The following is a 57,671-nucleotide window of genomic DNA, read 5'->3' as shown; positions in this document are numbered from 1 at the left end:
ACATGACACAATAGGTATTGATGCAGTAGCAATGTGTGTAAATGATATTGTTGTCCAAGGAGCAGAGCCGCTTTTCTTCCTTGATTATATTGCTTGTGGTAAAGCTGAACCTAGTAAAATTGAAAACATCGTCAAAGGTATATCAGAGGGCTGTCGCCAAGCTGGTTGTGCATTAATTGGTGGAGAAACAGCTGAAATGCCAGGAATGTATTCTACGGAAGAATACGATTTAGCTGGTTTTACAGTTGGAATTGTTGATAAAAAGAAAATTGTAACAGGTGAAAAAATTGAAGCTGGTCAAGTATTAATTGGCTTAGCATCTAGCGGTATTCATAGTAATGGTTATTCTTTAGTACGAAAAGTATTACTAGAAGATGGAGAACTATCTTTAGATCGCATTTACGGACGCTTAGAACTACCTCTTGGTGAAGAATTATTAAAACCAACGAAAATTTATGTCAAACCTATTTTAGAACTATTGAAGAAATATGAAGTATACGGTATGGCGCATATTACAGGTGGCGGATTCATTGAAAATATTCCACGTATGTTACCAGAAGGAATCGGTGCAGAAATTGAATTAGGATCTTGGAAAATTCAACCGATCTTCAGTTTACTTCAAGAAGTGGGAAAACTAGAAGAGAAAGAAATGTTCAATATTTTTAACATGGGTATTGGTATGGTAGTAGCAGTGAAGGAAGAAGAGGCAAAAGATATTGTTCGTCTTCTTGAAGAGCAAGGAGAAACAGCTCGTATTATTGGACGTACTGTACAAGGGACTGGCGTTACCTTCAATGGGGGCACAGCACTATGAGTAGATTAGCAGTTTTTGCTTCTGGAAGCGGCTCTAACTTTCAATCTCTCATCAATGCGGTGGAAGAAAACAGATTAGACGCAGATATTAGTTTATTAGTATGTGATAAACCAGAAGCACGTGCTGTTGGACGGGCACATTATCATCATATTCCATGTTTCGCTTTTTCAGCGAAAGCATATGAGTCAAAAGAAGCATTTGAAAAAGAAATATTAAAGAAGCTAGAAGAGTATGAAATTGATTATGTTATTTTAGCTGGATATATGCGTTTAATTGGACCGACTCTACTAGAAGCTTACGGCGGGAGGATTATTAATATTCATCCATCGCTATTACCGAGTTTTCCAGGGAAAGATGCTGTTGGTCAAGCGTTAGAAGCAGGTGTGAAAGTAACTGGAGTAACGATTCATTATGTAGATGCAGGTATGGATACAGGGCCAATTATTGCGCAAGAAGCAGTGGTTGTTTCTGAAGGGGATACGAGGGAAAGCTTACAAAAGAAAATTCAACAAGTTGAACATAAATTATACGTAAATACAGTGAATCAAATTGTTCAATCTGTGAAAGAACCAACTGTTAACTAACATACAACCAGGGGTGAAGGATAAATGAAAAAGCGTGCATTAGTAAGTGTTTCAGATAAAACAGGAGTAGTAGAATTTGTTAAAGGTTTACTAGAACAAGGGATCGAAGTTATCTCAACAGGTGGTACGAAAAAATTACTAGAAGAAAATGGCTTACAAGTAATCGGTATTTCTGAAGTAACTGGGTTCCCGGAAATTATGGATGGCCGCGTAAAAACATTACATCCAAACATTCATGGTGGTCTATTAGCAGTTCGCGATAATGAAACGCATGTAGCGCAAATGAATGAGTTAGGTATGCAGCCAATTGATTTTGTTGTTGTTAACTTATACCCATTCAAAGAAACAATCGCTAAGCCTGATGTAACATTTGCTGATGCAATTGAAAATATTGATATCGGTGGTCCAACAATGATTCGCTCTGCTGCGAAAAATCATAAATTTGTATCGGTAATTGTAGATCCAGTAGATTACGATGTTGTATTAGCAGAACTGAAAGAGAACGGTGAAGTAAAAGAAGAAACAAAACGTAAATTAGCAGCGAAAGTATTCCGTCATACAGCGGCATATGATGCGTTAATCTCTAACTACTTAACAGAGCAAATGGGTGAAGAAAGCCCAGAAACATTAACAGTGACATTTGAGAAAAAACAAGATTTACGCTATGGAGAAAATCCACATCAAAAAGCAACCTTCTATAAAGCACCGTTCGCTGTAACTTCTTCTGTTGCATACGCAGAACAATTACACGGTAAGGAATTATCTTACAACAATATTAACGATGCAGATGCAGCACTTAGTATTGTAAAAGAATTTACAGAGCCAGCAGTAGTAGCAGTAAAACATATGAATCCATGTGGTGTTGGAGTGGGTACTGATATTCATGAAGCATACACACGCGCTTATGAAGCCGACCCAGTATCAATCTTTGGTGGAATTATTGCAGCAAATCGTGAAATTGATAAAGCTACAGCAGAAAAGTTACACGAAATTTTCTTAGAAATCATTATTGCACCTTCTTTCTCAAAAGAAGCTTTAGAAGTATTGCAAAGTAAGAAAAACTTACGTCTACTAACTGTAAATATTGAAAAAGCGACAAGTGCAAGCAAAAAACTAACTTCTGTACAAGGTGGTCTTCTCGTTCAAGAGGAAGATACGTTATCATTAGATGAAAGTACAATTTCAATTCCGACAAAACGTGAACCATCAGAGCAAGAGTGGAAAGATTTAAAACTAGCTTGGAAAGTTGTAAAACATGTGAAATCAAACGCAATTGTTTTAGCGAATGATAATATGACAGTTGGTGTAGGTGCGGGACAGATGAACCGTGTAGGTTCTGCAAAAATCGCAATTACACAAGCTGGCGAAAAAGCACAAGGTAGCGCACTTGCATCTGATGCTTTCTTCCCAATGCCAGATACAGTAGAAGAAGCAGCAAGAGCAGGGATTACAGCAATCATTCAACCAGGCGGATCAATCCGTGACGAAGATTCTATTAAAGTGGCGGATAAGTATGGGATTACGATGGTGTTCACTGGCGTACGTCATTTCAAACATTAATAGAGGATGTTTAAAAGGTCCGGTCAAGATAACTGTCGCATGTCGTCGTTGCATTGCCAGTGCGGTACTCATGTAGGAAGACTACACTCCGTGTCCTCCTGGCGAATGCGCCTCGACCTGCTCGGTTCTCTTGATCCTCTCTTTTAAACTTTTATTGATATGGATGTTTAAAAGGTCCGGTCAAGATAACTGTCGCATGTCGTCGTTGCATTGCCAGTGCGGTACTCATGTAGGAAAGCTACATTCCGTGTCCTCCTGTCAAATGCGCCTCGACCTGCTCGGTTCTCTTGATCCTCTCTTTTAAACTTTTATTGATATGGATGTTTAAAAGGTCCGGTCAAGATAACTGTCGCATGTCGTCGTTGCATTGCCAGTGCGGTACTCATGTAGGAAAGCTACATTCCGTGTCCTCCTGTCAAATGCGCCTCGACTTGCTCGGTTCTCTTGATCCTCCTTTTTAACCTTTGATTGATATGAAAACAAACTAGGAGCAGAGCTTCTAGTTTGTACTTATTTAAGTATTGGGGGATGAAATATGAATGTTTTAGTAATTGGCCGCGGTGGGCGTGAGCATGCTTTAGCTTGGAAGTTTGCGCAATCTGAAAAGGTGGAAAAGGTATATGTAGCACCTGGTAATGAAGGTATGCGCGATGTTGCAACACCAGTTGATATTGATGAAAATGATTTTGACGCATTAGTTTTATTTGCTAAAGAGAATAATGTTGAATTAACTTTCGTTGGACCAGAAATTCCGCTTATGAATGGAATTGTTGATCGCTTTAAAGAAGAGGGACTTCGTGTGTTTGGCCCAAATAAAGCGGCTGCTGTTATTGAAGGTAGTAAGGCTTTTACGAAAGAATTGATGAAAAAATATGATATTCCAACTGCGGCATATGAAACTTTTACAGACTATGAAGAAGCAGTACAGTATATTCAAAAAGTTGGTGCGCCAATCGTTATTAAAGCTGACGGCCTAGCTGCTGGTAAAGGTGTAACGGTAGCAATGACGCTTGAAGAGGCATTACAAGCTGTGAAAGAGATGCTACAAGATGTGAAGTTCGGCGAAGCGAGCAAGAAGGTCGTTATTGAAGAGTTTTTAGATGGACAAGAATTTTCATTAATGGCATTTGTAAATGGAACAACTGTGCATCCGATGGTAATTGCGCAAGATCATAAACGAGCTTTTGATGGTGATAAAGGTCCAAATACAGGCGGAATGGGTGCGTATTCTCCAGTACCACAAATTCCAGAATCAGCAGTTCAAGAGGCAATAAAAATGGTATTACATCCAACTGCCAAGGCGATGATTGCAGAAAACCGTTCGTTTACAGGAATTTTATATGCGGGACTTATTTTAACAAATGATGGCCCAAAGGTAATTGAATTTAATGCACGCTTTGGTGATCCTGAAACGGAAGTAGTATTACCTCGCTTAGAAAATGATTTAGTTGATGTATGTAACGCTGTATTAGATGAAAGTGAATTAACGTTACAGTGGTCAGAGGAAGCGGTAATTGGTGTTGTACTTGCTTCGAAAGGGTATCCGGAAGCATATAAAAAAGGTGAAATTATTAACGGATTAGACACATTGCGAGATGTAATTGTTTTCCATTCAGGTACAGCGATGAAGCACGGTGACTTTGTAACAAATGGTGGCCGTGTACTATTTGTTGCTTGTAAGGCGGACAGTTTACAAGCAGCGAAAGATAAGGTGTATAAAGCAATTGGTAAAATTGAGAGTGATGGTCTATTTTACCGAAGTGATATAGGATATCGTGCAATTGGTCATGAGATGACGAGAAGCTAATATGTAAAAATCCCGCTGATTTCTCAGCGGGATTTTTTATGCGTCTTTATCTTTTTTCAATTTTCCTTTTTGCTTTGCCATTTCTCGAAGTAAATACTCGATGTGTGCATTGACGCTACGAAACTCATCATTCGCCCATTTTTCGATGACTGCGTGTAATTCAGGATCAATACGTAATGGAAAGCTTTTCTTTTTAGCCATAATGATTTACAACCTTTTAATATAGGCTTCCTGTATTAATAACTGGTTGCGCACCTTTATCTGAAACGATGGCAACTAATAAGTTGTTCACCATATTTGCTTTACGCTCGTCATCTAATTCAAGTACGCCTTCCTCATCTAACATATGGATTGAATCTTTCGCCATCTTCACAGCACCTTCAACAATCTCTTTTCTAGCAGCTAATACTGCTTTTGCTTGTTGACGTTGTAGCATTGCATGGGCAATTTCTGTTGCGTAAGCTAAATGTGTTAAACGAGTTTCTAATACTTCTACGCCAGCGATTTCAAGGCGCGCTTCTAACTCACGTTTTAATTCTTCAGAGATTTCTTCAGTGTTTCCGCGTAACGTGATGCAAGTTTCATCTTGGAAATTGTCATAAGGATATTTTGTTGCGACGTGGCGGATTGCTGTTTCACTTTGAATTTCTACAAATCGATCGTAATGTTCAACACCGAACATTGCTTTTGCAGAATCAACAACTTTATATACGATAACGGCTGCAATTTCAATTGGATTTCCCTCAACATCGTTTACTTTTAACTTCTTACTATTAAAGTTTTCAACACGTAACGATACAGTTTGACGGAATGCGAATGGAATTGTTAAAAATAAACCGTTTTGACGAATTGTTCCTAAATAATTACCGAAAAACGTAATGACTTTTGCTTGGTTTGGTTGAACAATACCGATACCTGTAGCAAGAACTGCGGCTAAAATAATAGTTAATGCCGCTCCTATGAAAATTTCTTGTACAAGGAAAAATACACCGATAGCGGCTAAAATTAAAATCCCGATAATACCGAGAAAACCATTTACATAAAAAACTTGTTTTTCTTTCATATGATCGCCTCCTGATATATAAATGATATCACTTTTATATCATTTTATGCAAGGGCTTTACACCTAATTTTCTGAAATTAATGATTAAGTATCTCTTATGTATATTTTGAGGTTTGAAACGAGAATGTACGTTCTGTTTTATGGTAAAATAAAGAAGACTTAACCGCCCACTGCAGCAGCTAAGTCCCTTTGAGAGCATCTTGCATCATGACAAATGATTCAAAGCGGTTTTGCCAGGATTATATCTTCAATTGCTGACTCAATCTCTTTGTCAGAAGTGTCATAACTTCCATTTGACTTTGGCTTGTCGTGATTGGAAGTTTGGTTCACTTCTTCTTTAGCATGTCCCTTTTCAGCGACATTCATGCTAGGCATTTTAAATGCCCCCATATTCATGTATTTTCCGAATTTCCACATTTCAACAACAGGGCAGAAACGAACAATTCCCTCTGCAATTTTCATTGCACCAATCCATAGCAAGACGTTAGACCAAGTGCACCACGGCTTGCGTACAAGTTTAGCGCTACTACAGCCGAAGAGGATAAGTCCGAGCGTAATTCGAATTAGGGCATTTATTGTACCGATGTTTTGCTTCATTAGAAAAACACTCCTTTTTATGAAAGTTGAAATAGATAATACTATTTCTCTTATTAGTATCCCTTGTGATTTTTGGGATATGTAATCCAACATTTGACGTTGAAAAAGATGTTGGAATGTGCGTGTGTGTAAGTAGCTTTTTTTGTTATAATGAAAGAATGCACAAAAGGAAATTCAAAGTTAAATCCTCTCGTTTGAAAAACTATGGAAGAGGGAATTCCAAACTTAATTCTCCGTTTTAAACAAATATTTAAGATGAAGTTAAAAAAATCCTGATGAAAATAAACTGTTATTTTGAACAGAAATATATATAACTAGAGAAAAGAAAGGGTGTTTTCATGTACGATATTTCCGGGTGGAAACATGTATTTAAGCTTGATCCAAATAAGGAGTTAAGTGACGAACATTTAGAAATGATTTGTGAGTCTGGAACAGATGCTGTTATCGTAGGCGGAAGTGATGGAGTTACAATTGATAATGTATTACACATGCTAGTTAGCATTCGTAGATATGCAGTTCCTTGTGTGTTAGAGGTTTCTGATGTGGAAGCAATTACACCAGGATTTGATTTTTATTATATCCCAAGCGTTTTAAATAGCCGAAAGGTAGAATGGGTAACAGGTGTTCATCATGAGGCTTTGAAAGAATTTGGGGATATTATGGACTGGGACGAAATTTTCATGGAAGGGTATTGTGTTTTAAATCCGGAAGCGAAAGTAGCTCAGCTTACAGATGCGAAATGTGATGTAACAGAAGATGATGTAATTGCATACGCGCGTTTAGCAGACAAGCTATTACGTTTACCGATATTTTATTTAGAATATAGCGGTACGTATGGAGACGTTGAACTTGTTAAAAATGTAAAAGCAGAATTAAAACAAGCGAAGTTATATTATGGCGGCGGTATTTCTAATGCTGAACAAGCGAAGGAAATGGCACAATACGCTGATACAGTAGTTGTTGGAAATATTATTTATGATGATATAAAATCCGCGTTAAAAACAGTTAAAGCAGTAAAAGGAGAGTAGGTGCAGGCGTATATGAGTAAGACAGATAAGTTATTAAATGGTTTAAATCCGCAGCAACAAAAAGCAGTACAAACAACGAACGGACCACTTCTATTAATGGCAGGTGCAGGTAGTGGTAAAACACGTGTGTTAACACATCGTATTGCGTATTTACTTGGTGAAAAAGGTGTAGCGCCATGGAATATACTAGCTATTACCTTTACAAATAAAGCGGCGCGTGAAATGCGCGAGCGTATTGATACACTTGTCGGACCAGAAGCAGAAGATATTTGGATTTCTACGTTCCACTCTATGTGTGTACGTATTTTACGACGTGATATCGATCGTATTGGTATTAATCGTAACTTTACAATCTTAGATTCAGGCGATCAGTTAACTGTAGTCAAAAAAATTATGAAAGAGCGCAATATTGATCCGAAGAAATTTGAGCCACGCTCTATTTTAGCTGGTATTAGTAATGCGAAAAATGAATTGTTATCTGCAGATAAATATGCGAAAAAAATTACCATCGCTGATCCATATGAAAAATTAACGAGCGATGTATATACAGAATATCAAAAACGTCTTCTGAAAAATAACTCATTAGACTTTGATGATTTAATTATGACAACGATTCAGCTATTTGAACGTGTTCCAGAAGTACTAGAGTTTTATCAGCGTAAGTTCCAATATATTCATGTGGATGAGTATCAAGATACGAACAAAGCACAGTACCTTCTTGTAAAGCATTTAGCAGCACGTTTTAAAAATTTATGTGTTGTAGGTGACTCAGATCAGTCTATTTACCGCTGGCGCGGGGCTGACATTTCTAACATTTTGTCATTCGAAAAAGACTATGAGAATGCGCAAGTTATTCTGTTAGAACAAAACTATCGTTCGTCACAAAATATTTTAAATGCAGCGAATGCTGTTATTGAAAAAAATTCAAACCGTAAACCGAAAAAATTATGGACAGACAATCAAGTTGGAAGCAAAATCTCATATTACCGTGCTGCGACGGAAAAAGACGAAGCATATTTTGTTGCGAAAAAAATTCGTGACGATATTCAAATGGGAAAACGAAAATATACTGATTTTGCAGTGTTATATCGTACAAATGCGCAGTCTCGTATGGTCGAGGAGATTTTCCTGAAATCTAATATTCCTTACAAAATTGTCGGCGGTACGAAGTTCTACGATCGTAAAGAGATTAAAGACATTTTGGCGTATTTACGTTTAATTGGGAATCCAGATGATGAGATTAGTTTCGCACGTATTATTAACATGCCAAAGCGCGGAATTGGTGCGACTTCTATCGATAAAATTATTAATTATGGTGTACAAAATGGAATTTCATTAACTGCTGTATTCGATGAGATTGAGCATGTTGGAGTAAGTGCAAAAATTACAAAGGCAGTAAAAGAATTCGCAGGTTTATTACACAACTGGGTAAATATGCAAGAGTATTTATCTGTTACAGAATTGGTAGAAGAAGTTATTGAAAAAACAGGCTATCGCGATATGTTGAAAAACGAGCGTACTTTAGAAGCAGAAGGTCGTTTAGAGAACTTAGATGAGTTTTTATCTGTTACGCAAACATTTGAATCTCAAAGCGAAGATAAGAGCCTTGTTGCATTCTTAACAGACTTAGCGCTTGTTGCTGATATTGATCGTGTCGATGAAGATCCAACTGCTGGTGAGGAAGTTATTTTAATGACGATGCACTCAGCGAAAGGATTAGAATTCCCAGTTGTCTTTATTGTTGGTTTAGAGGAAGGAATATTCCCGCATACTCGTTCTCTAATGGAAGAAGATGAAATGCAGGAAGAGCGTCGCCTTGCTTATGTAGGTATTACTCGTGCAGAAGAAGAGTTATATTTATCTAACGCACAAATGCGTACTTTATTTGGTAGAACAAGTATGAACGCTGCCTCTCGATTTATTACAGAAATTCCGGCAGAGCTAGTAGAATCGTTAAATGAAACAGCGCCAAAGCGTGAAACTTCGTTTGGTGCAAAAGGAAGAACGACAAGTACAAGTAGAATTACAACTACAACCACAACACGCTCTCGTTCAGCTTTCGCGCGTCCTGCAGCTAAGACGACAGGTGGCGAGCAAATTGGCTGGGCAGTAGGCGATAAAGCTTCCCACCAAAAATGGGGAGTCGGTACAGTTGTCAGTGTAAAAGGTGAAGGTGATGCAAAAGAATTAGATATTGCGTTCCCAAGCCCGATTGGTGTTAAACGTTTGTTAGCAAAATTTGCACCTGTGACGAAACAATAGGAAAGGAATGAGGGTATGTCAAAAGAGATAGCAAAACAACGTATAGAAGAACTGCGTGATTTGTTAAATACATTTAACTATCAGTATCACGTATTAGACAATCCTTCTGTTTCTGATGCGGAGTATGACCGTAATATGCAGGAGCTTATAAAATTAGAAGCAGAGAATCCAGAGTTTATGAGTGAAGACTCCCCCTCCATTCGCGTTGGGGGAACGGTTCTTGATATATTTGAAAAAGTAACACATAAGTCACCGATGTTAAGTTTAGGGAATGCATTTAACGAAGGAGATTTACGTGATTTCGACCGACGAGTACGCCAAGGAATTGATGATGCGAATGTAAGATATATATGCGAATTAAAAATTGACGGACTTGCTGTTTCACTTCATTATGAAAAAGGACGCTTCATTCAAGGGGCAACGCGTGGTGATGGTGTAACAGGGGAAGATATTACCCGAAATTTAAAAACAATTAAAGCGATCCCGCTCCGTTTAAATGAAGAAGTAACGTTAGAAGCACGAGGCGAAGCTTATATGCCGAAGCGTTCATTCGTTAAGTTAAATGAAGAAAAAGAGCAAAATGGTGAAGATGTATTTGCGAATCCGCGTAACGCGGCAGCAGGTTCAATACGCCAACTTGATCCAAAAATTGCAGCGAAACGTAACTTATCTATGTTTGTGTACGGTCTTGCGAATGTAGAAGAAAAAACAATTCCATCACATAGTGAATCGCTTGATTTCTTAGGTGAACTTGGATTCAAAACAAATCCAAATCGTCGTACATGTGAAACAATCGAAGAAGTTATAGCTTATGTAGAAGAATGGCAAGAAAAACGTCCGCATCTTGATTATGAGATTGATGGAATCGTTATAAAAGTAGATGATGTTGCTCTTCAAGAAAGTTTAGGAACTACAGCAAAGAGTCCAAGATGGGCGATTGCTTATAAATTCCCGGCTGAAGAAGTTGTAACAAGATTAACAGGCATTGAATTAAGTGTTGGTCGCACAGGGGTTGTAACACCGACTGCAGAGCTAGAGGCAGTGCGAGTGGCTGGTACTATCGTTCGTCGTGCCTCTTTACATAACGAAGATTTAATTCGTGAAAAAGACATTCGAATTGGTGACTATGTTGTTGTGAAGAAGGCCGGAGATATTATTCCTGAAGTTGTGAACGTTATTTTTGATAAGCGTACTGGTGAGGAAGAAGAATATCATATGCCAACGCATTGCCCAGCATGTGAGAGTGAACTAGTTCGTTTAGAAGAAGAGGTAGCACTTCGCTGTATAAATCCAACTTGTCCGGCTCAAATTCGAGAAGGATTAATCCATTTCGTTTCAAGAAATGCAATGAATATTGATGGACTTGGAGAACGTGTCATTACACAACTCTTTGATGCTGATTATATTCGTACATTCGCTGATTTATATTCGTTGACGAAAGAGCAATTATTACAGCTAGAACGATTCGGTGAAAAATCAGCAACGAATTTAGTACAAGCAATTGAGAATTCTAAAGAAAACTCATTAGAACGATTATTATTTGGTCTTGGTATTCGCCATGTTGGAGCGAAAGCAGCACGTACATTTGCAGAGCATTTCGAAACGATGGATGCGCTTGTGAAAGCAACGGAAGAAGAACTAAAAGCAATTAATGAAATTGGTGAAAAAATGGCTCAATCCGTCGTGACGTATTTTGATAATGAAGACGTATTAGAGCTATTACAACAATTTAAAGAGTATGGCGTGAATATGGCATACAAAGGCATAAAAATTGCTGATTTACAAAATGTTGAGTCGTACTTCGCAGGAAAAACTGTCGTTTTAACAGGGAAATTAGAAGTTATGGGACGTAGTGAAGCGAAGAAAAAGATTGAGGCATTAGGTGGAAAAGTAACAGGAAGTGTTAGTAAAAGTACGGATTTAGTTGTTGCAGGTGAAGCAGCAGGTTCGAAATTAGCACAAGCAGAGAAGCATAATGTTGAGGTTTGGAATGAAGAGAGGTTCTTACAAGAGCTAAATAAGTAAGAGGTGCAAACTTACCATGAAAAAAATAGCATTAGCGGTATTAAGCCTTGGCCTACTCGTAAGTGGGTGTAGTGCAGGTGCCGATAAAGATGAAAAAATGGTTGAGAAATCGGGGAAAGCAAAAGAGCAAGCAATCGTTCCGAAGTACGCTATTTCGGATGAATACTATAAGGCGACTATTCCATTTCAAGCAGGAGCTGCACGTGGTTTAGTTGTACAAGGAGTAAGTAATCGTCTTGATATAGATGAATTTGAAACAGGATTAATGCGTATTGCAAAAGAATCCTTTAGTACGAAAGATCATTTCTTTAAAGGTGGAAGTACTCTAGATACTCAAAATGTGCAGATGCTTGTTAAAAGAAAGCGTACAGATGCTGAACAAAAGGAACTAGAGGACAAATTAAAAAAAGATGCAGTTAAATTTCCAAACATTGGGTTAAACCCAGCGTTAGGTGGAGGATCTGAATCATTAGAGGAAAAGAATAAAAAAAATCCAATATATATTTCAAATATTTTAGAGCATGATTATTATGTGAAAAAAGGCGAATCAGATGAGCGCCAAGGCATTGTAATTGGTTTAGCGATGAACTCGGTTCATTATTACGAGGAAGAGCATGGTTATCCGCGTGAGGCTAAAATTGAGCAAGAAAAAATGGTAGCTGAAGGGAAAAAAATGGCGCAAGAAGTCTTGAAATTTATGCATCAAAAACAGCCTGAAACAAAAAACCTTCCGATAACATTTGCAATTTATCGTCAGGCTCCAAAGGCTTCACTCGTGCCAGGTAACTTTGTTTCTTATGCGAATGTTGAAAAAGGCAGTGAAACGGTTGAGGATTGGAAACAAATTAATGAGAAATATTATTTGTTCCCATCTGAACAAGCGAAAACAGATAATAAACGTGAAGATCTGGCGAGAGTATCGAACTTTAAATCAAAACTAAGCGATTATTTCCAAGGCGACTACACAGCTGTTATCGGTACTGGTATGTATAGAGATGATGAATTAAGAGAAATAAAGCTTGATATTCCTGTCCAGTTTAATGGGAAAGCAGAAATAATTGGTTTTACACAATATGTAGCTGGGCTTGTTATGGAATACTTCCCGAATTATATGAAAGTACAAGTAACGATTAAATCTGTAGAACGCCCAGAAGCGATTATTATACGTGAAGCAAAGCAAGATGAACCATTTGTGAAAATTTTAGATTAAATAGGAGGGCTGTTCCTTTATGGAACGGCTTTTTTTCTTGAAGAATTTTGTTATAATTTAAAATGTTATAAATAATGGGGGGTAAGGGGTAAAGCACATGGACGAATTAAGTTTTCAAGTCATTATTTTATTAATTGCATTCGGCTTTTTAGCAGCTTTTATTGATTCAGTTGTTGGCGGTGGAGGATTAATTTCGCTTCCAGCACTTATGTTTGTTGGTTTACCACCAGCTTCGGCAATTGCAACGAATAAATTAGCTGCAACGATGGGGACGTTTACGAGTGCAGTTTATTTTATTCGATCAGGAAAGGTCGATTTTAAAATTGTAGGAAAGTTAATCCCGTTAACTGTTATAGGAGCGGTCGCAGGTGCTTTAGTAGTAAAGTTTATTCCGCCAGATATTTTACGTCCGTTAATACTTGTAATGTTGGTGTTTATTGCCATTTATATTATTGCGAAAAAGGATTGGGGAAGTGTATCTACCTATAAGAAGATGACGAAAAGAAAAACATTAATATTTTTCTTCGTTATTTTAATGATAGGGTTTTACGATGGATTTTTTGGGCCAGGGACAGGATCCTTTTTAATTTTTGCATTTTTATTAATTGGTTTGGATTTTATTCAAGCGGCAGCATCTGGAAAACTTTTGAACTTTGTTAGTAATATCGTATCTTTAATTACTTTTTTATTTTTAGACGTAATTCATTTTGAATACGGTATTATTATGGGATTGTCGATGATTTTTGGCGCTTATTTTGGATCGAAGTTTGCAGTTCAAAAAGGTGTTGGATATGTAAGAACTTTATTTTTGTTAGTAACTATTTTATTGATTGGAAAAAACATTTTGGAATATACTCATATTTTGTAGAGTTATACGTATGTATAACTCTATTTTTTTATTATATTTTAAAAATTTATTAATTTTTAAAATATAAGTCTAGGAATATTTGAATAAATCTAAATTATCGTGTAGAATAATGTTGTAAAATGTAAACGTTTTTCTAAGGGGAGGCTAAAAAGAATGGTAGTAGCATACAAACATGAGCCATTTACAGATTTTTCAGTGGAGGCTAACAAATTAGCGTTTGAAGAAGGTTTAAAGAAAGTAGAATCTTATCTTGGACAAGACTATCCATTAATTATTGGGGGAGAAAAAATCACTACAGAAGACAAAATTGTTTCTGTAAACCCTGCAAATAAAGAGGAACTTGTTGGTCGCGTTTCAAAAGCAAGCCGTGAGTTAGCTGAAAAAGCAATGCAAGTAGCGGATGAAACATTCCAAACTTGGAGAAAATCAAAGCCAGAAATGCGTGCAGACATTTTATTCCGTGCTGCAGCAATCGTTCGTCGCAGAAAGCATGAATTCTCTGCTATTCTTGTAAAAGAAGCAGGTAAACCGTGGAATGAGGCAGATGCTGATACAGCAGAAGCAATCGACTTTATGGAATATTATGGTCGTCAAATGTTAAAATTAAAAGACGGAATTCCAGTAGAAAGCCGTCCAATTGAATATAATCGTTTCTCTTACATTCCATTAGGAGTAGGTGTTATCATTTCTCCTTGGAACTTCCCATTCGCAATTATGGCAGGTATGACAACAGCTGCTTTAGTTTCTGGTAACACAGTATTACTAAAACCAGCTAGTACAACTCCTGTAGTAGCAGCGAAATTCATGGAAGTATTAGAAGAAGCTGGCTTACCAGCTGGCGTAGTAAACTTCGTTCCAGGTAATGGTTCTGAAGTTGGTGACTACTTAGTAGATCACCCTCGTACACGTTTCGTGAGCTTCACTGGATCTCGTGATGTAGGTATCCGTATTTATGAGCGTGCAGCGAAAGTAAACCCAGGCCAAATTTGGTTAAAACGCGTTATCGCTGAAATGGGTGGTAAAGATACAATCGTTGTTGATAAAGAAGCAGATCTTGAATTAGCAGCTAAATCTATCGTAGCATCAGCATTCGGATTCTCAGGACAAAAATGTTCTGCATGTTCTCGTGCAGTAATCCATGAAGATGTATACGATTACGTATTAAATCGTGCTGTTGAATTAACGAAAGAATTAACAGTTGCTAATCCAGCTGTTTTAGGTACAAACATGGGTCCTGTTAATGACCAAGCTGCATTCGATAAAGTGATGAGCTATGTTGCAATTGGTAAAGAAGAAGGTAGAATCTTAACAGGTGGCGAAGGAGACGATTCTAAAGGCTGGTTCATCCAACCAACAATCGTTGCTGACGTTGCAGAAGATGCTCGCTTAATGAAAGAAGAAATCTTCGGACCAGTAGTAGCATTCTGCAAAGCAAAAGACTTTGATCATGCACTTGCAATTGCAAACAATACAGAATACGGTTTAACAGGTGCTGTTGTTACTAACAACCGTGACCATATTGAAAAAGCACGTGAAGAATTCCACGTGGGTAACTTATACTTCAACCGTGGATGTACTGGTGCAATCGTAGGTTACCAACCATTCGGTGGCTTTAACATGTCTGGTACAGACTCTAAAGCTGGTGGCCCTGACTACTTAGCACTTCACATGCAAGCAAAAACTACTTCTGAAACTTTATAAGAAATAGTAGAAGAGATCTTCGCAAACTGCGAAGATCTCTTTTTTTTTTTTTGAAAAAAATTTCTATATTTGGATCAAGATAGATATAAGTAGAAAAACTAATAAAGTAATAAGGTTTACTTCAGTAAATAAGGTATATTATATTTGTTGAATAGATTCTCTTTAAAGACAAGAAAAGTAGGTGAACAAAGTGGGAAAATATCAATTGGATTACAAAAGTCAGGTAGCTGTGGCAAAGTTTCATGAAAAACAGACGCCTGCCAAATTTGATAAAAAGCAGCAAATTGAAAAATTGCGTGCGGAGTATTTGAAAAAGAAGCAAAAACAAACAGATAAATAATATGTTACGTTTTTGATAGGAGAAACTAGTTCTAAGTACCATATATTACTATTTGGTACTTAGAACTAGCTAAACCCTATTAATATCGGGATAAACATGTAAATAGAAACAAAACAACGAGAAAAGTTGACTTATTAGTCATATTTTTTAGTATTCATTTTAAGGATTTCCTGTATAATACAATTTGAAAGAAAATCTATGGTTTGACAAGAAACACTCTTTTCGGTTTTGCTCACTGAAGGGAGTGTTTTTTTGTAGCCACAAACTCCTCTGTACTCATTACAGTTGCATATACTCCATTTAAACTAGCCAAAATTGTGTTATGAATATAAACGGCTGGTATAGTAGCATTCTTAAAAGAAAGATCTTTTGTAGCACAAGCATCATGTATAACGGTACATGGAAAGCCGAAATCAAAAGCAGCCCTTACGGTAGCATCAATACACATATGAGTCATCATCCCGCATATGACGACGTGCTCAATGTCTAAACGTTGTAATTGTTCTAGAAGATCAGTTTCGCGAAAACTATTTGGATAATGTTTGAGTATAACGGTTTCTTCTCTAAGTGGACGTACGCTTTCATGAATATGTACACCTTCTGTATTGGGTAGGAAAAAAGTAGCGTCATCTTTTATTGCTACATGTTGGATATGAAAAATAGGTTCGTCTTTCGTTCTAAAGAGTTGTAGCAGCTGACTAGCATATTCGCTTGCTTCTACTGGATTACGCAATTCCATCTTTCCATGTGGAAAATAATCATTTTGAATATCAACGAGTAAAAGAGCTGTTTTCATATATTTATCTTCCTCCGATTTCATATTCAAATAATGGTATTCAATTTATAGAGGTGATTCTCCTTTTAAAAAAATATGAAGGAGAAGAATTTTACATAACTTTAAAAAGCAATATTATATTGTGATTTTTTATTTGAAAATTTTAATAGAGAAATAATTAATATTTTTCTAAAAAATGTATTGACTCTTATTATTCTGAGTTCTATAATGAGAATTAATTAAACGACAATTAAATCGATACATTCTTATCCAGAGAGGTGGAGGGACTGGCCCTACGATACCTCAGCAACGGGTTTTTTAATACCGTGCTAACTCCAGCAAGCCTTATAAAAGGCTTGGAAGATGAGAAGATGTGACCGAGTACATATAAGTGCTCTCCTTCTTATCTTTATGGTTGATAAGAAGGAGAGCACTTTTTATTTTACCTCGAAAGCTCTACTTCAAGTTTTTACAGCATATAGGAGGGGAAAAAATGATTTCTTTTAACAACGTAAGTAAAGTATATGAATCAGGTGGGCAATCTGTTCATGCGGTGGAGGATGTAACATTATCAGTTGAGAAGGGCGAAATTTTTGGCATTATCGGTTTTAGTGGCGCTGGAAAGAGTACGTTATTACGCCTAGTAAATATGTTAGAGAGACCAACGGCGGGAACGATTTCAATAGATGATAAAGATATTACATCACTATCGACGAAAGAATTACGGAAGCTAAGACAAAGAATCGGGATGATTTTTCAAAGTTTCAATTTATTTAATTCAAGAACAGTATTTGGGAATATTGCTTATCCATTAAGGTTAGCGAAAGTACCAAAAAATGAGATAAAAGAAAGAGTAAATGAACTGCTAAAGTTTGTAGGATTAGAAGATAAAGCAAACTATTATCCAGAGCAACTATCAGGCGGACAAAAGCAGCGTGTTGGCATTGCAAGAGCACTTGCAACATCGCCAGACATTCTTATATGTGATGAGGCAACATCAGCTTTAGATCCAGAAACAACGACAGAAATTTTGAACTTATTAAAGAAAGTAAATCGAGAATACAATGTAACAATTCTTCTTATTACACATGAAATGCATGTTGTGAAAGAAATTTGTCACCGTGTAGCTGTAATGGAGAAGGGAAAGGTTATTGAAGAAGGAAAACTGTTTGATGTTTTCACACAACCAAAAACAAAGACAACTCAAAACTTTGTACGCTCCATTATTAATGATCATTTACCGGAAAGTGTTCTAGGGAAACTTCAAAATGGTGGACAGATTTATCGCTTAACATTTACTGGGGAAGAGACAGGGCAGCCGGTACTATCATATATCGCGAAAAACTATAACGTCGATGTAAACGTACTGTATGGAAATATTATTGAACTTCAAAATGTGCTATTTGGAAATCTACTTGTAGAACTGCAAGGTGAGCAGAAAGAAATTCAAAAAGCATTACAACATCTAAGACTGCAAGTGCAGCTGAAGGAGGTAGAAGCTCATGCGAGTTGATTGGAGTATATTTTGGCCCCGCATAGTAGATGCGACGGGGGATACCCTCTTAATGGTAATCGTAACCCTTATATTTGCTACAATCCTTGGTATACCTCTGGGTTTACTGTTGTATGTAACGAGGAAAGGAAACTTTTTAGAAAATAAATGGGTCTTTTCTATTCTTAATATCATTATTAATACAATTCGTCCGGTTCCATTCATCATCTTCTTAGTAGCTTTAAGTCCACTAACAAGAAGTGTTATCGGAACGACGATTGGAACAGCAGCAGCAATCTTTCCAATGACGTTAGTTGCATCAATCGGTATTGCTAGAATGGTTGAAACAAATCTTGTTTCAGTTCCAAAGGGAGTCATTGAAGCAGCTCAAGCGATGGGTGCTTCACCATTTAGAATTGTTTTTGAAATTCTTGTGCCAGAAGCGTTAGCGCCATTAATTTTAGGTGTTACGTTTATGACAGTTGGTTTAATTGAATTTTCTGCAGTTGCTGGGCTTGTCGGTGGTGGCGGTCTTGGTGACTTAGCGATGACATATGGTTATCAACGTTTTGATACATCAGTTATGTTCGTAACGGTCGTTTTACTTATTATTCTCGTACAGGTAGCTCAAAATTTAGGAAACTACTTTGCGAAAGTCTTTTTACGCAGATCATAAAAAGGAAGAGGGGAAAAGAAAATGAAGAAAATTTTAGCATTTGCATTATCAGCGATTGTAGGAATTTCGGCGTTAAGCGGCTGCTCAAGTGGAGACACGGGGGCAGGAGCAAAAGAGAAAGTAGTTCGCGTTGGCGTAACCGGAACAGATGGAGACGCTTGGGAAATTTTAAAGAAAAAAGCTGAAAAAGAGGGAATTAAAATTAAACTGGTTGAGTTCTCTGATTACACAACGCCAAATAAAGCGTTAGCTGATGGAGATATTGAACTAAACTCATTCCAGCATGTTGCTTTCTTAGAGCAATTTAAAAAAGAGCATAAGTTAGATATTACAGCTGTCGGTACAACGCAAATTGCACCAATGGGCTTATACTCTGAAAAATATAAGAAGGCAAATGAAATTCCAGATGGTTCAGAAATTGCGATTCCAAATGATCCAACGAACCAAGCTCGTGCATTAAAACTTCTTGATGCAGCTGGATTATTAAAGCTTAAGAAAGACTTTGGCTTATTCGGAGATCCAAGCGGCATTGCTGAAAATCCGAAGAAGTTAAAAATTACACCGGTTATCGCACAGCAAACACCTCGTGTATTAAAAGATGTTGCAGCTTCAGTTATTAATAACGGTGTTGCTGGTCAAGCTGGATTAGATCCAGCGAAGGATCCAATTTTCTTAGAAGATCCAAAGAATGAAAATGCGAAGCCATATATTAATATTTTCGCAGCTCGTACAAAAGATAAAGATGATCCAACACTGAAAAAAGTAATTGAACTATATCATTCAAAAGAAGTAACAGATGCAATTAAGAAAGAAACAAATGATGGTTCCATTTCAGTAGATCTTTCACTTGAGGAGCTTGAAAAAATCTTAAAATAATTATCGGGTTTAACGATTAACAGTAGGAACCCCTCCGCTGTTAGCTCGTTCAACATATAATTTACTTAACAAACAAAACCCTAATTCTGTACCTTCCAATTCTGTATAACGTAGAATCCAATGTTTGTTAAGTAGAGTGATGGACCAGGAGTTTTCCTGGTCTTTTTTTATGAATGAAAGTAGCTAGCGAATAGTAAGGTAATCCAAATTATAAAAGGGTAAGCAAATAAGCTGAAAATGAGTGTAATTATGAATTGTTTTTTATGAATGAGGTGTTTTTCGAATGAAAAAAAGAAAATAGAAAAAATCATAATGAAAACGGCTGACATTACGCCCGGATTATATGAACGATAAATGAAAAACAAAATAATATGTTGAACAGAGTTGAAGAATATCGCCCCCTGTATAAAAATAATCCAGTATATAGAAGACAAGAAGTTTAGTTGATATAGAAAGACGATAAGTAAGACAAAGATTGTTAATACGAAAATCGCAATGAAAAATTGTCGGCTTGTTATAAAATGAATTGAAAATTGATTAGCAAGATATTGTGGCATTTGAAAAGATTCTTCAAGGTTATGAACGAAAAATAATAAAGGAATGATCCAGGGTATAATAGTGGAATGTTTTTTCATCAACTTACATCACTCCAATAAAATATAGAAAGCCTAAAAAAGGCCCTCTATACAGGGATAGTTATTCGATTACGATACTTTTTAAATTATCCTCATGATGCTCTTGTTCTTTCGGATAAGCAGCTAGCTCCTCTTGCAAAATATTTAGTATTTGCTTAGCTGATTGTTGGATTGGGGGAGGTAACTCTTCTAATATATTCATACCGACTTTTATTTTTGTACGAATTACCTTTCTTAGTAGTTCCTCATGCATGTACTACACCTCCAAACCGAATATTTAGTACATCTTCTTCGAACTTAGCTCCTTGAATAGAAAGGTGTGTTAACGTTTTTGGTAATGTGATGTTCCGTTTCACAGAACCTGAACGAATGATAAGTTCATCACCTTTTTGATTTAATGAAAGTTCACTTTTGTTTGAGAAGGGAATGGAGAGAACGAAAATATACTCATCGCCATCTTTTTTTACATATTGAGTGCGCCCGTTAAATTTCACTTCCGTAGGGGAAGAATCTGATTTAAATAAAGCGTCTCCTACACGCTCTAACATGGACAAACCGACAACTTCTTGTTCAAACATAGGAGCTTCGTAAATAGGAAGCGGCTGAAAACTATTTTGAATTAATGTTTTATATTTTTTTTGAGTATCTTTCCATGCTTGAAAATAAGGATCGGTGACAGTGTTAGGGATGACGCGGTTAATCATAATGGCATCTACGTTATAATCGTATAAATTTAAATACGTAAAGCTACGCTGAGCTTCTTTAATGACCATTTTTTCGGGATTTACAACGATGCGGATACTTGTTATTTCTCGATTTGATAAAATATCTCTCATTTCTCCGAGCTGTTCAAGTGTATTCGTTAATTCGTCCATAATATCATCGGTTGGAAGGGGGACACCAAGAAGTGGTTGAGCTACAGGACGAACAACTTTTAAAACTTTTCTTTTAATAGGAAAGAGTTTTTCCATCCACCAGCCGAGCATGTCTGGAAAGCTGAGCATTGCTAATGTTTCTCCTGTTGGAGCACAATCAATGATAATAACATCATATGTGTTTTGTTTATAATAATCGAGTACGCGAAGTAAGCTAATTAAATCTTCCATACCAGGAAACATCGTTAATTCTTCTGTTGTAATATCATCAGCTGCTTTGGAGGTGAAGAGTAGCGTAATATATTTTTGTAATTTCCCCCAACCTTTTTCCATCTCATAAATCGTATTAATTTCTTGTGCCCACAAATTTTCACGAATTTCTAATGGCTCAGAAGATAGCTTTATACCAAATGAATCTCCTAAACTATGAGCAGGATCTGTACTCATTACTAATGTTTTTAATCCTTGTTTTGCGCTTTGAAGTGCAGTTGCTGCTGAAATGCTAGTTTTTCCTACGCCGCCTTTACCTGTATACAAAATAATTCTCATTATTCTATCCCCTTTGTTTCGAGTTTCGAATATTACGAATGCCGAAATAAAATGTTGAATAAAAACCCAACTAGGGTTTTATTCAATCGGAATGTTTTTCATTTTAGGTGTAGAAACCTTTTCTTCTGTTTTTTGCTGTGACGTAGCGATGTGATTCATGATCTTTTGGAAGATTTGTAGTAAGAATGCCTTTTCTTCTTCTGATAATGCTTCTGTCACTAGGTTAAAGTAATGGGCTGCATTTTGTTTTACTTCTTGGACGAGCGTTACGCCGTTTTCTGTTAAACGAATTAATACAATGCGTCGGTCGTTTTCATCACGGTACCTTTCAATATATCCCTTTTTTACGAGGCGATTTACAACACCTGTCGTTGTACTCATCGGTATATCAAGAAGGTCAGCAATTTTTGTCATTGTAATATCTGTATTTCGCTCCATCCAAAGTAAACAAAATACTTCTGTTTTAGAAAGTGTTAAATCTAGGCTTACCCATTCTTCAGGATAAAAAAGTTTCTTGGCGTTATCTAGCAGTAAGTCTAAAAAATGTTCATATTGCAACAATTATTTCCACTCCCGTATATTTCGAGGTTCGTAATATTTGTTTTTATTTTATGCAGAATTGAAATAAATGTCAATAGTTTTGGTTGTTTTTTCAGATTAGACAGAAAACTGACTTTGAAATGGTAGATTTATAAATATAAAACTAGAATTTACATAAAAATCCATCATGGTAAATATACTTATCTATAATGGATGCACAGCTAACGAGGGGGAGAACGATGAGAAGACGTAATACGCAAGCGTTCACGTTTTTAGCATGGACTTCATTTGTTTGCGCGCTTTCAGGTATGCTAATTGGAATTTATACGTTAGATGAAACGCTTAGTGTAAAAGGATATTATTTAATTGGAACATTATTTTTAACGATGTCTTGTTTTGTATTACAAAAAACAATTCGTGATAATGAAGAAGATAACGAGAGATTTCCGAAAAATAAACCGTTAGATAAAGAGTAAATCGTAAAGAAAGGCATTCGCCTTTCTTTTTTTATGTAAAAATGCAGTAAGTGCCGTGTGTTGACTTGCTTGAAGTACTGAAAATTTGGTATCATCAATAGTATTGTAGATTGAACGATATATTATGGAGGTGGCCTAGCCGTGTCAAGAATTTCCGTTGAGAATGTAAAGCACGTAGCACATTTAGCACGTCTTGCAATTACTGATCAAGAAGCTGAAAAATTTCAAAAACAACTAGATGCAATTGTTACATTTGCAGAACAGTTAAATGAATTAGATACAACTGATGTAAAACCAACCACTCATGTATTAACTATGAAAAATGTTATGCGTGAAGATGTACCAGAAAAAGGTTTACCAGTCGAAGAAGTATTAAAAAATGCACCGGATCACAAAGATAATCAAATCCGTGTTCCAGCAGTATTAGAATAGAGGAGGGGAATTTCGATGTCATTATTTGATCATTCCGTATCAGAGTTACATAAGAAGTTAAACAACAAAGAAATTTCCGTTACGGATTTAGTAGAAGAATCTTACAAACGTATTGCGGATGTTGAAGATAACGTAAAAGCTTTTCTTACATTAGATGAAGAAAACGCACGCGCGAAAGCGAAAGAATTAGACGCAAAAATTGGTGCTGAAGATAATGGTTTATTATTCGGTATGCCAATTGGTGTAAAAGATAACATTGTAACTAACGGTCTTCGTACAACTTGTGCGAGCAAAATGTTAGCAAACTTTGATCCAATTTATGATGCAACAGTTGTGCAAAAGCTAAAAGCTGCTGACACAGTTACAATCGGTAAGTTAAATATGGATGAGTTCGCAATGGGTTCTTCAAATGAAAACTCAGGTTTCTACGCTACGAAAAATCCATGGAACTTAGATTACGTTCCAGGCGGATCTAGTGGTGGTTCTGCAGCAGCTGTAGCAGCAGGAGAAGTATTATTCTCTCTAGGTTCTGATACGGGTGGTTCTATCCGTCAGCCAGCTGCATATTGCGGCGTTGTAGGTTTAAAACCAACTTACGGACGCGTATCTCGTTACGGATTAGTAGCATTCGCATCTTCACTTGACCAAATCGGACCGATTACACGTACAGTAGAAGATAATGCATACTTATTACAAGCTATTTCAGGTATTGACCGTATGGATGCAACTTCTGCTAACGTTGAAGTAGGAAACTACTTAGCTGGTTTAACAGGCGACGTTAAAGGTTTACGCATTGCTGTACCGAAAGAATACTTAGGAGAAGGTGTTGGCGAAGAAGCTCGTGAGTCAGTACTAGCTGCTTTAAAAGTATTAGAAGGTATGGGCGCAACTTGGGAGGAAGTATCTCTTCCACACTCTAAATACGCTCTAGCAACGTATTACTTATTATCTTCTTCTGAAGCATCTGCTAACCTTTCACGCTTTGATGGCGTACGTTACGGTGTTCGTTCTGATAATGTAAATAATTTATTAGACCTTTACAAAAACACACGTAGCGAAGGTTTTGGTGATGAAGTAAAACGTCGTATTATGCTTGGTACATTTGCACTTAGCTCTGGTTACTATGATGCATACTACAAGAAAGCACAACAAGTACGTACATTAATTAAAAACGACTTTGAAAATGTATTTGCTAACTACGATGTTATTATTGGACCAACAACGCCAACTCCGGCATTTAAAGTGGGCGAAAAAGTTGATGATCCAATGACAATGTATGCAAATGACATTTTAACAATCCCAGTAAACTTAGCGGGTGTTCCAGCGATTTCTGTTCCATGTGGATTCGGTGCTAACAACATGCCACTTGGTCTACAAATCATTGGTAAACACTTCGATGAAGCGACAATTTACCGCGTTGCACATGCGTTTGAGCAAGCAACAGACTATCATACAAAAAAAGCAAGTCTGTAAGGAGGCGAGCATAGATGAATTTAGAAACAATTATTGGTTTAGAGGTTCACGTTGAGTTAAAAACAAATTCGAAAATTTTCTCTGCGAGTCCAACAGAATTCGGAGCGGAGCCAAATACACAAACAAGTGTAATTGACTTAGGATACCCAGGGGTACTTCCTACTTTAAATAAAGAAGCAGTTAACTTTGCAATGAAAGCTGCAATGGCATTAAACTGTGAAATCGCAACGGAAACGAAGTTCGACCGTAAAAACTATTTCTACCCAGATAATCCGAAAGCTTACCAAATTTCTCAATTCGATAAGCCAATTGGTGAAAATGGTTGGATTGAAATTGAAGTAGACGGTAAAAAGAAACGTATCGGTATTACACGTCTTCATTTAGAAGAAGATGCTGGTAAATCAACGCATACAGCTGATGGTTCATTAGTAGATTACAACCGTCAAGGTATGCCTTTAATCGAGATCGTATCTGAGCCAGATATGCGTACGCCAGAAGAAGCATATGCATACTTAGAGAAGTTAAAATCAATCATTCAATACACTGGCGTATCTGATTGTAAGATGGAAGAAGGTTCCTTGCGTTGTGATGCGAACATTTCCCTTCGTCCAGTTGGACAAGAGAAGTTCGGTACAAAAGCGGAACTGAAAAACTTAAACTCATTCACTTACGTACAAAAAGGTCTTGAGCACGAGCAAGTGCGCCAAGAGAAAGAATTGTTATCTGGTGGTATCATCCAACAAGAAACACGTCGTTATGATGAAGCAACGAAGAAAACAATCTTAATGCGTGTGAAAGAGGGATCTGACGATTACCGTTACTTCCCAGAGCCAGACTTAGTTGAACTTTACATCGATGATGAGTGGAAAGAAGAAATTCGTGCTTCGATTCCAGAACTTCCAGATGCACGTAAAGCTCGCTACGTTGCAGAAATTGGCTTGCCAGCTTATGATGCACACGTATTAACATTAACGAAAGAGATGTCTGATTTCTTTGAAGCAGCAATTGAAGATGGAGCAGATGCGAAACTAACATCAAACTGGTTAATGGGTGAAGTGCTTGCATACTTAAACAAACAACAGAAAGAATTAAAAGACGTTGCATTAACGCCTGCTGGTTTATCTAAAATGGTTCAATTAATTGAAAAAGGTACAATTTCTTCTAAAATCGCGAAGAAAGTATTTAACGAATTAATTGAAAAAGGTGGAGACCCAGAAGAAATCGTTAAAGCGAAAGGTCTTGTTCAAATTTCTGACGAAGGTACACTTCGTAAAGTTGTAACAGAAATTCTTGATAATAATGAGCAATCTATCGAAGACTTTAAAAACGGTAAAGACCGTGCAATTGGCTTCTTAGTTGGTCAAATTATGAAAGCTACAAAAGGACAAGCAAATCCACCGCTTGTTAACAAAATCTTACTTGAAGAGATTAATAAGCGATAATAGTAATAACTTGTAAAGATTAAGCAGAAAAACACCCGTACATGGGTGTTTTTCTAGGTTAATCAAACGTTTGTTTAAATGAGAGAGAATCGTTTAAACAAACGTTTGATTAACTGTCAAAAGTGTAAAAATGTTTGTATAGCAACTATGGTATGATAGTTGCAAAAAGGTGGGAATAATGATAAATCTAGACATAGAGGTTTTTTTTTCATCTCATGAAATAATAGATAATTATTATTCGTTATATGTAAATTGTTGTGAGGAAATAGATGGACATAAATTTTTTGTCAAATAAAACAAAACCATTGAAATGAATATTTATTTTTGATGGACTACACGAATCGGGTTCTTACTGCCTGTTTGAGCGAGATAAAAGAAGGATAGGAAGATGAGAGGAGGTAGGCATGGGAATACTGAATAGAAGTTCGGTATGTTCTTTTTCAATATATAAAGAAATTTCCTGTGCTAATAAATGATGAAGCGAGCAAGAATTATTTATAATCCTACTTCTGGGCGCGAGCTATTTAAGAAGAGCTTACCGGAAGTATTACAAAAATTAGAACAAGCTGGATATGAAGCGTCTTGTCATGCGACAACTGGTCCTGGAGATGCGACTGTGGCAGCGAGGCAAGCTGCGGATCGTAAGTTTGATGTTGTTATCGCAGCTGGTGGTGATGGTACATTAAATGAAGTGGTGAACGGTTTAGTAGGACATGAACATCGTCCAAAGTTTGGAATTATTCCAGTTGGAACGACAAATGACTTTGCGCGTGCGATCGGTGTACCTCGTGCTATTGAAGAGGCTGCGGATATTATTTGTGAAGGGAAAACAGTTCCGTTAGATCTTGGTAGAGCGAATGATACATATTTCATTAATATCGCTGGTGGCGGCCGTATTACAGAATTAACATATGAAGTGCCAAGCAAGCTAAAGACGGTATTAGGCCAACTTGCTTACTATTTAAAAGGAATCGAAATGTTACCGTCATTACATCCAACATATGTTGAAATTGAGTATGATGGGAAATTACTACAAGAAGAAATTACGATGTTTTTAATTACGAATACTCGTTCAGTGGGCGGCTTTGAAAAGGTAGCACCATATGCATCGATTAACGATGGATTATTTGATTTATTAGTACTGAAAAAAGGTTCTATTGCTGACTTAATTAAAGCAGCGACACAAGCGCAGCGTGGTGAACATATTAACAATCCAAAAGTACTATACACACAAGCAAATCGAATTAAAGTGCATTCACCAGATAAACTAATGATTAACTTAGACGGTGAATACGGTGGAGATGCACCGATGGAATTCGAAAATATATATCATTGTCTTGAACTATTTGTTCCTGAACAACAAGAGGGTGCCCTGTAAAGGCATCCTTTTTATTATATAGAGGAATTGTAAATTGGAAGTTAGTTTGATTTTTATGGTATTTTTACAATTCGTTTATTTTATATCCATACTTTATTGATACACTGGAGGAGATAAGAAACGAGAGGTAGGATGCTATGGAGAAGGTAAAGGCAATACTATTTGATAAAGATGGGACATTAATGGATTTTCATTCAATTTGGATAAAAGTAGCTGAAGAGCTTGTCGCTGAATGTATAAAATTATATCAACTCCCACAGTCAATGCAGCAGGATTTATTAAAAGAAATCGGTGTGGATGGGGCATTTGTTCATCCTCGTAGTGCAATAGCTGCTGGAACAAGCCTCGATGTAGCAAAGGGGCTTTGTAAGTATATTACGTCATCTAAGGAGGAGGAAATGCATGAGTGGGTAAGTGGAAAATTATTTTCTCTTATGTATGAACACCGCTCCTATATGAAAATGACGGCGGATTTACCGAGGATTTTACAAGGTTTAAAGGATAGAGGATTTATTTTAGGTGTTGTGACAGCTGATGATTTTGCACCAACAGAATTATTTTTGAAACAATATCAATTAGAGTCTTTTTTTGATTATGTTGTAGCTTCAGATACATTTCCGGCACAAAAACCAGATAAAAGAATTGTAGAATCGTTTTGTGAAAGGTTTCATTTAGAGGCGTGTGAAGTAGCGGTCGTTGGAGATACACCAACTGATTTATATTTAGCGAAAAATGGCGGCGATTGCTATGCAATTGGAGTACTGTCTGGCACAGGAGATCGTCAAACGTTAGAACCACTTGCAGATTTAGTAGTACAATCTGTTGGGGAGTTTATTTCTCATTCGGGTGAGTTGATTTGGGAACAAGGAAAGTCTAATGTGTAAGAAAAATAAGTCTATAAGGACTCTTAATGAGTCTTTATAGACTTATTTTTTATGTCGACATAGAAGGTATGCAGGATGAATGCTGGGAAAGAACGTTGGCATACATTTTGCAATGAAAAGAGAAAACAATGTAAAGAAAAGGATGGGGTACGTAATGAACACAAAAAAATTTGCTAAAGTAAATGAACAAATTCCTGGACCGAAAGCAGCGTCTTTATTAGAACGCCGCCAAAATATAGTACCAAAAGGAGTAAGTAACGGCATCTCAACGTTTGTACAATCTGCAAATGGTGCTCTTGTAACAGATGTTGATGGCAATCAGTACATTGATTTCGCAGGAGCAATCGGAACAATTAACGTAGGACATTGTCATCCAGCTGTTAAAGAAGCGCTCCATAAACAAGTAGATCAATACATTCATACTGGATTTAATGTCATGATGTATGAGCCATATATTGAATTAGCAGAAAAACTTGCGGCATTAGCACCAGGAAGTTTTGATAAGCAAGTACTATTTTTAAATAGTGGTGCAGAAGCGGTTGAGAACGCTGTAAAAATCGCTCGTAAATATACAAAAAGACCTGGTATTATTGCTTTTTCTAAAGGATTCCATGGGCGTACATTAATGACAATGACGATGACAAGTAAGGTAAAGCCATATAAATTTGGATTTGGTCCATTCGCTCCAGAAGTATATAAAGCGCCGTTTCCGTACGAATATCGCCGCCCAGAAGGATTAACGGAAGAGCAGTACGATGACTTTATGATTGAAGAGTTTAAGAATTTCTTCATATCAGAAGTAGCACCAGAAACAATTGCAGCCGTTGTAATGGAACCTGTTCAAGGGGAAGGCGGGTTTATCGTTCCAAGTAAGAAGTTTGTGCAAGAAGTACGCAATATTTGTTCAGAACACGGCATCTTATTTGTAGCTGATGAAATTCAAACAGGATTTAGCCGTACAGGAAAATACTTTGCCATTGATCATTATGATGTCGTTCCAGATTTAATTACGGTATCTAAATCATTAGGCGCTGGTGTGCCGATTAGTGGTGTTATTGGGCGCAAGGAAATTATGAATGAGTCTGCGCCGGGAGAGCTTGGTGGAACTTATGCAGGAAGCCCACTAGGATGTGCAGCAGCATTAGCAGTGCTTGATGTAATAGAAAAAGAGAATTTAAATGATAGAGCGATAGAATTAGGAAAAGTTGTAATGAATCGATTCGAAGAGATGAAAAATAAATATAATTGCATCGGTGATGTGCGTGGTTTAGGAGCAATGTGTGCATTCGAGCTTGTTCAAGATCGGAAGACGAAAGCACCTGATAAAACGTTAACAGCTAATTTGTGCGCAGAGGCAAATAAACGAGGATTACTTCTACTATCAGCAGGGACATACGGTAATGTTATTCGTGTATTAATGCCATTAGTTATTACAGATGAGCAACTTGAAGAAGGATTAACAATAATTGAAGAATCATTGCAAGTCTGTTATGAGAAAGCAAATACTGCTCGTGTTTAAAAGCTAAATAATAAATCGCAAACATTCTAGCTGACTCTATATAAAATGCAGAAAATTCACTTTATAATAAAGGTAGTGAAGTGAATCGATGGATTAGAAGTTAGGGGTGGCTAGGATGGTTGGAGAAAAGGAACGAGTGTTAATGGATTTACAAGATGTATTTGAATATGCGTTTGACGAAATTTTTGTGACTGACGAAAAGGGAATCGTTGTGCGTGTAAATAGTACATGTGAAAGGCACTATCAACTAGCTGCTAAAGAGTTAGTAGGTAAGCATGTGAAAGAATTGCAGAAGGATGGTATTTTTTATCCATCGGCAACGTTAGAAGTAATTGAAAAAAAGAGACCGATTGAACTCGTTCAAACGACAAAATCAGGAGAGTATTTACACGTTCGTACAAGGCCTGTTTTTGATAATGAGGGAAATTTAAGAAGAGTAATTAGTTATTCACGTGATCTTACAGAGCTCTACCAATTACGTCAAAAGGTAGAGGAAATGGATAATCAGTTAAAAACATATAAAAAAGAATTAAGAGAAACATATGAACATGAAGGACTTATTTTTAAAAGTATCGCTATGCAAAAAATAGTCGAGACAATCAAGAAAGTATCCGTGGTAGATAGTACAGTTCTCGTTTTAGGTGAGACAGGAGTAGGGAAGAGTCGATTAGTACGTCATTTACATGAAGTGAGTAACAGGAAGAATGAAAGTTTCCATGAAATTAATTGTGCGGCATTGCCAACGAATTTAATTGAATCAGAGCTTTTTGGATACTCAGGTGGATCTTTTACAGGTGCGAATCGTGAAGGGAAAAAGGGACTATTAGAATCAGCGCATAGAGGAACTCTTTTCTTAGATGAAATTGGCGAAATGCCGCTTGAAATTCAAGCGAAACTTTTGCAAGTGTTGCAAGAAAAAACGTTTCGTCCTATTGGCGGAAGAGAATTAAAAAAAGTGGATGTTAGAATTGTAGCGGCAACAAATCGAGATTTAAGTATGATGGTGAAACAAGGAACATTCCGGAAAGATTTATATTATCGTCTGAATGTCATTCCAATTTTAATTCCGCCACTCAGGGAAAGAACCGAAGACATTTTGCCGCTCATTTATCATTATTTACAGCAATTTAACGAGAAATATGGCCGGAATGTAAAATTAGCACCTAGCACATTACAAATGTTTGTTGGTTACCCGTGGGAAGGAAATAATAGAGAAATTGAAAATGTGATTGAGAGAATTGTTATAACTGCTGATGATATCGTTACGATAGAAGATTTGCCAATAGCGATGCAAGAATCAACGGTTGAACAGTCCGGCCAAAGTCTCTATAAAATGTTAGAAGAAGTAGAACGTAATATTATTTTGAAAGCATATAAAACATATGGATCGAGTTATAAAGTAGCGGAGTTTTTAAAAATAAGTCAATCTGCTGCCACTAGGAAGATAAAGAAACTTATAGAGGAGGAAGAAAACAGTGGATAAAAAAGCGACGTTTGTAAATGTAGAGAAAAAGGCGATGTATATAAATGGTGAGTGGATTACATTGCAAGAACAAATTGAAGTAAATAATCCAGCAACGAAGGAAATATTTGCGACGGTACCAAAGGGCGGGGTAACAGAGGCAAAGCAAGCTGTTGATGCTGCTCATGAAGCTTTTAAATCATGGTCTAAGTTAACAGCGGCAGACCGTGCAGTGAAGTTAAAAAAATGGTTCACACTTATCGATGAAAATAAAGAAGAGATTGCAGCGATTATGACGAGGGAACAAGGAAAGCCGTTTGCAGAAGCACTTGGTGAAGTGAATTATGCAAATAGCTTTGTTGAATGGTATGCAGAAGAAGGAAAACGCGTATACGGTGAAATGATTCCTGCTTCTCATCCAAATAAACGTATTTTAGTTATGAAGCAACCAGTTGGGGTTATGGCAGCTATTACACCTTGGAATTTCCCTGCTGCTATGATTACGAGAAAGGTAGCCCCGGCGCTTGCAGCAGGATGTACAGCAGTTGTAAAACCTGCAAGTCAAACGCCATTAACTGCGTTGAAATTAGCTGAATTAGCTCATGAAGCGGGCATTCCAAAAGGCGTAATAAATATTGTAACAGGCAGTGCGAAAGCAATTGCTGATACGTGGATGGAAGATGGACGTGTTCGAAAAGTTTCCTTTACAGGATCAACTGAGATTGGGAAAGAATTAATGGCTAGTGCTGCACAAACGATGAAAAAGGTTTCACTTGAGTTAGGTGGTCACGCGCCGTTTATTGTTATGAATGATGCGGACTTAGATAAAGCTGTAGAGGCGGTAATCGGTTCGAAATTCCGTAACGCAGGACAAACGTGTATATGTACAAACCGAGTATTTGTTCAGGAAGAAGTGTATGAAGTATTTGCAGAGAAGTTTCAAAAGGCAGTAGGGCAGTTAAAAGTAGGAGACGGTTTTGGTGATGGAACGACTGTAGGACCACTTATTGACGAGAATGCAGTTTCGAAAGTACAGGAACATATTGAAGATGCTATTCAAAAAGGTGGAACAGTTTTATTTGGTGGTCAAAAGGTTGCAGAGCTAGATGGACACTTTATGCAACCAACTGTAATTGGATTGGCGAACGATACGATGCTTTGTATGAATGAAGAAACATTCGGACCAGTAGCACCAGTTGCGAAATTTAAAACGGTTGAAGAAGTAATCGAACGTGCAAATAATACACCATATGGCTTAGCTGCTTATATTTTCACAAAAGATATTAGTCAAGCATTCCAAGTTAGCGAGGCATTAGAGTACGGTATTATCGGATTAAATGATGGACTTCCATCAGTTGCACAAGCACCGTTTGGTGGCTTTAAAGAAAGTGGGATTGGCCGTGAAGGAGGGCATTTCGGTATCGAGGAATATTTAGAAATTAAATATATTTCATTAGGACTATAAGTAGTATACTAGAATCTCTATAAGGTAACAGAGAAGGAGATTCTAGTATGGTATATTGGTTATTATTACTTGTTACAATTATTTTTGAAGTAGCTGGAACAATTGCGATGAAACTATCAAATGGTTTAACAAAGCTTGTTCCAAGTGTACTTATTTTCGTATTTTATGGAATTTGTTTCAGCGTATTTGCTATCGTTGTCAAAAAAATTCATTTAAGTATTGCTTATGCGATTTGGTCTGGTGTAGGAACATTACTTATTACAATCATTAGCGTGTATTTCTTCAAAGAGCACATTAACTTATTCCAAGCATTTTGTATTCTTTTTATTGTTTTAGGAGTAATTGGGCTTAAGGTTTCATCGGCATCATAAAAGGCTATCTTCCGGTGTGGAAGATAGCCTTTTGTTTGTATTAAAATGCCCAGTTACCTTTACGGAAGATAGGTTCATGTCTTCCGTCAGCTGTAATGCCGTCGATATCAAGCTCAGCTGATCCAATCATGAAGTCGTTATGTGTAATACTATTGTTTGCTCCGTTTTCGGCAAGTTCTTCTTTAGACATTGTTTTTCCGCCAACTAAGTTGAAAGCATAAGCACTTCCGATTGCAAGGTGGCAAGATGCGTTTTCATCAAACAGCGTATTGTAGAATAAAACATTTGTGTTTGAAATTGGTGAATCATGAGGTACTAAAGCTACTTCTCCTAAGAAGTGAGAACCTTCATCTGTTTCTACTAAATGTTTTAAAGCCTCTTCACCAGTTTCAGCTTTATAATCTACGATACGTCCGTTCTCAAATGTTAACGTGAAGTTATCGATAATATTACCTGCAAATGCTAACGGTTTTGTGCTAGATACTTGGCCGTTTACACCTGTTTTAAGTGGCATTGTAAATACTTCTTCAGTTGGAATGTTCGCCATAAATGGTACGTTCTTTTCATTTAAGCTACCAGCACCAGCCCATACATGCTTTTCTGGAAGTTCGATCGTTAAATCTGTTCCAGGAGCTGTATAGTGAAGGGCTTTATAATGCTTTTCGTTTAAATAATCAACTTTTGTATGTAACGTTTCATCGTGTTCTTTCCATGCTTCCACAGGATTTTCTAAATCCGCACGAGTAGCTTTGAAAATAGCATCCCATAGTTTTGCTTCTTGTTCTTCTGGTGCAACGTCAGGGAATACTTTCGCAGCCCATTCTTTCGTAGGAACAGAAATGACACACCAGCTTACTTTATCAGCTTGTACGTAATCACGGTATACTTTCATTGCTTCACCAGCTACTTTATGAGCTGTTGCGATACGCGTTGATTCTACACCTTTTAATAAATCAGGGTTTTCTGAATAAATAGACATAAATGCAGCACCTTCTTTTGCTAATTCTTCACGAGCGTGTGCTTTCCAAGATGGGAACTCAGCGAATGCTTCTTCAGGAGCTAGGTCGAACTTTAAGCGTGTTAACGTCTCATCATTCCAGTCCACATATACGTGTTTTGCACCAGATTTATATGCTTTTTCTGTAACGAGGCGCACAAATTGTACAGCTTCAAGAGGTGCACTAATTGATAATGTTTGTCCTGGTTGAATATTAACACCAACATTGACTGCAAGAGCAGCATATTTCTCTAACGTTTGTTCAAATGACATATGTATAATCTCCTTTAATTTGAAAGATTTCTTACTATATATAATACAAGAAAATTCAAAAAATATATATAAATATAGCGTAAAAAGAGAGCTCAAAATATATTGAGCTCTCATTGTTATTTAATCGAAGAAGCAAATTGTTCTACAGTCGTCGAATTGTGTATGCGAACACGCTTCATTTTTAACAACTCATCGGTTTCACCTTTCGTAATGAACTTTCCAGATTTTGTTGTCGTCGCAAATTGATAATATTTCTTCGTTTCTGCAACAACTTTATCATCCACATGACCGAATGGATAAGCAACTGCAATAACAGGCTTACCTGTTATTTTCTCTAGCTTTTCCTTTGATTCTTTTAATTCTTCTTCATAGTTTGTAATTTTCGGCAAGTCTGCATGTGTTGCAGTATGAGATTGCATAGAGAAAATGCCGGAATCAACCATTTCTTTTATGTCAGATGTAGAAAGTGATCCTTCTACATCAACGTTATCAACAATCATATATTCTGTTGCTGTAGGTTTAAACGTATCGTCTTTTAGTTTTTGTAAAACATGAAATGCATTCATATTATTTTTCATACCGTCATCAAATGTAACAAAGATAGGTTTATTTACTTTATTAATATCGCCCCAACGTTCAAAAGTTAGTAATGTATAGCTGTTGTCCTTTAAATATTTCATTTGGGCTTCAAAATTAGCAGGTGATACGAATAAATCTTTAATGCCTTGTCCATGATAATCATCGATTGCATGGTACATAAGAACGGGAACCTTTTGCTCGAAAGTAATAGTAGATTTTGTGAGTGGAATGTTTTTCCCATCTTCTTTCATTCCTATTGCTTCAATTTGAAACTCACCGCGTTTTCCTTCAAATTCTTTTATGTCAAAAGGAAGTGTAAATTGTTGCTCCTTTTCTTTAGAAGAAAAAGATTTAGCACTTTCCTTCCCATCAGCTGTGCGCCAAATTTTATATTGTACCTCACTTAAAGTATCCTTTATATCTGTCATATGAATAGTAGTGTTTGTAGATTCTTGTGTAATTGGATGATAAGAAATTTTACCTTGTTCTTGTACGGTCACTTCTTGTTTCTTAGTCTCTTGAACATTTTTCTCTTTTTTAGGCTCTTGACTTACATTGCTAGTATTACAACCTGCTAGAATGGCAGACGTACATAAAGCAATTGCTGCGTATTTTCTCATAAAATCACCTTCTATTGTGTATTATGTTGCATACGTATTTAAAATCCCCACCGCTGTAAGAGAGGTGGGGACATACCCTTGTTCATCATATCATTTTAGTAAAGTTTACTTTATCCCGCTATTTGTGGGCAGTAAGACCCCACCTCAGAATTCAGCAAAAGCAAAGAGGTTAGGTGGGGGGAATCAACAGCCCATAAAAGCTCGATTGGTGAGGGCTAATAATCAGTGGGGGTGAACAAAACCCCCACTGATTAAAGTTTTACTTTATAAGAGATATGAATTTTTCCATTGATGTATTAGGCCCTACAAAGTGGCGTTTAATTAAGTACTGTTCGTTTGGCATCCCTTTTGTAATGTGATTACCGTGATCAGTAGTTACTGCGAACTCATAATGTTTTTTTGTTTCTTGAACAGCTAGGTCATTATAAGAACCTACTGGATAGGCGAGAGCGATGACCTTTTTACCAGTAAGGGCTTCGATTTTTTCTTTCGAACTACGTAATTCCTCATCATAATTACTAGAATAAGCCATCATCGTATGATTGGCAGTATGCGATTGAATAGAAAAAATGCCTGAATCCATCATTTGTTTTATCTCATCTGTTGATAGACGATTTGGTTTGTCTATCTCATTTGCAGTAAGAAATTCAGTAGCTGTAGGTTGAAATCTATCATCCTTTAATTTTTGTAAAATATGAAGAGCGTTCATATTATTTTTTCGACCATCATCCATCGTTACAAAAACAGGTTTATTTACACGATTTATATCATTCCAACGTTCAAATGTAAGCATCGTATAACCGTTATCTTTTAAATATTGCATATGTTTTTCGAATTGCTTAGGTGGTACGTATAAACCGTAATCCCCATCACTTGGTCCAGGGTATTTTTCAATTGCATGGTACATTAATACGGGTACACTTTGCTGGAAGGTAATTTTAGATGTTACTAGATTTGTTTCAGTATGATCTTCTTTGATTCCTACTGTTTCAATTTGGAATTCGCCACGTTTTAAATGAAATGATTTTAAATGTAGTGGGAGGGCAAAGTCACGTTCTTTTTCTTGTGAAGTAAAAGTTTGTTTGCTTTCAGGACCATCAGCAGTACGCCAAATATTGTAACGTACTTGTGTGAATGAATCTCTTAAATCCTTTGTATAAAGCGTGGTGTTTTGTGCGTTATATTCATACGGATCCCATGTAATAATCCCTTGTGTTAAAGGCAGTTCAACCGCTTTCGCTTTTTTTTGTTCAACTGTTTGTTTCGCCGTTGCTTCTTTTATTTGTTTATCACTAGTGCTACTAGTGTTACAACCTACGAGAATAGCAGAAGAAAGTAAAGCGATATATGTATATTTTTTCATTCTATCATCCTTCTATTGTGTTTTAATTATCATCACTTATTTCTTGAAATTATCATTCGTATAAGTGACACTAATTCAAATTTTCGATTTTAAAAATTTGAATTATACCCTTGTACATCATATCACTATAGAATATATAGGGGAATACATTTTTGGAATAAATCGGAAATGATAACTTATATTTTTCTGGTGAGGTTTACATAAAAATACATATAGAAGAAAGTAAAAAACTCCACCTAAATTTCCTTTTGGAAAAGGAGAAGTAAGGTGGAGTTTTTTATTAAATAAACAATCCAGCGATTGTTGCAGATAAAATAGAAGCAAGTGTTGATGCAAATAACATTTTCCAACCAAATTTAGAAACGATGCTTCCTTGTTTTTCAGAAAGGGCACGGATTGTACCAACAATCGCACCAATTTGGCTAATACTTGCGAAGCTAATTAAGAATACTGTAACGATTCCGACTGTACGTGGAGATAATGTTGATGCAACATCTTTTAAATCAAGGATTGCTACAAACTCGTTTAATACAATCTTCGTACCCATAATACCACCAGCTGGGATAATATCTTGAGTTGGAATACCCATTAAGAATGCGAATGGAGAAAGTATATAACCGAAAATTTGTTGTAAAGTAACAGCATATCCCATTGCACCTGAAGCTGCGCTAATTACGTAGTTTACAACTTCCATCACACCGATGAAGGCAATCATTAATGCGGCAACGATACCAGCTACTTTTAAACCATCAAGCGCACCGTTAATCATTGCACCGATAAAGCTGTCACCGAATAAAGTTCTATCAAATTTTTGAATCACTTCATCTTCTTTCTTCGTATCAACTGGTGTTAATAGCGAACAAACGATCAAGCTTGAGAATAAGTTTAGCGGAAGAGCTGCTAGTACATATTTCGCATCTAACATCATTACGTATGATGCTGTAACAGAAGCAGAAACGGAACTCATTGCAGAACAACAAATGATAAACATACGGTTTTTGTTAAAATGCTGTAAATCGTTTTTAATAACGATTAACGCTTCACTTGAACCGAAGAATACAGAGTTTACTGCGTGGAATGACTCAACGCGTGGTAAACCAGTAATTTTTGAAATTGCACCGCCGACAACGCGAACGATGAATGGTAAAACACCTAAATAACTAAAGATAGAAAGTAGTGCTGAGAAAAATACGATAATTAATAGTACGTTTAAGAAAAAGACAAAATCTCTTTGAATTCCATTAAAGAGAAAATCGACACCTGTCGTACCAAGTTTAATTAGTTTGTTGAAAACTTTACCAATGAAAATAATGATTTGTTGACCAATCTTTGTGCCAAACATAAACCAACCGATTAAAATTTGAAAACCAATCATAATAGCAATTGCACGGAAGTTGATTTTACTTCTATTGTTTGACAAAGCAAAGCATAGACCTAAAACGACAAGAATACCGATAATGCTCATTACATATTGCATGTAGTTGCCCCTTTCAGAAGTTCGTATAAAGTTTGTACATAAAACGCTCGTTATATTACTAAAAATAAAACAAAGAGGTTTTATGTCATACGTAAGATGTCTGACCTTTTAGAAAAATAAAAATAAAAAAAGACCCATATGGATTCACTTTCATCTATGAGAGAAAGCTAATCAATATGAGTCCTTTTTTGCACATAGGCTAATATTCATTAGTTTTCCCCATAGTCCAGCAATTTAAGGTTGCTGGGTAGAAACTCTCGATCCATATTATCGAATATATATGAGGTAACATCGTCCGTATTAAATTAGTAGTAGCGTAACATTAACAGAGAACTATCGTCAATAGCTTTTTTTCTTCCGATAGAAATAGACCATATAAGTATGATAAAATGTAACGCAGTGTTATGAAAAAGAGAGGTCGGAAAATGAGTACAAAAATGACGCCACCAGTTGAGAAAAATGAGTTTATAGATGTAGTATTTGAAGATTTAACACATGATGGTGCCGGTGTTGCGAAAGTAAAGGGCTATCCTATTTTCGTTAAAAACGGATTACCAGGTGAAGAAGCACAAATTAAAATTATTAAAGTGAAGAAAAACTTCGCATTCGGTCGTTTAATGAAGCTTCATACAGAGAGCCCATATCGTAAAGATGCAGAATGCCCAGTGTACAATCAGTGCGGCGGTTGTCAGCTTCAGCACTTAACATATGAAGGACAATTACAAGCGAAAGAAAAACAAGTACGTGACGTTATGCAGCGCATTGGCGGATTAAGCGATGTTCCTGTGCACCCTGTACTTGGTATGAAGAACCCATGGGTATACCGTAACAAAGCACAAGTACCAATTGGAGAACGTGAAGGTGGACTTGTAGCTGGTTTCTATCGCCAAGGAACACATGACATTATTAATATGGAATCATGTTTAATTCAGGCAGAAGAAAACGATACATTAATCCAGGAAGTAAAACGTATTTGTGAAAAACATGGTATTTCGGCATACAACGAAGAGCGTAATAAAGGAACACTTCGCCATGTAATGGCTCGTTACGGACAAGTAACAGGGGAAATTATGCTTGTCTTCATTACTCGTACAGCAGAATTACCAAACAAAAAAGCAATAATTGAAGAAATTGCTGCGAAATTCCCAGAAGTAAAATCGATTGTTCAAAACGTAAACACGAAACGTACAAACGTAATCTTCGGAGACACAACGACAGTACTGTACGGATCAGAATACATTTATGACTTTATCGGTGACATTAAATTTGCAATTTCAGCACGTTCATTTTATCAAGTAAACCCAGAACAAACGAAAGTGCTATACGATAAAACGTTAGAATACGCAAAACTAGATGGCAACGAAACAGTAATTGATGCCTATTGCGGAATTGGATCAATCTCCTTATTCCTAGCGCAAAAAGCGAAAAAAGTGTACGGCGTTGAAATCGTCCCAGAAGCAATCGAAGACGCAAACCGAAACGCAGCATTAAACAACATGACAAACGCTGAGTTTGGCGTAGGAGAAGCAGAAGTAGTTATTCCAAAATGGTACAAAGAAGGCATAATCGCCGACACAATGGTCGTAGATCCACCGCGTAAAGGTTGTGATGATGCACTACTAAACACAATCATCGACATGAAACCAAAACGCGTCGTATACGTATCATGTAACCCAGCAACATTAGCACGTGACTTAAAAGTACTAGAAGAAGGTGGATATAAAACGCAGGAAGTACAACCTGTTGATATGTTCCCGCATACGACTCATGTGGAGTGTGTAGCTTGGCTTAAGTTGGTATAATAGGAAAGCAGTTGATATAGGAGAATCTATACCATCTGCTTTTTGGTTTACAAAAATACCATTTATAAGCGATTTTAGTTAAAATAAATATTGCTGATTTTCATAAATTATAAATTGAGAGTTTGAAATTGCATTCATATTGAGAGGATTTGAATTTGAAATGATAGATAATTTTTGGAGTGATTTACCACGACCATTTTTCGTACTTGCACCAATGGAAGATGTGACAGACGTTGTTTTCCGTCACGTAGTAAGTGAGGCAGGTCGCCCAGACGTATTCTTCACAGAGTTCACAAACTCGGATAGCTATTGTCATCCAGAAGGTATGAAAAGTGTACGTGGCCGTTTAATTTTTACAGAAGATGAACAACCGATCGTGGCGCATATTTGGGGAGATAATCCTGAATATTTCCGTCAAATGAGTATTGGTATGGCAGAGTTAGGATTTAAAGGCATCGATATTAACATGGGTTGCCCTGTACCGAACGTAGCATCAAGAGGAAAAGGTAGTGGTCTTATTCTACGTCCAGACGTTGCGGCAGAACTTATTCAAGCAGCAAAAGCAGGCGGACTACCTGTCAGCGTAAAAACACGACTGGGCTTTAAAGAGTTAAGCGAATGGGAAGAGTGGTTAACGCATATTTTCAAACAAGATATCGCAAACCTTTCTATTCACTTACGTACAAGAGAAGAAATGAGCCAAGTCGATGCACACTGGGAACTAATTCCGGAAATTAAAAAATTGCGTGATCGTATTGCACCAAATACGCTAATAACAATCAACGGAGACATTCCTGACCGTCAAACTGGACTGGAACTTGCTGAAAAATACGGCATTGATGGTGTTATGATCGGACGAGGTATCTTTAAAAATCCATTTGCTTTCGAAAAAGAGCCAAGAGAGCATAGCAGTAAAGAACATTTAGATCTTTTAAGACTACAACTCGATCTTCAAGATCAATATGCAGAAGTATTACCACGCTCTATCACAGGACTACATCGCTTCTTCAAAATTTATGTAAAAGGCTTCCCTGGAGCTGCTGAACTAAGAAATCAATTGATGAGTACGAAATCAACGAATGAAGTGCGTGCATTGCTTGATAAGTTTGAGGCGAGTGTTAATGTGGTAGAAGGTAGTGAAACAGTGTAACTTTTGAAAGTTACACTGTTTCATTTTAATTAAGGTGAACCGTACCATAAGTAAGTGAGGTATTATATGTAAAAAAGGGTAAGAAAAGAATACAGGAGAAAAGTGAAAATGGTAGGTTGGTCTTGATTTTCAATGATAGTATCATGTTTATTTTATTATGCCTATAATTGGAGGCCATGTGAATGTTAAGTGATCAGGCGAGATATTCTAGGCTCGCGAATATAACAAAAATAATAAATACAAAATTAGAACTACGTGAAGTATTGCAGCGTGTAACAATGGCGATATCAGAGGAGATTGTTAAGTGCAACGCTGTTGGAATCTATTTACCCCAGGAAGATGGAACATTTAGAGGGTTTGCAGGAAAACCAGAGACAATAAATGGCGTAACGCTCGATACTCAGGTAATTGATCCTGAAATAGACTTACTGGCAAAAGAAGTTATTGAAACAAAAAAAACCATTTATATCCCTGATACATCAAAGGATCATCGGCCGGATTCGAGACCAGCTGCTGCGTTCAAAATTAAGTCCTTATTAGCTCTACCTATCTCATTTGGGCAAGAGTTATTTGGTCTGGTTTTTTTATTTGATTATGGAATTCCAATGAACTTAACAAATTCAGAAATTCAAAGTGTTGAAGCTTATGTAAATATGGCTGCGGTCGCAATTCAAAACGCAAATAATTTAACACAAAAGGAAAACCTTATTGCCGAGAAGCAGCTGTTACTAAATGTTACCCGTGATTTATCAATGTGTTCCTCGATACAGGAGAGTTTTGATAAATGTTTTCTTTACTTAGGACAGATTTTAGAGAGTAAAAACATGGCTGCCCACCTTTTAGACCCGCTAGATAAAACAACGATTAAAACAACGAAGTTAAGCAAGGACTGTGATTGGACAGAAGCGGATTGGATGGAGAAAAGCTATGAAGCCAAGATCCAAGAGGTTATTCAAACAAAAAATATAGATAGTAAGGGTCTACTGATGATTCCATTGGTTTCAATGGGAGAAGTATTAGGGATAATCGTCGTTGGCAAAGAGGGAAAAGCTCACAATTATGATAATTCCCAAATGCAACTGGCAAAATCTATCGTTGATGCCACAGCACCTACGTTTTCCAACTTGTTATATATGGATCGACTTGAAAGCATGGTGGAAGAGCGAACGAGAGAACTAGCTGTTGCTAATGAAAAGGTTACAAGTGTGATTGAAAGTATTACGGATGGATTTTTTACTTTGAATAATACATGGGAATTTACGTACGTAAATAAGCATCAATATTTTCCACAAAGAAAAACAGCAAAAGATGTATTAGGCAAGAATATATGGGAGATTTTCCCGAGTAGCATTGACGAAGTTATGTATAAGGAACTTCATCGTGCAATGTCAGAGCGAACTACAGTTTATTTTGAATTTTTTTCTGCCTCTGATGAATATTGGCACGAAGTTATTGCATACCCGTATGATGATGGCATTTGTTGTATTTTTAAAAACATAACGGAAAAAAAGCAATATGAGCAGGAATTGAAAAGGTTATCAAACATAGATTTAATAGGGCAAATGGCAGCGGGTATCAGCCATGAGATTAGAAATCCAATGACAACAGTACGAGGATTTTTGCAGTTATTAAAAGAAGAGCCCACCTATGAGAAACATAATAAGCACTTTAATTTAATGATTGAAGAACTTGACCGTGCCAATTCTATTATTACTGAATTTCTCTCAATAGGTAATACAAAGAAATCAGATTTGCAGATGTTAGATTTAAATGCAATTATCCACGATATTATTCCTTTAATAAAGATAGATACGCATAATCAAAATAAATATATTCAAGTCGATGCAACTGACATCCCGGAACTACTTTTAAATCGTAATGAGATACGGCAATTATTAATGAACCTATACCGTAATGGCTTAGAGGCGATGAGCACAGGGAAAACTCTAACAATTAGCACCTATAAGGAAGGGCGAAATTGTGTGGTGCTTGCAGTGCGGGATCAAGGGAAAGGTATCAGGCCTGAAGTATTAGAGAAACTGGGTACTCCATTTTACACGACCAAAGATAATGGAACTGGATTGGGATTAGGCATATGTTATGCCATTGCTGCCCGTCATAATGCAAAAATAGAAATTCAAACAGGATCGGAAGGCACTATCTTTTTTGTTAAATTTAATTATGAAAATAATTAAAAATAATCTTATTTAGATTAGTTACGGTGAACCGTACCACAAATAAAAAGTAAAACCTAAGTAAACATAATCAATCTATTTCACCTGAATTTTGCGTAACATTTACGTTTGAGTTGCCTACTAAATTAGAGTTGCATAAAAAGAAATGGACTAACCTATATCAGATTAGTCCATTTTTTAGTGTGTTAATTAATAGTAAATCCCCATCCTTTTTTGCTTTATTAATATCACCCTCAAAGGAAGGAGCTATCCCACTACCAACTAAAATACTTTTTACAGTATTTGATTGAAGGCGTTTCTATCGATAGGACCTTTCTTAATTTCTAATACAATAAATTCGTTATTAGAAGTATCTCTTAATAATAAATAAAATCATCCCCACAAGCATTAATCCACCTAAGACTACAAAACCTCCCCCTAAAATGTTAAAGTAGTAACTTAACGACATTCATTTATACATGCTAAAAGCATTAAGATAATCAACATTTCAGGAGGCAAAACAATGGCAATGAGCAACAACGATATATTAAAAAGAGTAAGGTACGCTTTAGATATAAGAGATATAGATATGGTAGAAATCTTTAAACTTGGTGGTATGGAAGTAACGAAAGAAGATGTAGTTGATATGCTTACAAAAATAAAGAGAGCACCTCAGCATGAATCTGAAAATGATGATGTGGCTGAAGATGAGTACGTATTAACATGCGACATGATGATGTTAGAGGCATTTTTCAATGGATTTATTACTTTAAAAAGAGGGAAGCAAGATCCGAAACCTGGACAACCGGCACCTGTACAAAGCAAAGAGAGTGCGAATAATCTTCTTCTAAAGAAAATGAAAATTGCACTATCTTTAACGAGTGAGGATGTACTTGATATATTAGATAGCGTAGGCGTTACGGTAACAAAGGGAGAATTAGGAGCCCTATTAAGAAAGAAAGGTCATAAAAATTACAAAGAGTGCGGCGATAGATACGCAAGGAATTTCATTAAGGGATTAGGTGTAAAGTATAGAGGGTAATGAGTTTGTTAAAGCAGCAAATGATATAATAGGTAGAGTAGGGCGTTTGTATCCTACTCTTTTTTATTTGTAAAAATAATATGCTAGGTGATGAAATGGTACATACATATTTAGGTGAGACGATTAATTTTCATATAACTTATAAAAAGAAAAAGTCGGTGCGTCTTTTTGTAGATTCGTACGGAAATGTGGAAGTGCAGGCCCCAAAGGGAACACCTGTTGAATACTTAGTCCAGTTGCTAGAGGAGAAGTGGGATTGGATCCAGACAACACGTAAGGAAATGCAGGAGCGAGCGCTTGGACCACAGGAAAAGGATTATGATCAAGGAGAGGGCTTTCTGTATTTAGGACATACGTATCCGATACAGATTTCTCAAGATGCAAATATTACGCAAGACAATGCAGTGTTTAAAGAGGATAAGCTACATATTTATGTGAAAGAGCTTAAGGATGAGAAAATACAACAAGCTTTAAAACGATTTTACTATAAGCAGTGTAAGTCATTAGTAGAGAAGAGTATTAAGGTGCATCAAAGTAACTTCAAAACAAAACCGCGTTCTATTCGTATTACAGATAGTAGTCGTACGTGGGGAACGTGTGATTCAAATTTACAGCTAACATTTAATTGGAAACTAGCGATGGCACCTCAGCAAGTAATTGACTATGTAGTTGTTCATGAAATGTGTCATATGGTGCATTTAAATCATGATCGTTCTTTTTGGCGCCTTGTCGGGAAGATAATGCCTGATTATAAGGAAATGGAGAATTGGTTAGCGTTATCTAGTTGGAAGATGACGGTTTAGGAAGGGATATCGATTTTTGTCGGTAAATCGATATTCCTTGTCGAATCGTTGATATATTGTGAGTTATGATAGATATATTCGAAAAATCGTTGATATAATTTCATTTACCACAGAATTGTTCAAAGGCTCGAAAAAAAGGAGATGTCACAAGGGACATCTCCTTTTTTCGAGCATATAGATCATCGCCCAAACTTCACAACAAAATCTCCGTCCACTTTCTTCAGTTCATACCCACGATACCCCTCCGAAAGCAACGCCTGCTGTCCACCAGCATCACTCATCGGAACGCTCTTAACATCGGACCAATCTCTTTCCTTATTCTCACGCAATTCCTTCACAAAAACATACCGCAGACTCCCACCATACTTTTCCTTCAGCGCAGCAATCTCCATCCCTTGCGCAAATTTATCCTTCAAACTCGGAATGTTAAAAGGAGCAACGGTGCAGCAAACGTAATCGTATTTGCTATCTTCTTTTTGTAATTCGTCCATGATGACTGTCGCTAATATTTTTTGCATCCCATTTCCTCGGCTGTTCGGGTGAACATTTGAAATTTCTTGATAGATGACGCGATGTAGTTCGCTTTCTGGTATGCCAATATCAAGTCCTAAATGTTCTTCGTCGATAGGAGGGACGAGTAGGGCACGAAATGCGATGAGTTCGTTTTCGATAAAAGCACCGATCATCATGCCGTTTCCTTCTAGAATGTATTGAAACTCTTCTAGCGAGAGTGGTTGTAAGCGACTTTTATCCTCTAGCGCTTCAACCACAACGTTTTGTAGTGATAAAATTTGATCGATGTGCTCTAGTGATAGTAATGTAACGTCAAATGGATCGTTATTATGTTTTAATGATCCTTTGTATAGCACTGTCATGCGTTAGTCCTCCTTTAGCGTACAACGTCTTGAAAGACGGTTAGTTCTTGTAATGTATCTTCATTTATTTCAATGCCGAGTCCTGGCTTTTCGTTTAAGCGAATAAATGGTACGTCGTAATGTAAGTTTCCGATTTCTTTCGTGAACTTTAATGGACCTGTAAGTTCAACGCTCGTAATGATTTTTTTCGAGAAAGCGACATGGAATCCTGCGGAAGAGGCAACGGATGATTCGACCATGGATCCAACTTGGCATTCAATGCCGGCCATTTCTGCTTGATGAGCGAGTTTTACAGCGGGATATATGCCGCCGCATTTCATTAGTTTTATATTTACTTTATCAGCCGCGTCTAATTTAATGATTTGGCGCATTTCACGAGAACCTTTTAATCCTTCATCGATCATAAGCGGAAGGTCTGTTTTAGAACGAATGTGAGCCATTGCGTCAATATCGTCTGCGACAACAGGCTGTTCAATCCAGTCGATGTTTAAATGACCTAATGAACGAAGTGCCGTTAATGTGTTGGCGCTATTTTTCCATCCTTGGTTTACATCAACGCGAATTGCAATATCATTTCCTACACGTTCACGTACCGCTTCAATTCTTTTTACATCTTCTTTTACATTCGTACCGACTTTCATTTTGAAAGATTGGTAACCTTTTTGAATCATGGAAGCAGCTTCTTCAGCCATGTCTTCAGGTTCGGCGATACTTAAGACGTGAGTGACAGGGAAGTCTTCATGGTAGCGTCCGCCAATTAATTGATATACAGGTTGATTTAGTTTTTTGCCCATTATATCAAAACAAGCAATATCAATCGCGGCCTTCGCAGTAGGAACACCGTAAATTGTATTGTCCATCATATCGTGTATTTTCTCGATATTCATTGGATTTTGCCCAATGAGCGCAGGAGCAAGTGTATGTTTTAAAGTATGGAAAGTACTTTCCCATGATTCGCCTGTAACGTGATCATCAGCGACGCCCTCACCGTATCCGATAATGCCTTCATCTGTTTCCATTTTGACGATAACAGAAGGCATATCAGAATAAGAACCATAACTAATAACAAACGGATCGCGAAGCGGTAAACGAATTGCGTAAAGATGAATAGCTGTAATTTTCATTGGGTAGAGACCCCTTCCTGTTTACAATAGTTTTGTACATTTGATATAGTTGACGTTAAATGGTCGTTAATTAATGATAAGGAGTTAGAGAAATGATGATAAAAATTGCAGTTGTCGGTTCAAAGGAGTTTATGGAGAATCTTTTACCTATTGCTCATAAACTAGAAGAAATAGAGATTGATCCATATATTTATCTTCATCCGGCAGAATCTTCTGAACTATTAAAGCGTTTAAAGCCTTGTGATTCCATCTTTTTCTCAGGTGCTTTACCTTATTATATGGCAAAAGAAATAAGAGAACAATTAGGAATTCCAAGTACGTACTTACAGCAAGACGAGACAACTGTCGCATCTTCCATTCTTTCTGTCATGTATCACCAAGGTATTCAACCACAGCACATTTCAATTGATTTAGTAGACCGCTCATTCATTACAAATGTGTTCCATGATATCGGTATAAAAGAAAGTCCACAAGTGTTAGATTATGAAAATATGCTGTGGAGTAAAGATGAAATAAATAGAGTTATGGATTTTCACATAGCTAAATATGAATCTGGAGAGGCTCATTTAGCTTTAACTAGTATTCACGCTGTCTATGATGAACTTCAAAAAATAGGTATTCCTTCAGAGCGCATGGTAGATCCGAAGCAATCCATTATACATGGGTTAAAAGATGCGAAAATAAAAGCTGAGTTAGCAAAAAGCCATTCAGCTACTGTTGGTGCTTGTATGATTTCTTCTTTAGAATTACGAGAAGGTTTGCTTGAGCAATTAGATGTCATTTCAAAAGAACTACGTGGTTCATTTAAAAAAGTTGATGAAATGACGTTCATTTTGTATACGACTCGTGGTGATATTGAATCAATTATAAAAACAAATATGATAAATCATTTATTTGCGAGTATAGAAGGAACGATAGCTATTGGATTTGGTTACGGAAAAACTGTGAAAGAAGCGGAGCAAAATGCTAAAATCGCTCAAAGTTTCGCGAAGAATAATCCAATAGACCACTGTTTTTATATACTAACAAGTGATAAAGAACTATTTGGTCCGTTCCCGAAAGAACAGAGAGTACAAAGTTTGAAGAATGACAACCCAGAACTCATAAAAATAGCGAAGGAAACGAAACTTAGTCCAGCCAACTTGTCAAAAATTATTCAATTTAGTCAATCACATCCGTCATTGAAGTTTACAGCAGCGGATCTTTCTGAATACTTACAAGTAACTCGGCGATCAACAGAAAGGTTATTAAAGAAACTAGTTGATTATGGGTATGCTCATATTTGCGGCGAGGAAATGCCCTATCAACAAGGGCGCCCTCGCGCAATATATGAAATGAATTTACCGGTATCTTTAAGCTTCTAGTTGAGCCTTTTGTTTTTTTATTAGTTCTGCTTTTTCAATGTCTGATAGTTTTACAATTGTGAAACCAGTTATACCATAAATGATTGAAATAATAGGTACGATGAAATTCAAGATAGCATAAGGAGCATATTCAAATGCACCGACGCCAAGTGTAGCTAGAATAAATACACCGCACGTATTCCAAGGAACGAAGACAGAAGTTAATGTTCCACCATCTTCTAATGCTCTGGATAAATTTTTAGAATGTAGTCCTTTTTCAGTGTATGCATTTGCATACATTCTTGAAGGGACAACAATTGAAATATATTGTTCAGAGCAAGTAAGGTTTGTTGCAAAGCACGAAGCAATAGTAGAAGCGATAAGCCCTTTTGCTGATTTTGCTAACTTTAAAATTTGATTTACAATTGAGCGAAGAATTCCTGTATGTTCTAGTACTCCTCCGAAAGTCATAGCGACAATTGTCATAGATACTGTATTCATCATCGAATCTAAGCCACCGCGGTTAAATAGTTCGTCTACTAGCTTGTTGCCAGTGTCTATAACAAATCCAGCTTGGAGTGCACCGACAGCTGATGAGACAGAACCACCTTGAATAAAGACTTGTGATAGGAAACCTAAAATAATACCTACGAGAATCGCTGGTATAGCTGGGACCTTTTTAGCGACCAATACCATAACGGCTACGGGTATGATTAATAGGAAAGGTGAAATAACAAAGTTTTGTTGTAAGACTTGTAATGTTTGATCGATGCTTTGCGCATCAATATTGTTATCACCGAAGCTTCTTCCTAAGAAAGCATAGACGATAAGAGTAATAATTAAACCTGGAATTGTAGTAAATAACATATGACGAATATGTGCGAATAAATCTGTATTTGTTAATCCTGCGGCTAAGTTTGTTGTGTCTGAAAGCGGTGACATTTTATCGCCGAAATAAGAACCTGAAATAATGGCACCAGCAACCATTGGAGCTGGAATACCCATACTTAGACCAATGCCCATTCCGGCAACACCAATTGTTCCCATTGTAGACCAAGAGCTACCAATCGCTAATGCAACGATAGAACAGATAATGGTAATGGATACTAAAAATAGTGATGGAGTTAAAAGTTTTAAACCGTAATAAATCATTGTTGCGACGATTCCACCGCCAATCCAAGCACCGATTGTTAAGCCAACAAGAATAATAATGACGATAGCGGGTAATGCAAGACGAATTCCTTTATACATTGCTTCTTCAAGATCATTCCATTTGTAACCGTAACGCCAAGCGACAATAGAAGCAACGGTCGTACCGATAATAAGTGGGACGTGAGGGCTTTGTTTTAATAAAACAATTGTAACCATCATAACTGCAACTGTAATGATAATAGGGATTATTGCTACGCCAAAAGGTATTTCTTTTTTCATAAATTGCCTCCTCATTATGTATGTTTGTATTTTTAGAATTGTCGCAAAATAGACGTTATTAAATTATAATAACTAAAAATTGATATGAGCGTCAATAAAAAACAGAAAATAAGGAATGTTCTATCGTTATAAAGTGAGTGGAAATAAGTTGTCGATCGTATTTAAAAATAAACAATTGACTTTTTTCTTAAAATTCAATATGTTCATAAAAACATCTGTTTTTCATAAGTATAATTAACCTGAATGGTTTTGAAATTTGGGAAGGAGAATGTAGCTTTGAAAACATTAGAATTACAAGAGCGGTTAACTGAAATTTTTCAGCATTTACATGAAAACCCTGAAGTGAGTTGGAAAGAGTATGAAACGACAGCGTATATTACTAACTTTTTAAAAGAAGAAGGAATTTCATATAAAATATTTGATGATTGCCCAGGCGTGATTGCTGAAATTGGAAGCGGAAATCCAGTAATTGCAATTCGTGCCGATATGGATGCACTTTGGCAAGAAGTGGACGGAGAGTTTAAAGCGAATCATTCATGTGGTCACGATGCTCATATGACAATTGTGATGGGGCTTATTTTACAATTGAAAAATATGAGATGGGATAGTGGAACGGTTAGATTTATTTTTCAGCCGGCAGAGGAAAAAGGAAATGGTTCTTTAAAGATGGTAGAGAAGGGTGCTGTGGATGATGCTGACTTCTTATTTGGTGTTCATCTAAGACCGATTGAAGAACTACCTTTGAAACAAGCTGCCCCATCTATTCGTCACGGAGCAGCAGGATTTTTAGAAGGAACGATTCATGGAGATGATGCACATGGGGCACGCCCGCATCAAGGGATAAATGCAATTGATGTCATTTCTATGATCAATATCGGTTTAAAAAATATATGGCTACCACCGCAAAGTTCATATTCAGTGAAGATGACAAGGTGCCAGGCTGGTGGAGATAATTTAAATATCATTCCAGGTAACGGGCATTTTAGTTTAGATGTTAGGGCAGAGAGTAATACATTATTAGAAGAATTGAAGAAAAAAATAGAGCATGTAATAGAATCGGCCGCATCGATGGGATCGGAAACTTCATACAAATGGATTGATCTTGCACCAGGAGCTGAAGTTTCAGAAGAAGCTGAGCGCTTTATGCGAAAAGGCATTCTTGAAGTGTACGGGGAAGAGGGGTGCACTGGACCGCTGTATACGACAGGAAGCGATGATTTTCATTACTACACAGTGAAGAGACCACATTTAAAAGCTGTCATGCTTGGACTAGGTGCAAATCTACAACCTGGATTACACCATCCGTATATGAAGTTCGATCATAGTTGTATTATGGATGGAGTAGAAATATTGAAGCAAACTGTATTAAAGGTATTAGAAGACAGGGGCTAGAGAGCTCCTGTTTTCTTGTAGGAATTTGTCGTTAAGTCGATATATTGAAAAAATCGTTGATATATTTTAAGTTACGATAGATATATTCAGAAAATCATTTATATAATTTCACGTACCAGTTAACTTGATGCAAAATGAGTCTCCAGTACATGGTGTATAATAATAAGTACCATTTCTTAATAGGAGAAGACGAATGAACGAACAATATTACGATGCTGTATTACATATAAAAACTGTCGGTGAGCAAAAGGGCTTTAACAAGTCTATGCACTATCACCGTTATGAACCGACGCCATATAGCGGATTAGATGAGCTATTGAATCAATATGAAATAAGAAGTAGCGACCAGATTGTAGACTTTGGATGTGGAAAAGGACGATTAAACTTTTACATGCACCATAAGTGTGGCGCTTCAGCGGTTGGAATTGAAATGAATGAAGAGTTTTATAAAGAAGCAATGGATAATCTTGAACGATATGCACGCAAGGTAAGAAACAGTAAAGATAAAATTGGATTTGAATGTTGTTTAGCGCAGCAATATGAGATTGATCCACGTGATAATCGGTTTTATTTCTTTAATCCATTTTCTGTACAAGTGTTTATGAACGTAGTAAATAACATTTTGCTTTCGGTAGAGGAAATAGAGAGAGAAGTGGATATTATTTTATATTATCCTTCTGAGGACTATATTTTCTTCTTAGAAAATCAGACTGCGTTTGAATTAAAGAGGGAAGTTAGATTGCCAGGTGCTTATGAGAAGAATGGGAATGAGAGGTTTTTAGTGTATAGATTGGAGTGTTAATGTATGGGTGCTTGGGGAGTAGCAATATTATCAGACGATATCTTTAATATGCTGGAAGGAATTTGACGATCATATAATGTAATAAAAAAAGACACGCTCCCAATTGGGAGCGCGTCTTTTACTCACGTCTATAAATTAGTTACGGATTAAGTAATCAAATGCACCTAAAGCTGCGTTTGCACCTGAACCCATAGAGATGATGATTTGTTTGTACGGATTATTTGTACAGTCACCTGCAGCAAACACTCCTGGTACGTTCGTAGCTCCGTGCTTGTCTGTTACGATTTCACCGCGAGCGCGTTCAACTGTTTCGCCTAACCAGTCTGTGTTTGGCACAAGACCGATTTGTACGAATACACCTTGTAATTCAACGTGATGAACTTCTTCAGTTTCACGATCGATGTAAGAAATACCGTTTACTTTATCAGTACCAGTGATTTCTTTCGTTTGAACGTTTTTCAGAACAGTTACGTTTGGTAAGCTGTTAAGACGCTCTTGTAATACAGCATCAGCTTTTAATTCTGGCATGAATTCAAGAACAGTTACGTGCTTAACGATACCTGCTAAGTCGATAGCTGCTTCAATACCAGAGTTACCTCCGCCGATAACTGCTACGTCTTTTCCGATGAATAATGGACCGTCACAGTGTGGGCAGTATGCTACACCTTTATTTTTGAACTCAGCTTCACCTGGTACGCCAACGTTACGCCAGCGAGCACCTGTTGAAACGATTACGCTCTTACTTTTCAGAATAGCGCCGTTTTCAAGTTCCACTTCAATAAGTTCTTTTTTCTCTAAACGTTTTGCACGTTGTAGATTCATTACATCGATGTCGTATTCTTTTACGTGCTCTTCAAGACTTGCTACTAGCTTAGGACCTTCAGTACGTTTTACGCTGATGAAGTTCTCAATACCCATAGTATCCATTACTTGACCACCGAAGCGCTCAGCAACGATACCAGTGCGGATGCCTTTACGTGCTGCATAAATTGCTGCACTTGCACCAGCAGGGCCGCCACCAACAACAAGAACATCGTATGGATCTTTATCAGAAAGCTCTGATGCATCTGGACCGTTACCCATTTTAGCTAAAATTTCTTCAAGTGTCATACGACCGCTTCCGAAAGATTCGCCGTTTAGGAAAACTGTTGGTACTGCCATGATGTCTTTGCTTTCTACTTCCTCTTTGAATGCAGCGCCATCAATCATAGTATGTGTAATACCAGAGTTTAGAACGCTCATTACGTTAAGAGCTTGTACAACATCAGGACAGTTATGACAACTTAGGCTGATATAAGATTCAAAATGATATTCGCCTTGAATGTTTTTAATTTGATCGATTAATTTTTGTTCAACTTTTGGAGCGCGTCCACTTACTTGTAGTAAAGCTAACACTAATGAAGTAAATTCGTGTCCTAATGGAATACCAGCGAATACGACACCAGTGTCTTCATCAGGGCGATTTACGCTAAAGCTTGGTGTTCTCTCTAATTCAACTTTTTCTACTGTAATCTTAGATGACATAGTAGCTAATTCGTCTACTAGAGCTAACATATCTTTAGATACGTCGTCGTCTCCAGCGCTTACTTTAAGTAAAATATCGTTCTCCATTAACTGAAGGTATTGGGATAGTTGTGTTTTTATATCTGCATCTAGTATCATTTTGATCGAACTCCTTAGATTTTGCCTACAAGGTCAAGGCTTGGTTTAAGTGTTGCAGAACCCTCTTGCCATTTAGCTGGGCAAACTTCACCTGGGTTGTTACGTACGTATTGAGCTGCTTTAATTTTGTTAACAAGAATGCTTGCGTCACGGCCGATACCGTCAGCATTGATTTCCATAGATTGGATAACGCCGTCTGGATCGATGATGAATGTACCACGAGCAGCAAGACCTTCTTCTTCCATTAAAACGTTGAAGTTTGTAGTGATTGTGCGAGTTGGGTCACCAATCATAATGTATTCGATTTTGCCGATAGTTTCTGAGCTATCATGCCATGCTTTGTGAGTGAAGTGAGTGTCTGTAGATACAGAGTATACTTCAACGCCTAAGTCTTTAAGAGTTGCATATTGGTTTTGTAAGTCTTCAAGTTCAGTTGGGCAAACGAATGTGAAGTCAGCTGGGTAGAAACAAACTACACTCCATTTTCCTTTTAAACTTTCGTCAGTAACTTGGATAAATTCTCCATTATGGTAAGCATTAGCTTTAAACGGTTTTACTTCTGTGCCGATTAATAACATATTAAAATTCCTCCTAAATGTTGGTTTTGAGCATCAAAAAATAGTGTGCTCATAAAATATATTTTTTAATTAACTATAATAATTCTAATTCGATATTAATTATCATATAGAAGTGGTTATTTTGTCAAGTGAATAAACCAACTTTATATCAATTTAATTAATATTTATTCTCAATTAAGGTTGTTAGAGAATTAAAAGGTAGTTTTCATGTAATCGATTTTCAACGAGTATGTAAAAGAGTAGTGCGTATGTTAGAGACATGGTGTAAGTATAAATTGTTAGGAAGGGAATATTTCTTAGAAGTTGTGGATTTGAAAAGGATTGCTTATTTCTATTTTACAAAGAATTGTGCGATAAATAAAATAAAATGAATTAGAATCTTTTTGAACAATTTTTGTCATCTCAAATATATAATTAGGAAGTATATTGCAATGATATAGAAACATTGACTCAAGGTGCTAACAAGATATAATAAAACCTAGATATACCTTTCAAAAAGAAGAAGATATAATATAGGATGAAAAAATTTCACCCTATTATTTTTTACGACCTTTAGAAAACGCTTACAATTAGTGTGGAGGGGAAACCATGTCTAAGTTCACAAAGTATTTTTTAATGGAAGCTAAAGATGTGATTGCATATGTGCAAGAGAAATTACCTAAGTTCGAACATGCAAAGGGGTTACAGTGTGAAGAAATAGGCGATGGTAATTTAAATTATGTATTCCGCGTTTGGGATGAACAGAAGAATATTTCTGTCATTGTAAAGCAAGCTGGGCATACAGCACGCATTTCAGATGAGTTTAAGTTGTCGACGAATCGTATTCGTATAGAATCAGATGTTTTGCAGTTAGAGGAGGAGTTAGCACCTGGGCTTGTTCCAAAGGTATATTTGTTTGATAGTGTGATGAATTGTTGCGTAATGGAAGATTTATCGGACCATACAATATTACGTACAGCACTTATAAATCATCAAATATTTCCGAGGCTTGCTGACGATGTAACGACTTTTTTGGTAAACACACTCTTATTAACATCGGATGTTGTAATGAATCATAAAGAGAAGAAGGAACTTGTGAAGAATTATATAAATCCTGAATTATGTGAGATTACAGAAGACCTCGTCTACGCTGAGCCATTTACAAATCATAATAAGCGTAACGAGTTATTTACGTTAAATGAAGGATGGATTAGAGAGCATATTTATAGTGATAAAGAGCTTCGTATGGAAGTAGCAAAACTTAAGTTTTCTTTTATGACGAATGCACAGGCGCTTATTCATGGTGATCTGCATACTGGTTCTGTTTTTGTGAAAAATGATTCCACGAAGATTATTGATCCTGAGTTTGCCTTTTATGGACCAATGGGATATGACGTTGGGAATGTAATGGCGAATTTAATGTTTGCTTGGGTGAATGCAGATGCGACCATGGCGCTTGGAGCTGAGAAAGATACGTATATGGGTTGGCTACAATCGACAATGGTAGAGGTAATTGATTTATTTAAGAAGAAGTTTTTAGATGCTTGGAATATTCATGTGACCGAGATTATGGCGAAGGAAGAAGGCTTTAACGAAGTATATTTACAATCTGTATTAGAGGATACAGCTGCAGTGACGGGCCTTGAGTTAATTCGTCGTATTGTTGGGCTAGCGAAAGTAAAGGATATTACTTGTATCGAGAATGAGGAAGCACGTGCTAGAGCAGAACGCATTTGTCTTCAAGTAGCGAAGAAATTTATTTTACGGGCTAATCAATATAAAACAGGCACAAGTTTTGTAGAAACGTTAAAAGAACAGTCAATGCACTACGCGAAGTAAGGGGAGAAGATGATGGAAGAGCAATTAATACCCATTCAGTGGAAAGATGATGCTTTAGTTTTATTAGATCAAACATTATTACCGAATGAGGTTGTCTATGAATCTTTCAAGACAGCTGAAAGTGTGTGGGATGCCATTCAAGTAATGAAAGTACGAGGAGCACCAGCGATTGGTGTTTCAGCAGCTTATGGTGTGTATTTAGGAGCTAAGGAAGTTACTCAAAGTACGGTGGAAGAATGTATAGAGGAAGTCAAAAAGGTATGTGCATATTTGGCAACATCAAGGCCGACAGCAGTAAATTTATTCTGGGCACTTGAAAGAATGGAAGCGGTAGCGACAGAGAACGCGCACTTATCAATCGCTCAGTTGAAAGATAGATTACTAGAAGAGGCAAAAGAGATTCATAGAGAAGATGAAGAAATTAACCGTCAAATCGGAGAACATGCATTAACATTATTCCATGATGGAATGGGTGTATTAACACATTGTAATGCTGGTGCGTTAGCGACGACTAAGTATGGTACTGCGACAGCTCCAATGTACTTAGCGAAAGAAAAAGGATGGGACTTAAAAATCTTTTCAGATGAAACACGTCCAAGATTACAAGGTTCAACGTTAACAGCATTAGAACTACAACGAGCGGGGATTGATGTTACTGTTATTACGGATAATATGGCGGCTATGGTCATGTCACAAGGAAAGATTGATGCGGTAATCGTTGGATGTGACCGTGTGGCAGCAAACGGTGATGTAGCAAATAAAATTGGGACATTAGGCGTATCTATTCTAGCGAAATACTACAACATTCCGTTTTATGTAGCAGCACCAACACCGACAATTGACTTAAAAACACCGACAGGAAAAGAAATTCCAATTGAGGAAAGAGATGCTTCTGAAGTGATTAATCGCTTCGGACAATATTCTGCTCCGAAAGAAAGTAAAGTATATAATCCGGCCTTTGATGTTACGCCATATGAAAATGTAACAGCGATTATTACGGAAAAAGGGATTGTAAAAGCACCGTTTACGGAGAACTTAAAAAAGCTATTTCAATAAGTAGATAGATTTAAAAAGTCAGTCATCATAAGCTTCATACTTAGGGGGATGTATATGTTATTACAAAAAGAAAGAGAAGAAATTGTAGCGTACGGAAAGAAAATGATCTCTAGTGGTTTAACAAAGGGGAC

Annotated in this window: 52 protein-coding genes and 2 riboswitches (2 of these 54 cut by a window edge); of the genes, 35 read left to right on the top strand and 17 right to left on the bottom strand. The window is 36.8% G+C overall.

Annotation, left to right across the window (positions count from 1 at the left end):
* The 4 genes from purM to purD all read left to right on the top strand — a co-directional run.
* Nucleotides 1–814, top strand: partial view of a phosphoribosylformylglycinamidine cyclo-ligase gene (purM, locus tag DN394_RS12350; protein ID WP_001262447.1) — the 3' portion only. The gene continues 227 nt to the left of window position 1, outside the view; 814 of the gene's 1,041 nt are visible here — the last part of the coding sequence; its start codon lies beyond the left edge, outside the window; the stop codon is at nt 812–814.
* Nucleotides 811–1,398 (top strand): phosphoribosylglycinamide formyltransferase, encoded by a 588-nt coding sequence (purN, locus tag DN394_RS12345; protein WP_000088568.1) that lies wholly within the window; start codon nt 811–813, stop codon nt 1,396–1,398. The genes purM and purN overlap by 4 nt, the downstream gene beginning before the upstream one ends.
* A 24-nt stretch (nt 1,399–1,422) precedes the next feature.
* A complete protein-coding gene (gene purH, locus DN394_RS12340) occupies nt 1,423–2,958 on the top strand; it encodes a bifunctional phosphoribosylaminoimidazolecarboxamide formyltransferase/IMP cyclohydrolase (protein ID WP_000745430.1) in 1,536 nt (511 codons plus the stop codon).
* A 535-nt stretch (nt 2,959–3,493) separates the two neighbouring features.
* Entirely contained in the window at nt 3,494–4,765 is a 1,272-nt protein-coding gene (gene purD, locus DN394_RS12335) for a phosphoribosylamine--glycine ligase (RefSeq protein WP_046958903.1), read from the top strand.
* Between the two features lie 36 nt (nt 4,766–4,801).
* Here the strand turns inward: purD and DN394_RS12330 are convergent, their stop codons facing one another.
* The 3 genes from DN394_RS12330 to DN394_RS12320 form a co-directional block, all read right to left on the bottom strand.
* Complete coding sequence (locus DN394_RS12330; RefSeq protein ID WP_001085171.1) at nt 4,802–4,966, bottom strand: type II toxin-antitoxin system antitoxin; 165 nt, start codon at nt 4,964–4,966, stop codon at nt 4,802–4,804.
* Between the two features lie 16 nt (nt 4,967–4,982).
* Complete coding sequence (locus DN394_RS12325) at nt 4,983–5,828, bottom strand: SPFH domain-containing protein (protein WP_000660687.1); 846 nt, start codon at nt 5,826–5,828, stop codon at nt 4,983–4,985.
* A gap of 219 nt (nt 5,829–6,047) precedes the next feature.
* Complete coding sequence (locus DN394_RS12320; RefSeq protein ID WP_000812334.1) at nt 6,048–6,425, bottom strand: YgaP family membrane protein; 378 nt, start codon at nt 6,423–6,425, stop codon at nt 6,048–6,050.
* 338 nt (nt 6,426–6,763) lie between these two features.
* Here DN394_RS12320 and pcrB point away from each other — a divergent pair, with 338 nt between their 5' ends.
* The 7 genes from pcrB to DN394_RS28950 all read left to right on the top strand — a co-directional run bounded on the left by pcrB (nt 6,764) and on the right by DN394_RS28950 (nt 15,859).
* On the top strand, nt 6,764–7,453 hold the full coding sequence (gene pcrB / locus DN394_RS12315) for a heptaprenylglyceryl phosphate synthase (RefSeq protein WP_000272092.1): 690 nt from the start codon (nt 6,764–6,766) through the stop codon (nt 7,451–7,453).
* Between the two features lie 12 nt (nt 7,454–7,465).
* Nucleotides 7,466–9,715 carry a DNA helicase PcrA gene (gene pcrA / locus DN394_RS12310; RefSeq protein WP_149293835.1) on the top strand — a complete coding sequence of 750 codons (2,250 nt, stop codon included), beginning with the start codon at nt 7,466–7,468 and terminating at the stop codon, nt 9,713–9,715.
* Nucleotides 9,716–9,730: 15 nt separating this feature from the next.
* On the top strand, nt 9,731–11,740 hold the full coding sequence (gene ligA, locus DN394_RS12305; protein ID WP_149293834.1) for an NAD-dependent DNA ligase LigA: 2,010 nt from the start codon (nt 9,731–9,733) through the stop codon (nt 11,738–11,740).
* 16 nt (nt 11,741–11,756) lie between these two features.
* Nucleotides 11,757–12,950 carry a CamS family sex pheromone protein gene (locus DN394_RS12300; protein ID WP_098705554.1) on the top strand — a complete coding sequence of 398 codons (1,194 nt, stop codon included), beginning with the start codon at nt 11,757–11,759 and terminating at the stop codon, nt 12,948–12,950.
* 97 nt (nt 12,951–13,047) lie between these two features.
* Entirely contained in the window at nt 13,048–13,818 is a 771-nt protein-coding gene (locus DN394_RS12295) for a TSUP family transporter (RefSeq protein ID WP_046953718.1), read from the top strand.
* Nucleotides 13,819–13,971: 153 nt separating this feature from the next.
* A complete protein-coding gene (gene pruA / locus DN394_RS12290) occupies nt 13,972–15,519 on the top strand; it encodes an L-glutamate gamma-semialdehyde dehydrogenase (RefSeq protein ID WP_087982225.1) in 1,548 nt (515 codons plus the stop codon).
* Between the two features lie 190 nt (nt 15,520–15,709).
* Nucleotides 15,710–15,859, top strand: coding sequence for a hypothetical protein (locus DN394_RS28950; RefSeq protein ID WP_061679436.1), 150 nt, complete (start codon nt 15,710–15,712; stop codon nt 15,857–15,859).
* Between the two features lie 232 nt (nt 15,860–16,091).
* Here the strand turns inward: DN394_RS28950 and DN394_RS12285 are convergent, their stop codons facing one another.
* Entirely contained in the window at nt 16,092–16,655 is a 564-nt protein-coding gene (locus DN394_RS12285; protein ID WP_046958908.1) for a cysteine hydrolase family protein, read from the bottom strand.
* Between the two features lie 242 nt (nt 16,656–16,897).
* Nucleotides 16,898–17,004, top strand: a riboswitch (SAM riboswitch).
* A gap of 123 nt (nt 17,005–17,127) precedes the next feature.
* Here DN394_RS12285 and DN394_RS12280 point away from each other — a divergent pair.
* The 3 genes from DN394_RS12280 to DN394_RS12270 are packed head-to-tail and all read left to right on the top strand — an operon-like array spanning nt 17,128 to nt 19,678.
* Complete coding sequence (locus DN394_RS12280) at nt 17,128–18,147, top strand: methionine ABC transporter ATP-binding protein (protein WP_149293833.1); 1,020 nt, start codon at nt 17,128–17,130, stop codon at nt 18,145–18,147.
* Nucleotides 18,137–18,802 (top strand): methionine ABC transporter permease, encoded by a 666-nt coding sequence (locus DN394_RS12275; RefSeq protein ID WP_001261880.1) that lies wholly within the window; start codon nt 18,137–18,139, stop codon nt 18,800–18,802. Before DN394_RS12280 ends, DN394_RS12275 begins: the two co-directional genes overlap by 11 nt.
* Nucleotides 18,803–18,823: 21 nt before the next feature.
* Nucleotides 18,824–19,678: a MetQ/NlpA family ABC transporter substrate-binding protein gene (locus tag DN394_RS12270; RefSeq protein WP_097917492.1), complete on the top strand. Its 855-nt coding sequence runs from the start codon at nt 18,824–18,826 to the stop codon at nt 19,676–19,678.
* 167 nt (nt 19,679–19,845) lie between these two features.
* On the opposite strand, the gene DN394_RS12265 is transcribed toward DN394_RS12270, so the two are convergent.
* The 4 genes from DN394_RS12265 to DN394_RS12250 form a co-directional block, all read right to left on the bottom strand.
* Nucleotides 19,846–20,313 carry an HXXEE domain-containing protein gene (locus tag DN394_RS12265; protein ID WP_141475175.1) on the bottom strand — a complete coding sequence of 156 codons (468 nt, stop codon included), beginning with the start codon at nt 20,311–20,313 and terminating at the stop codon, nt 19,846–19,848.
* 61 nt (nt 20,314–20,374) lie between these two features.
* Complete coding sequence (locus DN394_RS12260) at nt 20,375–20,566, bottom strand: DUF3926 domain-containing protein (RefSeq protein ID WP_046958898.1); 192 nt, start codon at nt 20,564–20,566, stop codon at nt 20,375–20,377.
* Nucleotides 20,559–21,740 carry an ArsA family ATPase gene (locus DN394_RS12255; protein ID WP_079998319.1) on the bottom strand — a complete coding sequence of 394 codons (1,182 nt, stop codon included), beginning with the start codon at nt 21,738–21,740 and terminating at the stop codon, nt 20,559–20,561. Before DN394_RS12255 ends, DN394_RS12260 begins: the two co-directional genes overlap by 8 nt.
* Nucleotides 21,741–21,815: 75 nt before the next feature.
* A complete protein-coding gene (locus DN394_RS12250; RefSeq protein ID WP_000942488.1) occupies nt 21,816–22,298 on the bottom strand; it encodes a MarR family winged helix-turn-helix transcriptional regulator in 483 nt (160 codons plus the stop codon).
* Between the two features lie 218 nt (nt 22,299–22,516).
* Between DN394_RS12250 and DN394_RS12245 the strand changes: the two genes are divergently transcribed.
* The 10 genes from DN394_RS12245 to DN394_RS12200 all read left to right on the top strand — a co-directional run bounded on the left by DN394_RS12245 (nt 22,517) and on the right by DN394_RS12200 (nt 33,179).
* Nucleotides 22,517–22,753 (top strand): YiaA/YiaB family inner membrane protein, encoded by a 237-nt coding sequence (locus tag DN394_RS12245; RefSeq protein ID WP_001254393.1) that lies wholly within the window; start codon nt 22,517–22,519, stop codon nt 22,751–22,753.
* Nucleotides 22,754–22,894: 141 nt separating this feature from the next.
* Nucleotides 22,895–23,185, top strand: a complete 291-nt coding sequence (gene gatC / locus DN394_RS12240; protein ID WP_000086999.1) for an Asp-tRNA(Asn)/Glu-tRNA(Gln) amidotransferase subunit GatC — start codon at nt 22,895–22,897, stop codon at nt 23,183–23,185.
* A 15-nt stretch (nt 23,186–23,200) separates the two neighbouring features.
* Complete coding sequence (gene gatA / locus DN394_RS12235; RefSeq protein WP_000051449.1) at nt 23,201–24,658, top strand: Asp-tRNA(Asn)/Glu-tRNA(Gln) amidotransferase subunit GatA; 1,458 nt, start codon at nt 23,201–23,203, stop codon at nt 24,656–24,658.
* A gap of 14 nt (nt 24,659–24,672) precedes the next feature.
* Nucleotides 24,673–26,100, top strand: coding sequence for an Asp-tRNA(Asn)/Glu-tRNA(Gln) amidotransferase subunit GatB (gatB, locus tag DN394_RS12230; protein ID WP_001047688.1), 1,428 nt, complete (start codon nt 24,673–24,675; stop codon nt 26,098–26,100).
* Between the two features lie 472 nt (nt 26,101–26,572).
* Nucleotides 26,573–27,478: a diacylglycerol kinase gene (locus DN394_RS12225; protein WP_000977670.1), complete on the top strand. Its 906-nt coding sequence runs from the start codon at nt 26,573–26,575 to the stop codon at nt 27,476–27,478.
* A gap of 137 nt (nt 27,479–27,615) precedes the next feature.
* Nucleotides 27,616–28,362: an HAD family hydrolase gene (locus tag DN394_RS12220; RefSeq protein ID WP_000416641.1), complete on the top strand. Its 747-nt coding sequence runs from the start codon at nt 27,616–27,618 to the stop codon at nt 28,360–28,362.
* Nucleotides 28,363–28,516: 154 nt separating this feature from the next.
* Nucleotides 28,517–29,881: a 4-aminobutyrate--2-oxoglutarate transaminase gene (gene gabT / locus DN394_RS12215; protein WP_046958894.1), complete on the top strand. Its 1,365-nt coding sequence runs from the start codon at nt 28,517–28,519 to the stop codon at nt 29,879–29,881.
* A 115-nt stretch (nt 29,882–29,996) separates the two neighbouring features.
* Complete coding sequence (locus tag DN394_RS12210) at nt 29,997–31,364, top strand: sigma-54 interaction domain-containing protein (RefSeq protein WP_149293832.1); 1,368 nt, start codon at nt 29,997–29,999, stop codon at nt 31,362–31,364.
* Nucleotides 31,357–32,808, top strand: a complete 1,452-nt coding sequence (gene gabD / locus DN394_RS12205) for an NADP-dependent succinate-semialdehyde dehydrogenase (protein WP_046958893.1) — start codon at nt 31,357–31,359, stop codon at nt 32,806–32,808. Before DN394_RS12210 ends, gabD begins: the two co-directional genes overlap by 8 nt.
* Nucleotides 32,809–32,855: 47 nt before the next feature.
* Nucleotides 32,856–33,179 carry a DMT family transporter gene (locus DN394_RS12200; RefSeq protein ID WP_000263259.1) on the top strand — a complete coding sequence of 108 codons (324 nt, stop codon included), beginning with the start codon at nt 32,856–32,858 and terminating at the stop codon, nt 33,177–33,179.
* A 40-nt stretch (nt 33,180–33,219) separates the two neighbouring features.
* On the opposite strand, the gene DN394_RS12195 is transcribed toward DN394_RS12200, so the two are convergent.
* From DN394_RS12195 to DN394_RS12180, 4 genes are all read right to left on the bottom strand, one after another.
* A complete protein-coding gene (locus DN394_RS12195) occupies nt 33,220–34,449 on the bottom strand; it encodes an aminopeptidase (protein WP_149293831.1) in 1,230 nt (409 codons plus the stop codon).
* Between the two features lie 116 nt (nt 34,450–34,565).
* The gene (locus DN394_RS12190) at nt 34,566–35,648 is read right to left on the bottom strand and encodes a polysaccharide deacetylase family protein (protein WP_149293830.1); all 1,083 of its coding nucleotides are present in this window, start codon (nt 35,646–35,648) and stop codon (nt 34,566–34,568) included.
* Between the two features lie 259 nt (nt 35,649–35,907).
* Entirely contained in the window at nt 35,908–37,011 is a 1,104-nt protein-coding gene (locus tag DN394_RS12185) for a polysaccharide deacetylase family protein (protein WP_149293829.1), read from the bottom strand.
* Nucleotides 37,012–37,291: 280 nt separating this feature from the next.
* Nucleotides 37,292–38,488, bottom strand: a complete 1,197-nt coding sequence (locus DN394_RS12180) for a NupC/NupG family nucleoside CNT transporter (protein WP_001200509.1) — start codon at nt 38,486–38,488, stop codon at nt 37,292–37,294.
* Nucleotides 38,489–38,690: 202 nt separating this feature from the next.
* A riboswitch (purine riboswitch) is annotated at nt 38,691–38,792 on the bottom strand.
* A 121-nt stretch (nt 38,793–38,913) separates the two neighbouring features.
* On the opposite strand from DN394_RS12180, the gene rlmD reads away from it, so the two are divergent.
* The 5 genes from rlmD (at nt 38,914) to DN394_RS12150 (ending at nt 45,459) form a co-directional block, all read left to right on the top strand.
* Nucleotides 38,914–40,290, top strand: a complete 1,377-nt coding sequence (gene rlmD, locus DN394_RS12175) for a 23S rRNA (uracil(1939)-C(5))-methyltransferase RlmD (protein ID WP_000105045.1) — start codon at nt 38,914–38,916, stop codon at nt 40,288–40,290.
* A gap of 160 nt (nt 40,291–40,450) precedes the next feature.
* Nucleotides 40,451–41,440, top strand: a complete 990-nt coding sequence (locus DN394_RS12170; protein ID WP_097917483.1) for a tRNA dihydrouridine synthase — start codon at nt 40,451–40,453, stop codon at nt 41,438–41,440.
* 182 nt (nt 41,441–41,622) lie between these two features.
* A complete protein-coding gene (locus tag DN394_RS12165; RefSeq protein ID WP_097917482.1) occupies nt 41,623–43,635 on the top strand; it encodes a GAF domain-containing sensor histidine kinase in 2,013 nt (670 codons plus the stop codon).
* 502 nt (nt 43,636–44,137) lie between these two features.
* Nucleotides 44,138–44,656 carry a YehS family protein gene (locus DN394_RS12155; protein WP_149293828.1) on the top strand — a complete coding sequence of 173 codons (519 nt, stop codon included), beginning with the start codon at nt 44,138–44,140 and terminating at the stop codon, nt 44,654–44,656.
* A 95-nt stretch (nt 44,657–44,751) separates the two neighbouring features.
* The gene (locus DN394_RS12150; protein WP_098849286.1) at nt 44,752–45,459 is read left to right on the top strand and encodes a M48 family metallopeptidase; all 708 of its coding nucleotides are present in this window, start codon (nt 44,752–44,754) and stop codon (nt 45,457–45,459) included.
* A 179-nt stretch (nt 45,460–45,638) separates the two neighbouring features.
* Here DN394_RS12150 and DN394_RS12145 read toward each other — a convergent pair whose 3' ends face one another.
* Both DN394_RS12145 and DN394_RS12140 read right to left on the bottom strand, forming a co-directional pair.
* On the bottom strand, nt 45,639–46,334 hold the full coding sequence (locus DN394_RS12145; RefSeq protein WP_149293827.1) for a GNAT family N-acetyltransferase: 696 nt from the start codon (nt 46,332–46,334) through the stop codon (nt 45,639–45,641).
* Between the two features lie 14 nt (nt 46,335–46,348).
* Nucleotides 46,349–47,458 carry a mandelate racemase/muconate lactonizing enzyme family protein gene (locus DN394_RS12140; RefSeq protein WP_149293826.1) on the bottom strand — a complete coding sequence of 370 codons (1,110 nt, stop codon included), beginning with the start codon at nt 47,456–47,458 and terminating at the stop codon, nt 46,349–46,351.
* A gap of 92 nt (nt 47,459–47,550) precedes the next feature.
* Here DN394_RS12140 and DN394_RS12135 point away from each other — a divergent pair, with 92 nt between their 5' ends.
* Nucleotides 47,551–48,822 (top strand): transcriptional regulator, encoded by a 1,272-nt coding sequence (locus DN394_RS12135; protein WP_149293825.1) that lies wholly within the window; start codon nt 47,551–47,553, stop codon nt 48,820–48,822.
* Here the strand turns inward: DN394_RS12135 and nhaC are convergent.
* On the bottom strand, nt 48,811–50,232 hold the full coding sequence (gene nhaC / locus DN394_RS12130) for a Na+/H+ antiporter NhaC (RefSeq protein WP_048567181.1): 1,422 nt from the start codon (nt 50,230–50,232) through the stop codon (nt 48,811–48,813). The genes DN394_RS12135 and nhaC overlap by 12 nt on opposite strands.
* A 276-nt stretch (nt 50,233–50,508) precedes the next feature.
* On the opposite strand from nhaC, the gene DN394_RS12125 reads away from it, so the two are divergent.
* Entirely contained in the window at nt 50,509–51,624 is a 1,116-nt protein-coding gene (locus DN394_RS12125) for a M20 peptidase aminoacylase family protein (protein ID WP_097917476.1), read from the top strand.
* 193 nt (nt 51,625–51,817) lie between these two features.
* Nucleotides 51,818–52,426, top strand: a complete 609-nt coding sequence (locus DN394_RS12120) for an SAM-dependent methyltransferase (RefSeq protein ID WP_060486886.1) — start codon at nt 51,818–51,820, stop codon at nt 52,424–52,426.
* Between the two features lie 135 nt (nt 52,427–52,561).
* Here DN394_RS12120 and ahpF read toward each other — a convergent pair whose 3' ends face one another.
* Nucleotides 52,562–54,088, bottom strand: a complete 1,527-nt coding sequence (gene ahpF, locus DN394_RS12115) for an alkyl hydroperoxide reductase subunit F (RefSeq protein ID WP_097917475.1) — start codon at nt 54,086–54,088, stop codon at nt 52,562–52,564.
* 14 nt (nt 54,089–54,102) lie between these two features.
* Nucleotides 54,103–54,666 (bottom strand): alkyl hydroperoxide reductase subunit C, encoded by a 564-nt coding sequence (ahpC, locus tag DN394_RS12110; RefSeq protein ID WP_000924420.1) that lies wholly within the window; start codon nt 54,664–54,666, stop codon nt 54,103–54,105.
* Nucleotides 54,667–55,254: 588 nt separating this feature from the next.
* On the opposite strand from ahpC, the gene mtnK reads away from it, so the two are divergent.
* The 3 genes in view from mtnK to DN394_RS12095 are tightly spaced (at most 54 nt apart) and all read left to right on the top strand, a layout consistent with a single transcriptional unit that may run on beyond the window.
* Nucleotides 55,255–56,484, top strand: a complete 1,230-nt coding sequence (gene mtnK, locus DN394_RS12105; RefSeq protein WP_097917474.1) for an S-methyl-5-thioribose kinase — start codon at nt 55,255–55,257, stop codon at nt 56,482–56,484.
* A 12-nt stretch (nt 56,485–56,496) separates the two neighbouring features.
* Complete coding sequence (gene mtnA / locus DN394_RS12100; protein ID WP_097917473.1) at nt 56,497–57,540, top strand: S-methyl-5-thioribose-1-phosphate isomerase; 1,044 nt, start codon at nt 56,497–56,499, stop codon at nt 57,538–57,540.
* A 54-nt stretch (nt 57,541–57,594) separates the two neighbouring features.
* A protein-coding gene (locus tag DN394_RS12095) for an L-fuculose-phosphate aldolase (protein WP_060486889.1) crosses the window boundary here: on the top strand, nt 57,595–57,671 show its start. 565 nt of this gene lie beyond the right edge of the window; only the first 77 of its 642 coding nucleotides appear in the window; it begins with the start codon at nt 57,595–57,597; its stop codon lies off the right edge, out of view.

The organism is Bacillus sp. BB081 (genome assembly GCF_008368895.1).
Classification (GTDB): domain Bacteria; phylum Bacillota; class Bacilli; order Bacillales; family Bacillaceae_G; genus Bacillus_A; species Bacillus_A wiedmannii.
The sequence above is the reverse complement of the archived record's forward strand: the minus strand, read 5'-3'. Positions and strand labels throughout refer to the sequence as shown.

Coding starts and splice junctions, on each gene's coding strand:
- purN (WP_000088568.1), top strand. CDS start 811: ATGAGTAGATTAGCAGTTTTTGCTTCTGGAAGCGGCTCTAACTTTCAA.
- purH (WP_000745430.1), top strand. CDS start 1,423: ATGAAAAAGCGTGCATTAGTAAGTGTTTCAGATAAAACAGGAGTAGTA.
- purD (WP_046958903.1), top strand. CDS start 3,494: ATGAATGTTTTAGTAATTGGCCGCGGTGGGCGTGAGCATGCTTTAGCT.
- DN394_RS12330 (WP_001085171.1), bottom strand. CDS start 4,966: ATGGCTAAAAAGAAAAGCTTTCCATTACGTATTGATCCTGAATTACAC.
- DN394_RS12325 (WP_000660687.1), bottom strand. CDS start 5,828: ATGAAAGAAAAACAAGTTTTTTATGTAAATGGTTTTCTCGGTATTATC.
- DN394_RS12320 (WP_000812334.1), bottom strand. CDS start 6,425: ATGAAGCAAAACATCGGTACAATAAATGCCCTAATTCGAATTACGCTC.
- pcrB (WP_000272092.1), top strand. CDS start 6,764: ATGTACGATATTTCCGGGTGGAAACATGTATTTAAGCTTGATCCAAAT.
- pcrA (WP_149293835.1), top strand. CDS start 7,466: ATGAGTAAGACAGATAAGTTATTAAATGGTTTAAATCCGCAGCAACAA.
- ligA (WP_149293834.1), top strand. CDS start 9,731: ATGTCAAAAGAGATAGCAAAACAACGTATAGAAGAACTGCGTGATTTG.
- DN394_RS12300 (WP_098705554.1), top strand. CDS start 11,757: ATGAAAAAAATAGCATTAGCGGTATTAAGCCTTGGCCTACTCGTAAGT.
- DN394_RS12295 (WP_046953718.1), top strand. CDS start 13,048: ATGGACGAATTAAGTTTTCAAGTCATTATTTTATTAATTGCATTCGGC.
- pruA (WP_087982225.1), top strand. CDS start 13,972: ATGGTAGTAGCATACAAACATGAGCCATTTACAGATTTTTCAGTGGAG.
- DN394_RS12285 (WP_046958908.1), bottom strand. CDS start 16,655: ATGAAAACAGCTCTTTTACTCGTTGATATTCAAAATGATTATTTTCCA.
- DN394_RS12280 (WP_149293833.1), top strand. CDS start 17,128: ATGATTTCTTTTAACAACGTAAGTAAAGTATATGAATCAGGTGGGCAA.
- DN394_RS12275 (WP_001261880.1), top strand. CDS start 18,137: ATGCGAGTTGATTGGAGTATATTTTGGCCCCGCATAGTAGATGCGACG.
- DN394_RS12270 (WP_097917492.1), top strand. CDS start 18,824: ATGAAGAAAATTTTAGCATTTGCATTATCAGCGATTGTAGGAATTTCG.
- DN394_RS12265 (WP_141475175.1), bottom strand. CDS start 20,313: ATGAAAAAACATTCCACTATTATACCCTGGATCATTCCTTTATTATTT.
- DN394_RS12260 (WP_046958898.1), bottom strand. CDS start 20,566: ATGCATGAGGAACTACTAAGAAAGGTAATTCGTACAAAAATAAAAGTC.
- DN394_RS12245 (WP_001254393.1), top strand. CDS start 22,517: ATGAGAAGACGTAATACGCAAGCGTTCACGTTTTTAGCATGGACTTCA.
- gatA (WP_000051449.1), top strand. CDS start 23,201: ATGTCATTATTTGATCATTCCGTATCAGAGTTACATAAGAAGTTAAAC.
- gatB (WP_001047688.1), top strand. CDS start 24,673: ATGAATTTAGAAACAATTATTGGTTTAGAGGTTCACGTTGAGTTAAAA.
- DN394_RS12225 (WP_000977670.1), top strand. CDS start 26,573: ATGATGAAGCGAGCAAGAATTATTTATAATCCTACTTCTGGGCGCGAG.
- DN394_RS12220 (WP_000416641.1), top strand. CDS start 27,616: ATGGAGAAGGTAAAGGCAATACTATTTGATAAAGATGGGACATTAATG.
- gabT (WP_046958894.1), top strand. CDS start 28,517: ATGAACACAAAAAAATTTGCTAAAGTAAATGAACAAATTCCTGGACCG.
- DN394_RS12210 (WP_149293832.1), top strand. CDS start 29,997: ATGGTTGGAGAAAAGGAACGAGTGTTAATGGATTTACAAGATGTATTT.
- DN394_RS12200 (WP_000263259.1), top strand. CDS start 32,856: ATGGTATATTGGTTATTATTACTTGTTACAATTATTTTTGAAGTAGCT.
- DN394_RS12195 (WP_149293831.1), bottom strand. CDS start 34,449: ATGTCATTTGAACAAACGTTAGAGAAATATGCTGCTCTTGCAGTCAAT.
- DN394_RS12190 (WP_149293830.1), bottom strand. CDS start 35,648: ATGAGAAAATACGCAGCAATTGCTTTATGTACGTCTGCCATTCTAGCA.
- DN394_RS12185 (WP_149293829.1), bottom strand. CDS start 37,011: ATGAAAAAATATACATATATCGCTTTACTTTCTTCTGCTATTCTCGTA.
- DN394_RS12180 (WP_001200509.1), bottom strand. CDS start 38,488: ATGCAATATGTAATGAGCATTATCGGTATTCTTGTCGTTTTAGGTCTA.
- rlmD (WP_000105045.1), top strand. CDS start 38,914: ATGAGTACAAAAATGACGCCACCAGTTGAGAAAAATGAGTTTATAGAT.
- DN394_RS12170 (WP_097917483.1), top strand. CDS start 40,451: ATGATAGATAATTTTTGGAGTGATTTACCACGACCATTTTTCGTACTT.
- DN394_RS12165 (WP_097917482.1), top strand. CDS start 41,623: ATGTTAAGTGATCAGGCGAGATATTCTAGGCTCGCGAATATAACAAAA.
- DN394_RS12155 (WP_149293828.1), top strand. CDS start 44,138: ATGGCAATGAGCAACAACGATATATTAAAAAGAGTAAGGTACGCTTTA.
- DN394_RS12150 (WP_098849286.1), top strand. CDS start 44,752: ATGGTACATACATATTTAGGTGAGACGATTAATTTTCATATAACTTAT.
- DN394_RS12145 (WP_149293827.1), bottom strand. CDS start 46,334: ATGACAGTGCTATACAAAGGATCATTAAAACATAATAACGATCCATTT.
- DN394_RS12140 (WP_149293826.1), bottom strand. CDS start 47,458: ATGAAAATTACAGCTATTCATCTTTACGCAATTCGTTTACCGCTTCGC.
- DN394_RS12135 (WP_149293825.1), top strand. CDS start 47,551: ATGATGATAAAAATTGCAGTTGTCGGTTCAAAGGAGTTTATGGAGAAT.
- nhaC (WP_048567181.1), bottom strand. CDS start 50,232: ATGAAAAAAGAAATACCTTTTGGCGTAGCAATAATCCCTATTATCATT.
- DN394_RS12120 (WP_060486886.1), top strand. CDS start 51,818: ATGAACGAACAATATTACGATGCTGTATTACATATAAAAACTGTCGGT.
- ahpF (WP_097917475.1), bottom strand. CDS start 54,088: ATGATACTAGATGCAGATATAAAAACACAACTATCCCAATACCTTCAG.
- ahpC (WP_000924420.1), bottom strand. CDS start 54,666: ATGTTATTAATCGGCACAGAAGTAAAACCGTTTAAAGCTAATGCTTAC.
- mtnK (WP_097917474.1), top strand. CDS start 55,255: ATGTCTAAGTTCACAAAGTATTTTTTAATGGAAGCTAAAGATGTGATT.
- mtnA (WP_097917473.1), top strand. CDS start 56,497: ATGGAAGAGCAATTAATACCCATTCAGTGGAAAGATGATGCTTTAGTT.